Genomic DNA, 57,671 nt, shown 5'->3' on the forward strand with positions numbered 1-57,671 from the left:
GCTTAGAGCCAATAAAAATCGTTTTGGATCTACTTCTGAAATAGGAATTTATGAAATGGTTTCACAAGGTTTAAAGGAAATCAGAAACCCTTCCGAGATCCTGATCACCAAGAAATTTGAAGAACTTTCCGGCAACTCAGTAGCAGTCACTCTGGAAGGAAACCGGCCAATGCTTTTGGAAATCCAGGCTCTGGTAAGTACTGCGGTTTATGGAACTCCGCAAAGAAGTTCTACCGGATTTGATGCCAAAAGACTGAATATGCTTTTAGCTGTTCTGGAAAAACGCGCAGGTTTTCAGCTGGGCGCGAAAGATGTCTTTTTAAATATTACAGGTGGAATCAAAACGGATGATCCTGCACTGGATCTTGCGGTAGTGGCTTCTATTCTGTCTTCCAACGAAGATATTGCGATTTCCGAGCATTTCTGTTTTGCAGGAGAAATCGGGCTAAGCGGAGAGATCCGTCCTATCGCGCAGGTGGAACAGAGAATTACAGAAGCTGAGAAATTAGGCTACGAAAAAATATTTGTCTCCAATCTCAACAAGATTCCGAAAAGAAAATTTGGAATTAAAATCGAGGAAGTGAGCAAAATTGAAGATTTCCACGAAAGGATCTTTTAAAAACCATTCCACATGCAGCTTGAAAATATCCAAAAGTTTGTTCTTGTCCTGCTCTACGGAGGTCTGACCCTGCTTTCATTTACGGTACTGATCAATCCGATGAGGGTCAACAGAAAAGCAAATTTGTTTTTCGGGATGTTTCTGCTTTTGTGGTCCAGCTACTGGATTTTGACTGTTTTACAGTCTAAGCCAGATTGATTATTTTCACTAAAGAATTTAAAATAATGAAAAAAAGTATCCTTGAATACTATAATCACCTGGCAGAAAACTATGAAGAGAACCGTTTTGGAAACTCTTACGGAAAGTATATTGACCGGCAGGAGAAATCATTTTTAAACTCTTTTTTCATCGATAAAAACTATGCTAAAGTTCTGGATCTCGGATGCGGAACGGGCAGGCTTCTTGAATTTGCCACACACGGAGTGGATTTCAGTGAAAAAATGCTTGGCATTGCTTCCAAAAAACATCCGGATAAAATAACAGCTGTCGGCGAGATTTCTAAAATTCCGTTTGATATAACATTCGACTGTATCTTTTGTTTTCACGTCATTATGCATCAGACCAAACAGGAGACAGAAAATTTTCTCCATGAATGTTTTCAGAAATTAAATAACCAGGGCATTTTAATTTTTGATTATCCTACAAAAGCCAGACGGAAAACGGTTTCACCTCAGGAAGACTGGCATGCAGGGAACAGCTTTATTCCGGCTGAAATTTCACATTTAACCCAAACTCAATGGAATATCAGGAGCACCACCGGTATTTTATTATTTCCTGTTCACAGACTTCCGAAAGGCTTAAGGAGTTTTTTTCTGCCCTTAGATATTCTGCTATGCCGTACTTTCATGAAAAAGTGGGCTTCCTATTACATTGTAGTGCTTGAAAAGAAATGAGACGGATCGTAAAAAAACTCTTACCTGATTCTGTAAAACTGCACATCAGATTGTGGCAGCGGTATTTTGATGAACGGAAATCCGGTCACCGTTATCCGACGGAATATGCTGCTGAAAGTATAGGTGAGCATATTTTTAAGCTCAGACAGGTGATCAAAAAGGGAGCATTCAATGACAATAAAATTCACAATTTAAAAGTAGTCAGTGAGAAGATCCATAATCTGGTGATTCAGCCCGGTGAAGTATTTTCTTTCTGGAAATTAATTGGAAAACCTACGCAGAAGAATTTCAAAGAAGGCAGGAATCTCATTAAAAATAATATCTCCAGCGGATCTGGAGGCGGAATCTGTCAGTTTTCATCCATCCTGTATTATGCAGCTCTGCAAACCGGGCTGACGATTGTTGAGAGATATCCCCATTCTATAGATATTTATAAGGAACACGAACGTTTTACTCCGCTGGGCTCTGACTGTACGGTAGTGTACGGCTACAAAGACCTGCAGATCATGAACAACTTTTCTCATCCGGTGCAATTTCAAAGTTTTGTCAGTAATGATGAGCTTCACCTGTGTTTAGTTTCTCCGGTGAAAATTATTTTAAATTCAATTGATTTTAAGTATACGGAAGCGGAAAAAGGAGTTTGGGTGGAGACCTTTGCCGATGGCCGGTTTTTGGGTAAAAATTTTTATATTCGTTTATGAATTATTTAGCCCATTCTTTTCTCACTTTTTCGGACGGACAGATCGTAGGACAGTTTCTTGAAGATTTTATCCGCAACAAAGACCGTTATTCTTTTCCGAAAGATATTCAGGATGGCATTACGCTGCACAGAGCCGTGGATACCTTCACAGATTCGCACCCGGCTATTCATGAGGCTAAAAAAGTATTTGCCCCTTTGGTGAGACTCTATGCCGGAGCTTTTGTAGATGTTGCTATGGATTATTTTGTGGCTACCGATCTTTCCCTGCATTCTCTGGCTGAGTGGAAAGCTCATTCACTAAGGGTGTACAGAGTACTTAACGAAAATGAAGAATGGCTTCCTGACCATTTCAAAATAATGCTGGCTAAAATGGAGCAGGACGACTGGCTGTACAATTACCGCGAAGACTGGGGCATTAAATTCAGCATGCGAAATGTTCTGAATAAGGCCAAATATCTGGAACCGGATATCCCGGTCTACGAAGCATTTCTGAATAACAAACCTTTTCTGCAGGAATGTTATAATGACTTTTTTCCTGATCTTCTTGCTCACACCAAAGGGATCAATGCACTGATCCAGCTTGAAAATAAATAAAAAAGCACTCACAGGGAACGTAAGTGCTTTTAACAATTTGTGTTATTAGAATCAATATCTCATTTTCGGTTATCTTAATCTCCTGTTCCGTGTTGGATAATGAACTTATTGTCGCAATACCTACCTAATCAATGCAAGTTATTGCTGAATTTCAAAATCCCATACAGAATACTTTATTGTATTCCAATCGGTTGTTTAGATCTACTCATCAAATTATAATTTTAATTAAAAATTTCCTTTAAAAAGTGAATTAATAAAAATTAATTAAATCTAAATAGATCTACACAAATATAATTTTTTTTAAATAAAAAACAAATATTACAAACGTTAATTAATAAAATATTAATTATATATAATTTATTAATACAAAAATGTTATTTTTTTTATCAATTAATTATTAAAAATAATTTTAAATGGGATACAATTGAAATTTATTAATCAATAATTAGTGATTTAATATTTATTCAATAAATATACACTGCATAAGAAAAAATGAAGAAAAATGGAGGGCTAAAATTGTCGATACAGATAACGGTTAGGATAGGTCAGCTTTTCGCTTTTCCGGTCACCGTTGACAATCATGTGAACAATATTGATCTGATCATCAAAAAGGTTATACAGGAAGCTTACAGCTGCTTCCAGTTTTTTAGGACTAGTTACGGTTTCAGATTCCAGGAAGACATTCACCGACTCACTGTCTTCTTCATAGCCTACATAATTTATCTTTAAAAACCGGCCGTCAGCTTTTAACTTAAAATATTCAGCGCAGTATTTTTCCAAAGCTTCATTGATCCTGGTCTTATATTTTTCGTCATTAAAGTGGAAAGAACTTCCATATTTCTTCCCCAATCCGTTCTCCAGATCATCCAGAAAAAAACGTCCTGTAATCTCAAAGGATTTTGATTTTGCGTTATAATTAATTTCTACAGAACCTACATGATAAGGATGAACCTCATCTGTTTTTGTAAAACTCTGAAAAATCAGCATGACCGAAAAAATAAAGATGAGAAAAAATTTACCCTGCATTGATTTTATTTTTAAACAAATATAAAAAAAGCAGCAGTTATACAACCACTGCCTTTTATAATGACCGTTTTCGGTTCTTTTAATTATTCTTTAACTACTTTTTTAGTAATCTTTGTATTGTCGTTTAAGGTAATAGTAAACAGATAAACACCTTTTACCAGCGATGAAACATCAATTTTACTTTCCGAATTGTTCACATGGGCTGTGCTGATCAATTTTCCGGAAGCATCATAAATAGTTACGGTAGCTTTAGTATATTTTCCTAATCTTACATTAACAAAGTCTCTGGCAGGATTCGGAGTGATATTAACTTCTGAATTCAGCTTAACATCTGCCGTACCCAGTACAGAAGAGTTTGATTTTACAAAGTATCCTCCAAAACCTGTAGTCTGGAAACTTACTTCCCAATATTGATAGGTTTCATTCCAAACGATATCAGCTACATTAGGCGTTATAACCGTAGCCGAACCACCGAAAGAAACTGTAGTACCTGTATTTGCTGTACTCGTTCCTACAAATTTTTCGATTACAAGATTTACTTTATTAGCATTATCCGTACTTGAAGTAGGTAATTTCACACTGTTTGTCAGATTATAAGTATCAAAGTCAGCCTGTTTGAAATACAAGGTAACCTTCCCTGTAGCTGTGGCAGCATTGTTGGCCGGATTGATCTCATATCTTCTTGAAACGTAATTAGGCTGTGCATTATCCACCCAGACTTTTGAAGTGACATCTCCTGAAACGGTGCTGCCTGTTTCCTTTTCCACTCTCGTGATCAACTGGCATGTATTGGTAAAATAATTATACCCACCCGCTAGTGTTGCTGTTTTATTCAGATTGACCGTAGCCAGGTTTTTCACTTCAGCTACATTTTCATAAACGGTAGCTCTCATTTTAAGATCAAAGGTTCTAGCCGTCCATGCCGTTCCGTTTTGTGAAGTTTTGCTTCGTCCGCTCACTGCAACAGATTCATTTTTCATGGAAACTCTTCCACTCAGTCCATTGATGACAATATAAAAATCTTTGCCGGTCACCATCTGTACATTTAAGCTGGACAGATCTACATAGTTCCACGTAAATCTCTGAACATCATTTACCCATGAGGAAACGGTTTTTGTGGCAATAATATCCCCGGGATCACCATTGGCATCTACTTTTCTTACCTGGATATCAACAGCCATATCAGTTGGAATGGCAGATGTACCCGTTGCAAACGACAAAGCACCTAATTTCCCTGTTAATGTTGGTGTATATCTAACTGCAAATGCAGTGTTATCAAAGAAATTGTTATTTTCTGTATTGGCTACAATGTAAGGTTCATCATAAGTCACCGTTTCAAAATTGGATTGTACACATCCCAATTGATCGGTAACCGCTTTATAAATATCTAATTTTCCGTAACCCCATCTTACGTTCGGGACATTTCCTGTAGCCCCGTCTTTTCTTGCATTAGCAGTAAGGCGGCTCTTCACCTGTGCTGCAGTCAGGGCCGGGTTTGCCTGAAGCAATAAGCCCACGGCTCCTGCCACTCCCGGAGAAGACATACTGGTTCCCTGATTTTTCACATAGAAATTGGTTCCATTGATAATATCCGTTGCTCCGGGAGCAGAATCAACTGATCTCGAAGAAATCACATTCTGGCCTGAACCTGTAATATCCGGTTTTTGAAAACCATCCACCCTTGGCCCCTGCGCACTGAATGAAGAAATCGATTCCTGAGGTATCGTGGTTAAATACCCTCCTGCAGCAGTATACCAGCTTGCTCTTCCCATATATGAAGCTACGGTAATGGCATTGGATGCATTCCCCGGACTTCCTACTACATACTCGTTGTCTCCATTTTGAAGCGAAGCCGCCACTCCTGTTCCTTTGCTGTATAACCAACCATGCGTTGTGATGGGCTGAGTTCCGTTATTGGTAATCTCCAAAGTATAAGTTCCCTGGCAATTCGCTGTGGAACCAGTATTTCTGCTGATCACCAGCTGTACATAACGCTTGTTATTATCTGTACTGGAATAATTGTACATGGATGCAGTAAAGCCTCCTCCTATTATGCTGTGTGGTGTATTGGTCCCGATGTTTTGTGTATACTGCTGTCCATCCGGAGCGGTCAGTTTGGCGGTAACGGCTGTGTCATTATTGGCATACATCAGAAATGCAAATACCGAAGAAGCAGAGGTGTTACTGCCAACCGTAAACGTATAAGACTGTGCAGCATTCGGTTCTATATCCACTTTTCTGTGCAGATTGGCCCCATAATCATTTCCTGCCGAAATCACGACTACTCTTCCAGGAGCTGCAGTGGTGAAATTATTAACGGCCACTTCATGAGATGATGTTCCGTCATGTGCGCTTCCCTGCCCTCCGATGCTCATGTTGACCACAATGGGTTTATTTAAAGCGGTGGCAACATTTTGAAAATAAGTTAAAGCATTAATCGTATTGGTAGTAGGAAAAGATCCGTTTCCTCCTTTTACAAAAACGATATCCGCTTCAGAAGAAAAACCTTTGTGTCTTTTATCTGCAAAAGCAGCTCCGTTTCCAGCAGCGGTTCCGGATACGTGCGTTCCGTGACCGTTGATATCATTTTCACGGACAAAACCTGCCGGAGTACCGTCCAGCTCATCTTCAATCTGGGCTCTTGTATATTCTACTCCTGTTGCAAATCCTGTTGGAGGTACTTCACCTCCCTGTGCGGTCAATGTCTGATCCCAAATGGAAACAATTCTGCTTTTCGTCTGGTCAGCAGCTTTTCTGAAATCGGGATGTTTCCAATCTATCCCTGTATCATATACTCCTACCAGAATTCCGGTTCCGTTGTAAGCGGTATTATTGAAAACACCATCCTGCAGAAGGCTTGCTCCGGACTGGGCTCTGCTCACATCATTATGAAGTTCATCAAACGTGGGTGCCATTACAGAAGTTACATAGGGAAGCTGCATGAGCTTTTCAATATCTTCGATGGTCACCAGAGCAGTGGCAAAACCAGGCAACTGACTTTGTACTAAAAACCCGTCAGCTTTAAGTTTCTCTGGGGTTTTTGTATAAATAATGCATGAATACATGGTTTGTGCTCCTTTGGAAGTCACCACCAGATGTTTATCCAGTTTCATGTCATCACGCTCCATATCTTTTATGGCGTTTCCTCTGGCTAGAATCTCCTTGTTTTTTACCAAAACATCAAACCGGGAATCTAGTTTCTGCACCTGTCCATAAAAAGCATACGAGTACAATCCTAAAAAAGCAGCGGTCGCGTTTCTCAGAAACTTCGCTCCTCCATTCGGAATGTTTACTTTTGTAAGAAATAGTTTTTTAAAATGCATATTTAAGTTTTTTTAACATTACAATTATACAATATTTATCTCATAAACAATCTCAACAAAACATCAATATTATTCATAAAAACAAAAATACTACGTAAAATAATTCACTATATCGTTCCAAAAAACCGGAAATTAACTATTACAACATATTCTTAAATAAATTATATTCTCAATCATCCGTTAAAAAAATATTTCTTCAAATACGATCAATAACAAAAAAAACAATAAACATTACTCAAAATGCAGGATTTTCTTTTCTATTTAAACCTTGGCTGGGAACATATTATTTCTCTGGATGCGCTGGACCATCAGCTGTTTGTTTTAGCCCTGATCGCCGTATATTCTTACAGTGACTGGAAAAAAATACTGATCCTTGTGACTGCTTTTACCATCGGGCATTCCATTACCCTTGCTCTCAGCATTCTTGATGTGTTCCGGGTTCCTTCTGCGTGGGTGGAGTTTTTAATTCCACTGACGATCGTCATTACTTCTTTGGATAATATTCTGATGAAAAATAAAAAGCAGACCCAGATGAAAGCCAATTATTATCTCGCTCTGATCTTCGGTTTGATCCACGGCATGGGTTTCGCCAATACGGCAAGGGTGATGATCGCCAAAAGTCAAAATATCGCTGTTCCGCTATTAGGGTTTAATATCGGGCTGGAACTTGGTCAGATCGTCATTGTTTTGGGCATTCTTATCCTTTTATTTGTCCTGCTGAAAATCTTTAAGGTCAATAAAAAAGACTGGATCCTGTTTGTATCTTCCGGAGTTTTTGCACTGGCTTTAAAAATGACTTTGGAAAGACTTCCTTTTTAACTTTGAAACATTTTCAATTTTTCAGCTACTTATTATTATCTTTGGTAATTATTAAATCAATTCGGTAATGAAACTAAAAACAGTTCTACTTTCATTTTCTGTATTTGCTTATACAGGTTTCACCGCACAAAATATCCAGAATAATCCTGGAAGTAATCACGGAAACAGATTCGAACAGCTGGGAACTATTCTCCCGACTCCCAATATTTACAGGACGGCTTCCGGATCTCCCGGACACGGCTATTGGCAGAACAGGGCTGACTATGATATTACCGCTTACCTTGATGAAGACAAAAGAAATCTGAAAGGTTCTGAAACCATTACCTATTATAACAATTCTCCCGATGACCTGGATTATATCTGGCTTCAGCTGGACGAAAACGAACAGTCCACTGTTAAAAACGCTGGTTTTCAGTTTCCATCTACCCTTCCTGCTTCTTCCCATGATCAACAGCTAAAGGTCACTGAACTTCCGGAAAAAGACAACGGCTATGGCGTGAATCTGGAAAAGGTAACGGATGCTTCAGGAAATCCTCTGAAATACACGGTTAACAAGACGATGATGCGTATTGATCTGCCGAAGGTTTTAAAGAAAGGTGAAAAACTGGTCTTCAAAGTAGACTGGAACTATAATATCCCAAACAGAATAAAAATGGGCGGCCGCGGCGGTTATGAAAATTTCGCTGAAGACGGCAATGACCTGTACACGATGACACAATGGTATCCGAGAATGTGCGTATACAGTGATTTTCACGGATGGCAGAACCACCAGTTCACGGGACGCGGTGAATTTGCATTGGTATTTGGAAATTTTAAAGTTTCGATGAATGTTCCTGCAGACCATATCATAGGTGGAACCGGCGAATGTAAAAACTATGAACAGGTTTTAACATCAGATCAAATAGCCAGATACCGAAAGGCTGAAAGTGCCACTGAACCTATTGAAATTGTAACATTAGACGAGGCGAAAAAAGCAGAGAAAAATCATTCAAAGCAGAGAAAAACATGGAATTTTGAAGCTAACGATGTAAGAGATTTCGCATGGACCTCATCCAGAAAATTTGTCTGGGATGGAATGCGCGTTACGATTCCTGAAAACAACAATAAAGTAATGGCGATGAGTTTCTATCCAAAAGAAGCTTATGGACTTTACAGAAAATATTCGACAAAAGCAGTTGCTCATACGATCAAAACCTATTCTGAATTCACGATTCCTTATCCATATCCTGTCGCACAGTCTGTAGAAGCAGCCAACGGAATGGAATATCCGATGATCTGTTTCAATTTCGGAAGAACTGAAAAAGACGGAACGTATTCTGAAGGAACCAAGAACGGAATGATCGGCGTAGTGATCCACGAAGTTGGACATAATTTCTTCCCGATGATCATCAACTCCGATGAAAGACAGTGGAGCTGGATGGATGAAGGATTAAATACGTTCACGGAATATCTTACGGAAGAGAAATGGGATAATAAATTCCCTTCCAAAAGAGGTCCGGCATGGACCATCACCGATTATATGAAGCTGCCGAAAGATCAGTTGGAGCCCATTATGAGTAATTCTGAAAACATTATTCAGTTTGGTCCGAATGCCTACTCAAAGCCGGCGACCGGACTTAATATTCTCCGTGAAACGATCATGGGAAGAGAACTTTTTGACAAAGCTTTTAAAACTTATGCTAAACGATGGGCCTTCAAACATCCGGAACCTGCAGATTTCTTCCGCACGATGGAAGATGCCAGTGGTGAAGATCTTGACTGGTTCTGGAGAGGATGGTTCTATGGAACGGATCCTGTAGATATTGCCATCGATAAAGTAACTGTGGCAGTTCCGGATCTCAACACGCCGCCAAAAGAAGCCAAAGAAATAAAGTATAAAGTGGAAAAACCTCTTCAGAATGATTTTGAAGATATTTCTAAAATCAGAAATAAAGAAGATAAGAACATCACTTTCTATGTAGATAAAGATAAAGAGCTCCAGGATTTCTATTACCGATACGACAGAGGTCAGGAGAAATTGGATGCCGTAAAAGAATACACCGTAAAAACGGAAGCCGGTCAACCGTTGGATGCTAAGGATAAAGAGAAATTCAAAAACCTGACCGGCTACCAGATCGATTTCGTAAATAAAGGTGGACTGGTAATGCCGATCATTCTTGAATTTACTTTTGAAGACGGATCCAAACTGTACGACAAATCATCTGCACAGATCTGGAGACAGAATGAGCAGAAAGTTTCAAAGACTTATTATTTTGATAAAAAGATCAAGTCGATTCAGCTGGACCCGATGAGAGAAACTGCGGATATTAATACTTCCAATAATTTATGGAGCAGTTCCGGTACGGATACTCAGGTTTCCAAATTCCAATTGTTTAAACAGAAACAGGGAGGCGGGCCGGTAAGAGGTGGTGCCAACGGAAAAGTAAACCCGATGCAGGCCGGCGGAAAGAAATCATAAAAACTATAAAGGTTGTTTCAAATTTGAGACAACCTTTTTTCTTATAATTAATACGACGGATTTATGATTTGGCTAAAGCCAAAATCTGTGGGATCTTTGGGAGATCCTCAAATGTTCATTTTAATTCAAATAAGCCTTTAAAGAATTTTTATACGTTCTCCCCAATGGAAGTTTTTCTCCATCTTTGAGATACACATTCGCGGTATCATACGAACTGATATGAGAAGATAGAACGATATAGGATTTGTGAATTCTGATAAAGCCCAGGTTTTGAAATTTCTCTTCAAAATTGGACATCCGCTCAAGAATCATGTACTTTTTCAAATGGGTCACCAGAATGATATATTCCCCGAATCCCTGTACCCATCGCACATCATCCAGAAGAACTTTGTGCATCACGTAATTGGATTTGAACATGATAAAATCTTCTTTCTTCTGCTGTTCGGTAGAATTTTTGAACTGCATAAAATCTTTCGCCTTATTGATCGCTTTTCTGAATGTTTCAAAATCGACAGGCTTTACAAGATAATGGACAACATCGAGTTCAAAAGCTTTGACCGCGTATTGGGTTTCCAATGTCAGAAATATACACAGCGGTTTATAAGGAAGCTGATGCAGGAGCTCAATTCCATTGATGTAGGGCATATTGATATCCAGAATCACCAGGTCTACCGGGTTCTGCTTAAGATATTCCAGTGCTTCTTCAGGATCCTGAAAAACCTTCAGCAGATCCACGTCTTCCATCTGCCCGCAATACTTCTGGATCAGCTGGAGCGCCGGATATTCATCATCTACACTTACAATCGTCAGATTAGCCATTACAGTTTAATTTTTAAAATAGTCTGATAGTTGTTATGGTCTGCAGGTTCGGATATAAAAGTATATTTTCCCGCATAGTTTTTTTCCAGAATATTGATGACTGCTTCATTTCCCAAGCCGCTGTCATTCATATTTCCGACAAGATTTTTTTTCTTTGATACAGAATTTTCAATCTCAAACAAAAGTTCCTGATCCTGTATTTTATAGCTGACATTGATATAAGTCTCCGCCTCTATTCCCACCGCTGAATGCTTCAACGCATTTTCAAATAAGGTAAGACAAACAGATGGCGGAATATCAATTAATTCCAGGGTTTCTTCATCCTGAATATCGAAATTGATGTTCAACACATTATTATACTTTAACTGATACAATCCAGCCAGGGATTTAATAGATGAAAATTCCTGAGCCATAGAAATCTTTTCCTTTCCGGTATCATAAATCACATACTGAAGCAGTTTACTGAGCTGCAAAATGGATTCTGACGTATTTTCTGAAGGCTGGAAACTTTTGGAGTAAATATTATTAAGCGTATTCAGCAGAAAATGGGGGTTCATTTTAGATTTAAGCAGATCAAGGTACAACTGGTCTTTTTCTTCTCCCAAATCTTTAAAATCCTGTTCGATAAGAAATTTATCCTTGGTGATGCCTAAAAACGAAGCCACCAATATCACAATTCCCTGCGCTGTATACACATTGTACAGGAATTTGGTATTGGAAAGGGTTTCATTGAAATTCATGTGAAACACCGCCGGCTGTAATAAAATCCGGAAAAGGCTCGACACCAGAAAACTGATCAGGGCATAGAGGATGAACTCGGGATATTTATTGGAAAGATAAAATTCCGGGACCAGATAAAAATAGACAAGACTGTAAATTCCGACATTAAAAATAATGACCGATACAACACTCCAGATGAGTTCCGGAACGTCTAAAAAGTAGTTTTCAGTAAAAAAAGTGATGACAATGAAGATCAAAAGGAAAAAAATGTGCTGAAACTTCAACAAAAATCCCCAATGATATTCCATCAGTCTTTTCAACACTTTCGCATTAAACAAAAGCCTGAAAACCAGTAATATAAATACAATATTTAGAATTAAAAACATCTAAAAAATCCAAATTTCAATCTTTCAAATATACCATCTTTTTTACCCCATCGTGCAGTTCACTGATAAAAACTGTCATTGATTGAAAAATAAATCTGCGGCTGGTTCTTATAAATATATTTGAGACATCAGGATATTAACTCAATATTACATGAAAATTAAATTCAGATTAATCATCATTTTGATGCTGGGAATGATCCGGCTCGCCAACGCGCAAAGCCGAGATAACTACAATATGTGGTTTCAGTATCTGATGTCCGCAAGACTCACCGACAAAAGTACACTGACTGCCCTTTCGCAGTACCGTTCTTTTGATCTCGCGTATGACACAAGACTTTTCCTGGTTTCTGCGTATGTAGATTATGAAGTGGCCAATGAAGTGAAACCCGCTGCCGGATTCATGTTTCTGGTTCTGGATTCCTATAAATCTGACAATTCAAAAAAAGAGCGGTATGAAAAAAGGCCTTTCCAGCAAGTGACATTGGGAGGTAATATCGGAAGAACTTCCGTCTCGCACCGCTTCCGGGTGGAAGAACGTTTCATCAGCAATCCGGATGAGTTCATCGTCAGACTCCGTTATCTGATTTCCCTGAGAATTCCTTTTAACAGAAAGGGAGAAAAAGAAAAACTGTACGGCATTCTGAAAAATGAATTGAGGATGAATGTGGTGAAGGAAGATCCGTTTGACAGTAACCGTTTAACAGCCGGACTTGGAATTAAAGTCGGAAAAAACTCAGCCATTGAAGTCGCTTTTATCAATCAGCTGGAGACCGGATCTACGAGTAATTACGGCTACATCGGCTACAGAAACAGTTTCGACTGGAGAAAGAAAAACAAAAATAAATAACTATAAATCAAATCATCTATGCTTACATTCCTTGGATTCGTCATGATTCTGATCTTCATGGTTCTGATCATGAACAAAAAAATGACTCCGCTTACGGCATTGGTCATCGTCCCGGTAACCGTAGCTCTCTTTGCAGGGTTTGGTCCTGAACTGGGAGAAATGATGAAAAACGGGGTCAAAGAAATAGCCCTTACCGGCGTTATGCTGATCTTCGCCATCCTGTATTTCAGTTTAATGATCGATACGGGACTTTTTGAGCCTTTGGTCAATATTATTTTAAAAGCAGTTGGGGATAATCCCATTAAAACCACCATAGGAACAGCAGTTCTTACTGCTCTGGTTTCTCTGGACGGTGACGGCTCTTCCACTTATTTAATTGTGGTAGCTGCAATGCTTCCCCTTTATAAAAAACAGGGCATGAACCCGTTGATTCTTACCTGCATCATTATGCTGGCAGGACAAATCATGAATATTCTCCCGTGGGGCGGTCCTACAGCAAGGGTTATGAGCTCTCTGAAACTGGGACACACAGAAATTTTTGTGCCTATGATCCCGATTATGGCAATCGGTATTCTGTGGGTGATATTCGTGGCCTATATTTTGGGAAGAAGAGAAAAAATAAGAATTGCCAAGCATGGAAAATTTACCAATTATAACACGAATGATATCATCGGCGAAGTAGATCTTAAACTTAGACGTCCCAAGTTGATCCTGATCAATCTGGCTCTTACCATCACTCTTTTGGTGGTGATGATCCTGGACCTTGTTCCATTGGGAATTGCCTTTATGATCGCTTTCTGTATTGCTTCCATCATTAATTATCCCAAATTAAAAGACCAGCAGAAAATTATTTCAAAACATGCGGGCAATGCTTTGTCTGTAGCAGGAATGATCTTCGGGGCAGGAATCTTTACAGGAATTCTGAATGGTTCCGGCATTATGCAGGCGATGGGAAACAGTATGATAGAAATCGTTCCGAAAAGCTGGGGCGGTTATCTGAATATTGTAACAGCTGCTTTCAGTATTCCATTGACTTTTTTCCTTTCGAATGATGCTTATTATTTTGGAATACTCCCTATTATTGTCGCTACCGGGCATCAGCTGGGTATTTCTCCGGAAATTCTTGGGAGAGCGAGCCTTATCGGACAGGGGTCACACCTTTTGAGCCCGCTGGTTCCGTCTACTTATTTATTGGTATCGCTGGCTGGTGTAGAATTTTCAGATCATTTGAAATATACGTTAAAATGGGCATTGGGATCTTCAATTGTCATGTTGATCGCAGCATTGATTCTTGGAGTGATTTAATCGAAAGATGGAAGTTTTTATTGGACGCAGTTTTAAAATTAATGGGTAAATTTTAAAGCTTAATAATCAGGATTTAAAAATCAATAGAAACCGGTTGGAAGTTGTATTTTCCTCTTCAAAAACATCCATCTTCCACCTTCCATCTTCCCTACCCCATTATTCTATTTCAGATGTAAAAAAAACAACAGATCTTTGTACGGACAGTATATTTTATTCAAATGAACCTTTTTGAAACCCAAAAAACATTCACAGGAAGATATTTAAAAAATCTCACCTTATATGTATTTGCCGCCATTCTCGGTGGAGTGCTCACAGGACATTATGCACCTGAGGCAAGCATTCAGTTGGGAATTGTGAGCCGGTATTTCTTTTTGGTTCTGGAAATGCTGATCCTTCCGATTATCTTCATGGCCATCATGTATGGAATCTGCCAGCTTTCGGGGATCAGAAATGCGAGAAGCATTGTTTGGAAGACGATTCTGTATTTTCTGATCATCAGTTCGGTCGCTATAATTTTAGGATTCATTTTCGGATTTGCGGTAAAACCGGGTGCTGATACGGGAATTAATACGGCAAAGATCAGCAGATCTCTTCCCAAAACATTTGAGATTAACGACAGCACTTTATCCGGAAGTCTGTATCTCAACAGACACGGAATTTTCTTGCTTGTTTCCATCGTAGCCGGCATTTTCATGAATCTTTCCGGAGCAAGAGAGAAATTCCTGAACATCCTGGATCGTGGCCTTAAGATTTTTTATACGGTCATTAAATACCTCTACATTATCCTTCCTGTTATTATTTTCTGCAATATTGCTTATGGGGTTTCAGTATATGGCATCAATACCCTTTTGCCACTCAGTAAAGTGGTAGCAACGGTTTATCTGGCTGATATCGTTTTTATCTTTGGAATTCTGGGGGGTGTCGCGTATCTGTTCAAAATCCAGTTGTGGAAATTTTTGCTGGATTTAAAGGAAGAAATCATTCTTGTAGTCACCACATCCTCTTCCAAGACTGCCTTCCCGCTGATCTTTGAAAAAATGGAATCCGAAGGGTACAGCAGAAAAATTTTAAGATTTGTGATTCCTTTGGGATATAACTTTAATCTTTCCGGGGCGTGTATTTACATTTCCGTGACGTGTTGCTTTCTGATTCAGTTTTATAATATTTCATTAACTGTCAGTGATTATCTCTGGCTTTTCATCATTATTTCCGTGACTTCGAAAACGGCATCGGGAGTTCCGGGATCAGGTTTTCTGGCCCTTATTTTTACGTTGAACAGATTTGGAAAGATTCCGCTGACGGATATTGCCCTTCTTTACAGCGTTGACCGTTTTATGAATGAAGCGAGATCTGTCACCAATTTTATCAGCATTGCGATTTCAGGGGCGGTGATCTCGAAGATCAATCAGGTTTCAAAGAATCATTTAGCCGATAAATCCAAGGCTAAAATGCTGTAAAACACTTCAATTATTCTTTTAAGGCATTAATACTCAATATTTTTCCGTTCTCTTTCTGCATTTTTTGTAATTTGGTTTCATCCAAACTCAACAGAAAATCATGAACAATATACTTCTGACGCTCAGTATCTTTCTTTTAGGATTTAACCTGACGTATTCACAAAATAAAACGGAAACAGAGAAACATAAAGTTGAGCTTCGAAAGGTATTGGATACTTTTATGTCCAGCTTAAAAGCCAAAGACAGCACCAGCCTGTACAATTTATTTTATGACGGACCTGTCACCTGGGTGGGTGTCTATAAAGATAAAACGCAGCAGAAAAGAATTGAGAAAGATCCCAAATCCTCAGATCACAAATTAGCCGATTATAAATCCTGGTTCAGAAGTACAACCAAAGGATCTGTAAAAGAAGAAAAGTTTTCTAACGTCAATATTGATACCGACGGCAGCATAGCTTCAGTAACCTTTGATTTCAGTTTCTGGGCCGGCGGAAAGAAAGGCTTGTGGGGAAAAGAATCCTGGGGACTGGTGAAAATTAAGAATGAATGGAAGATCACCAGCGTCATATTTTCAATGGAACAGGAAAGTATTTCTCCCGAACCTCAAAGAGAATAATAAAGCTGTAACTTTTTGAAAATGAGTAACACTTATTATTAAAAAAATCATGAGAACATTTCTTGTCCTTTTATTAGTAAGCAGCGTTCATTTATTTTCGCAGAAACTGCTTACCCCAGCCAACAGCAGTATTGATGCTAAACTGATCAAAGATGAAACCTCGGAAGCGGTCTGGTATGCTGACAATGCAGGAACAAAAACAGAAATAGGAAGCATCATCACCGAGCTTAAAAAATTAAACAAAACGGATCTCCTCATTAGAACTACCGTAAAGCTAAAGCAGGCTCCTGATGCCAAGTGGACGGATTCTACCATCGTAAAAACAGCCAGTTTCGAACCTGTCTATCATTCCTCTTTTAATATGATGAGGGATATGGTGCTCAAATCGGGCAAAACGAAAGTAACCGGGTATTATCTTAATAAAAAATCTCAGGAAAAACACAGTATAGACATTCCGGCAGCCAATTATTTCGACAGCAGCAGTTATCCTATGATGATCCGGTTTTCTCCGCTTAAAGAAAATTATACCGCTGACCTCTCCATTTTTGATTATAATCCGGATGCCAAACAGGGGCTCATAAAAGCCTATATACTGGAAGTAAAGAAAACCGATTACGACGGAAAAAAAGTCTGGGCCGTAAAAACAACGGATGATATCAGAGACAAAACAACATTCGTTACCTACTATATCGATCCCGAAACCCGAAAAATTCTGAAACAGGATATGGATCTCGGCGGCAAAAAAATGACACTGGAAACCATCAAATAAAAATCTCTAAAGTTTACTGTAACGGTAAACTTTTTCTTTTTAATAGACAATCCAAATGATAAATCCTTCATACTCCCTGTTACAGCACAATCATTAAACAACTGATAATCAAAATACAAACATCAACAATAAATCTACATACAGTGTATTATGTAATGATATTTTTTTTATCTTTGAATTAACACTTACCACACCAAATCGTCAAAAATCCTGATTGACCCTAAATGTTCAGGAATGTAAAACAAATTAAATATTAATCTATGAAAAATGCTAAATCATTAAGCAGAGACGCGCAAAAATCTATCATCGGAGGTGCGGCGAGACTTGTTTGTTGCGAACGCGACGATCAGGGAAAATGTACTTTATGGATCGGGCCTGGACAGCACTGCCCTTAATTCAATGAATAAGTAGAGTTAAATACAAAAGCCGGAAGTTTCCGGCTTTACTTTTTTCATTTTTCTGCCAAATTTTCACACTTGAAATTAAAACTCTGCCATTTCATCCACAGGGACCTCATGGCATACATTTAGAGAATTATAATGGAGAATTAATTAAAAAATAAAATATATTATGTCAGTAAACTTTAAACCATTAGCAGACAGAGTTCTTATCGAGCCTATCGCTGCAGAAACTAAAACAGCTTCAGGTATTATTATTCCGGACACTGCGAAGGAAAAGCCGCAGGAAGGTACTGTAGTAGCAGTAGGTCCAGGTAAAAAAGATGAGCCTACAACTGTTCAGGTAGGTGACAAAGTTCTTTATGGAAAATATTCAGGTTCTGAATTAAAATTAGACGGGAAAGATTTCTTAATCGTTAAGGAAGGAGATTTACTTGGAGTAATCGGATAGCTTCTAGCTATTGGCTTTTGGCTAATGGCGTTTCTGCATATAAATTAGTATATGAGAGATTTTAAGAAATTTGAAGTTTGGCAATTAAGTCATCAGTTGACTTTAAAAATTTATGCTTCAACCAGAAGTTTTCCTAAGGAAGAAGTTTTTGGACTTACCTCTCAAATCAGAAGATCATTTGCTTCAATTGGATATAATATTTCAGAAGGAAGCGGTAGAAATTCAGATAAAGAATTTGCTAATTTTATCAATATTGCTTTAGGATCGTCTAATGAAGCTGAAAACCAATTAATTCTTGCTAAAGATTTAGGATATATTAATGAAGATGATTATCTGATCTTTTTAGATGAATTAACAACATTAAAAAAGAAGCTTGTCACATTATGGAACAGGCTAAAGGCAAATTAAAAAAATCAAACATAAACTTGCGGCTAGGTTAAGGCTCAAAAGCCAGAAGCCAGTCGCCAAAAGCTTAAATAAAATGGCAAAAGAAATAAAATTCGATATTGAATCAAGAGACGCTTTAAAAAGAGGGGTTGATGCATTGGCTAATGCAGTAAAAGTAACGTTAGGACCAAAAGGTAGAAACGTAGTGATTGAGAAATCTTTCGGTGCACCTCACGTAACTAAGGACGGTGTTTCTGTAGCAAAAGAAATCGAACTTGAAGACAGAGTAGAAAATATGGGAGCGCAGATGGTAAAAGAAGTGGCTTCCAAAACTAATGATATCGCAGGAGACGGTACTACTACCGCTACTGTATTGGCACAGGCTATCGTAAGAGAAGGTCTTAAAAACGTAGCTGCAGGTGCAAACCCAATGGATTTGAAAAGAGGGATCGACAAAGCAGTTACTGCTGTTGTTGCAAGTCTTAAAGCTCAGTCTAAAGAAGTTGGAGATTCTAAAGAAATGGTAAAGCAGGTAGCTTCCGTTTCTGCAAACAACGACGAAACCATCGGATCTCTGATCGCTGAAGCTTTCGGAAAAGTTGGTAAAGAAGGAGTAATTACTGTAGAAGAAGCTAAAGGTATCGATACAACCGTAGACGTTGTGGAAGGTATGCAGTTCGACAGAGGATACCAGTCTCCTTACTTCGTGACTAACCCTGAGAAAATGGTAGCTGAAGTAGAAAACCCTTATATCCTTTTAGTAGAGAAGAAAATCTCTTCTATGAAAGAATTGCTTCCGGTTCTTGAGCCTATCGCACAAAGCGGAAAATCTCTGTTAATTATCTCTGAAGAAGTAGAAGGTGAAGCTTTAGCAACTTTAGTGGTAAATAAATTAAGAGGTTCTCTTAAAATTGCTGCTGTAAAAGCTCCAGGATTCGGAGACAGAAGAAAAGCAATGTTGGAAGATATCGCAATCCTTACAGGTGGACAGGTGATTTCTGAGGAGCAAGGTTTCACTATGGAAAACATCTCTTTAGATATGCTTGGAACGGCTGAGAAAGTAACTATCGATAAAGATAACACGACGATCGTAAATGGTGGTGGTGATGAAGCTAAAATCAAAGGAAGAGTAGCTCAGATCAAAGCTCAGATGGAAACGACTACTTCTGACTACGACAGAGAAAAACTACAGGAGAGATTGGCTAAATTAGCTGGTGGTGTTGCCGTACTTTATGTAGGTGCAGCTTCTGAAGTTGAAATGAAAGAGAAAAAAGACAGAGTAGATGATGCTCTTCACGCTACAAGAGCAGCCGTTGAAGAAGGTATCGTAGCTGGAGGAGGTGTTGCTTTAGTAAGAGCGATCACTGCTTTGGAAAACCTTACAGGAATCAATTCTGACGAAACTACAGGGATCAAAATCGTGAAAAGAGCGATCGAAGAGCCATTGAGACAAATCGTAGCTAACGCAGGAGGTGAAGGTTCTGTAATCGTAGCGAAAGTTGCGGAAGGTACAGGAGATTTCGGATACAATGCTAAAACTGACGAGTATGTGAACATGCTTGAAGCAGGAATCATTGACCCAACTAAAGTAACAAGAGTTGCCCTTGAAAATGCAGCTTCTGTTTCCGGAATGCTTCTTACTACTGAGTGTGTCATCACTGAAGTAAAGAGCGCTGAACCTGCTATGCCAATGGGAGGTGGAATGCCGGGAATGATGTAGTCATCACCGATGCTTTAAATATATAAGCCGCTCTGCTTTTGCAGGGCGGTTTTTTTGTTTTACAAAAATCTAATGGACTTTTTACTTGAAACTTTATTCGCAATTGTATATATTGTATATTGGTGCAATGCGTAAATTTGAATGTTAGCAGATATTTTAGAAAAAACCGAACAATGAAAAGAATTATACTTTTATTATTGACACTATTTAGTTTGACATTAAGCTATTCTCAAAATCTTTATCCTGAAAAATACAAAGATTGTAGTTTAACTTCCTTTTGTCTTGATTGTGGAGAAACTAGAGCTGAACCTCAAAACTCAATAATAAATGAATTGTTAAACAAATTTGATAAAAAGAGTTTGAGTAAAATAATAGGAAAGATTGAAGTACAAATTTTAATTGACGAATATGGAAAGCCTTGCCTGCTAAGTTCATTAAATCAAACTAATATCTCATCAAAAAAACTAGGTTTACAGAATGCAATAAACTCAACATCAAATTGGGAACCTGCGATTTCAGAAAATAAAAAAACAAATAGCTCTGTTTCGCTAATTTTTGAATTTGAAAATAGCAACTTTTCTGCAAAGCGTAAAGTCTTTGACTTTAAAAATCAATCAAATGCAAAATCTGTTGGAAGTCCTGATATAAAAGGAACGGATAAAGAAAAACTTTCAAAACGTTGGACTGTATTCACCCAACAGAACTCAGAATTACCTTGGGATATGACAAGAGTTGTTGCAAATGATTTGGACAATAATATTTGGATTGGAACAGATAATGGAATTGTAAAAATAAATAATGGAAAATGGGAACATTTTAACTCAAAAAATACATTAATCTCTCCTCCTGATTATAATAAAAATGAAACACAATCCATACGAGATTTAGAAGTTGACAAAAATAACAATAAGTGGTTTGTTGCCGGTTGGGATGTTTATAAATATGACAATAAAAACTGGATAAAATACGACTCAATAAATTCCCCAATAAATTGGGCAAGAAGAATATTTGTTGACCACTCAAATAATGTATGGTTTACGTCTTGGGATGGGGTAGCAAAGTTTGACGGAAAAAAATGGTCAGTAATTAACAAGCAAAATTCAAATCTACCAACTGACAAAACCCTTGGTGTTTATGTAGACCAGAAGGATAGAATTTGGATTGGAACATTTGAAGGAAATGTAATGGTCGAAAACGGTGTAACGAAATTGTTAAACGAGAAAAATTCGCCTTTATCAAAAGCGTACATTTCAAAAATCTATGAAGATAAAAAAGGGAATTTATGGTTTGACTTATACAACGATAAATCAAATGAAGCTGGAATTTACGTATTAGATTTACAACAAAAATGGACAAGAATAAATCATTCAAATCCTAAAATGTTCAGCGAAAATGCAATCAATGATTTTTATTTGGATGAAGAAACCAACTTGTTATGGATAACATTAAATGGAGTTGGTGTTTTAAGTTATGACACAAACTCAAAAAAATGGGAAACTTACACAAATGAAAATTCAAACGTTCCAAGTATTCATTGCGAGAGAATAACGAAAGACAAAGATGGTTCGATTTGGATTGCAACTTATGCTGGAGTAATCAAACTTAATAAATAAAAAAGCATCTGATAACAAGGTATTACCAACGGGACTGAAGGTTCCGTCATCGTAGCGAAAGTTGCGGAAGGTACAGGAGACTTCGGATACAATGCTAAAACTGACGAGTATGTAAACATGCTTGAAGCAGGAATCATTGATCCTACGAAAGTAACAAGAGTTGCCCTTGAAAATGCAGCTTCTGTTTCCGGAATGCTTCTTACCACTGAATGTGTGATCACTGAAGTAAAGAGCGCTGAACCTGCTATGCCAATGGGAGGTGGAATGCCGGGAATGATGTAGTCATCACCGATGCTTTAAATATATAAACCGTTCTGCTTTTGCAGGGCGGTTTTTTTGTGCATTAACCATTTGAAAAAGGAAGAAGTCTTCAAATTAAGAAAGGTTTTTTTATTTAACTATTTCACCATTAGTAGAAATACTTATATTGTTTTTGGGTAATAAATACGGTATTATCAGCACTTACATTCCCTTAATTTTACAGATACAATAAAGAAATTCTTTTCTTAAACAGGTCAACCGAAAACTGTAGAGAGTAGGTAAAAAATATTAAAACTAAATTATTATGGCAGGAGACGATAGCAGAATACATGGCTACAATGCCGTTTATCGCACGCAACAGCCCGTTAAGTTTCACTCTTTTGAGCTGGATAGCAAGAACAAACCAAAAAATTTCATCTACCAAAAGGTAACCATTGATGGGCCCGGTGCTTTAGTTGACGATCATCAGGGGCATATTGTACCCCAAAATACACTTAATCTTGTATTAAATCCTCTTATGAAGGATATGGCGAAAAATTGTAATAATACTGCCCAGGTTGAAAATTTCATTAAGAATTCATGGATGCAGTCTGTTTATGATTATGGGAAAAAAATTGGTGCCCCCATGTTTATTTTTGATGACCATGATCCTGAAACTAAAGTAGGAGGTTTTTTCTCCATTGTGACCTGGAACCCGGTAAATATTTGCAGAGCTCCTGAGGATAAAAACAGAGGTGGCGCCCCTGGTGAAACTATCGATACTCAGGTTGAGCAATATCTTGCGAACCATCAGGCTGATCAAGGCGTTAATGCAGCATGGCTTTCAAGTTTGCAGTCTCTTATGAAGGATAGTAAAAATGTGGATAAAATAAAAGATTATATTACGAAATGCTCTGACACCCTATCAGGACAGGTAAATAAAGGTATTGGCTATTATTCATTTCCCTGGAAATATACCGGAAAAGTTTTAAGTCCGAAATAAGACATTACATATTTTACAACTAAACAGGCTATGCTGATGGGAGGTAGAATGTTTGGGATGATGACCGATACTTTAAATATATCAACCGCTCTGCTTTGGCAGGGCTTTTTTTGTTCAGAATAATAAAACAAGTTTAATAAAACATCGAATCACGAAAAGCTAGCGGAGGAGTTCAATAGCTGTTTCACGAAATTACAAATTTTGTAATGAATTCATCTTTACGTTTCGCAAGAAGCTTTATCTTTAACAAAAAATAAACTAATAACCTAAAGGATGACTTTCATTAAAACAATTTCTACATTTTTAATTACGCTTCTATGTGTCACAACAACTTTTGGACAGCAATCTAAACCTAAAACCAAAATTCTATTAATCGGGACCATTCACTTCGAAACCCCTCATTTAGATACGTATGAATTAAAGACTGACGATTTTTTAGCTCCGAAAAGACAGAAGGAACTGGAAGAACTGACCGAAGTTTTAAAACGAACCAATGCTGATAAAGTCATGATAGAAAAACCATTGACTCAACAAGCCAAAATCGACAGTCTGTATAATGCCTATTCTCAAAACAAATATACATTAACCGTTTCTGAACGGGAGCAAATTGGTTTTAGATTAGCCAAAAAACTAAATTTAAAACAAATCAATTGTGTAGATATTTTTTATGGAATGAAACATGACAGTTTGGTCTCTGTCACAGCTAAAGAAAAAAATCAGTTATATATATTAAATGAATTAGGGACTACTGCGAATAATTTTATGGGTGAAATAGATCGTGTAACAAAACAAAATTCAATAACCGGAATACTGAAATACATCAATACAAAAGAACTTTTGCAGAAAAACTTATCACTATACTTAAAATATTATGCAAAAATTGGTGCCGGAGAGAATTACATTGGTGCAGAATCCGTTTCTGACTGGTATTTGAGGAATTTAGCCGTTTATGCCAATATCATTACTCAAATCAAACCCAATGACAAATACGTTGTCCTCCTATTTGGGCAGGGACATATTCCTATATTAAAACACCTGCTACAAAATAATGACGACTTTGAAGTCATTGAACTCAATACCGTACTAAAATAAACTGAAACCAATAGCTAAAGTTAAAACGACAAAACAAAAACATGCAAGACGAAATCATAAAACACTCAAAAAAAATACAATCTGCTATGAGCAATAAAGAGCATTCACTGAAAGAGAAAGTAAAAGAAGTATTGACTGAAATTTTCATTATTGTATTTGCTGTAACCCTTTCAATATGGTTACACAGCTGGAGTGAACACAGACATCAACAACAGGAAGCATCCGTATTTCTTGGTAATTTAAAGAATGATCTGGAGAATGACATAAAAAATATCGACATTGAAAAAAATGCTTACCATGAATCAAACATAAAATATGAAAAAATTTTAGCATTAACCACTCCACAACTTGACAGTATTTATAAGTCTAAAAATAAAGTTGATTTCCCAATTTATTCACATGGACCGAAAATGAATATTGCTAATTATGAAGGTTTTAAATCAAGTGGTAAAATAGGTTACATTGAAAACGAAAAATTAAAACAGAAAATCCTGAATTATTACCAAATATTTGTACCCGCCATTAACGAAGTTGATAAATATTATAATGATTTTCTGTTTAAGTGTTTTGATAAAATGATAGAAAATGCAGATCAACCTGAAGAGAAATTATATTCTGACCCCAAATTTAAAAAGACCATCGAATTTCTTGTTAAACTAGGTAAGAATAACATAAGGGTGTATGACCAAAATACAAAACCATTATCAATTGAACTTATCAAAGAAATTGAAAAAGAGATGAATAAATAAAAAAGAGAAAGTAACAAGAATTACCCTTGGAAATGCACCTTCTGTTTCTGGAATGCTTCTTACTACTAAGTGCGTGATCACTGAAGTGAAGAGCGCTGAACCTGCTATGCCAATGAGAGGTGGAATGTCTGGAATGATGTAACAGCGTGTCGCTGAGACAATTTATATATAAACCGCTTTGCTTTTGCAGAGCGGTTTTTTTATTATATTTGACAACTAACCATGACCCATGAAAATCAACTTTTTTTCTAACTTATATATTTGGTTGTTATTAATAGCTTTACCAGAAATGGTATTTTCACAATCGGCCGACTTTACCATTCAGGATGTAAAGTTTGAAAGTCAGGGTATCACTCTCGCAGGCTCCATTTTACAACCTAAAAACTACTTTGCTGCAGTTGTCATTGTTCACGGATCTGATCCGGTAAAAAGAGAACTGGAATTCGCAAAACGTCTTGCCAAAGAAGGCATTGCTGTATTCACCTACGACAAACGCGGAGTTGGAGAATCTGGTGGTGTATATGTAGGACCCCCTGTGGGCACCAACAATATTGACCCTACTAATCTTACTTTATTGGCCCAGGATGCCAATGCAGCTGTAGAAACGTTTCAGACCTATCTGAAAGATAAAAAAATACCCATTGGATTAGTTGGCTTCAGCCAGGCAGGATGGATCATTCCAATGGCAGCAAGCAAAAATCCACAAATTGAATTTATGGTTTTATTTAGCGGGCCTACCATTACCACTCTGGAACAACTTAGATTTCAGTTTTATACCAATGGAAACAATAGTTTTTGGGAAAATCATACAGAAACAGATGCCATTGAACATACCAGAAATGATCCAGACAGGTACCAATTTGCAGCGACTGACCCAAAAACCTATCTGAACACCCTTTCAATTCCCGGACTTTGGCTTTTTGGTGAAAAAGACATACAGATTCCGGTAAAGTTGTGTATAGAACAATTGGACACCCTTAAAGCACAAGGAAAACCTTTCGAATATATTTCTTTTTCTAAACTGGGGCACAATACTTCTTCCAGCAATGATACAGCTCCTCTTGATACTGCTGTACAATGGATACAACAGAAAGCATTGAATAGTAAAAAATCTAAAGCTTTGAAATAAAGTATCTGTTCCTCGCTGCAGTACGATTGTATCGTGTGGCTTTGGCTTTTAGATTTAAACAATCTATAAAATAGTGAAGATACCAAATTAAACTTAGCTTCTTTTTTTAGAAAATAATTTTTCTTTTTATAATGTAATACTATGACCGAGAAAACCTTTCAAAAAAAACCAGGATATTATAATGAATTCCCTATTTTTAGAGTAATAAATCTAATGAAGAAAAATATTGGATTACAAGATTCATGCTTACAAACTAATGAAATTGCAATATTATATTTGGAGGAACAATCTTTAGAAAGCGGAAATAATGAAATTTTCATAAAAGAATTATGTTCAAAATTCAAAGTTAGTTTGGGAATTAGAGATTTTGAACAGTTTAAATCTACACTCTATAAATCATATATATTGCAAACCTATAACCTTATAGAACCTTTTTTTAAAAATATAAATCAAACATACAGATATTATAATAATTTTGATAGAGATTGGAAAACTCAGGATGATAAAGGTAAAAATTTAGACCCTCTTAATCAACTATTAATAAATTTACCTAAGGATAAAAGCCAAGAGTTAAAAACATATCCTGAATATTTTTTATTTAATTATTATAGACTAGTTAGAAATTCAATTGCTCATTTACAAGATTCATCAAATCAACATGAAAGAACTAACGAATATTTTAATAATTATATAAAAGGTAACATTGATTTTTTTAAAGATAATTATGAAATTATTGCACCTAATTCTCCAGAGAGTATAAATTTCACAGATTATATTCTATATACAAAATCAATAAAGTATTTCAGCAATATTTTAAATGATCTATGTTTTCCTTCAATACATAATCTAGTTATACTTGCTCAAAAAGATAAAAATTTACAGAGCAAACTAAACATGACCAAAACTATAAAAAGTGATGGTATGCTATTAGTAAGGATTAATACACTAAGAGGATTTTTCCATGGTCATTTTAATACAAACTATAAAAAAATTAGAGATGAATTCTGTAAAGCTTATTTAGAGGACGAAAAAGTTGACTCCTCAAAGTTTCTTTAAGCTACAGCTAACATTGTATTGATAAAATGCGGAAAGACAATATTTCTTTACTACTTCCGTTTCTGCTTTTCAATTCCACATTTTTTCTTTAATATAGTTTTATTGAAAAGTCACCTTTGGTGGTCCTTGAAACAAAGTTCTTCAAAAATCTAAATTTGTTAATAATTTTTCCATTAGCGGTAAGCGTTTCAGAACTTAACTCTAAATAATATAAAATCATGAATGATATTTGGCATTTCTTACGTGAGTTTGAAAATAAAGATTTGGTTAAACACTATATCAAAACCAAATTTGGTTATGAAATTAATACTTCAAAAGCAACAGAAATCACATCAGCGTTCAAGCAAGGAAGAAGTTATTTTGATTCTGTCCTCAATAGTGATATTTCTGTAAAGCCTCTATTGCAATATTATGGTATTGTTGCGCTTAGTCGGGGCTTAATATTAATTTTAAATAGAAAATCAAGAGAAAACAATATATTTCCTTCGCACGGATTAAAAATAAGTAATTGGTCAGATATATCACCTACTGGAAAGTTCGAAAATATAGTTGTGAAAACATCCTCAGGAACTTTTAAAGAACTTGTAAAAGCTACTAATAATAAGTCCTATTTTCGTGCTAAAAGCAACTACATAAATTGGCATTTAGAATATGTTATTTTAGATGAAGCATATGAATTTAGCCTCAAAGAACTTTCATATTCTTATCCTGATTTAAAAAAATCTGTGGAAGCTTGGTTAGGGGAATCAATTCCATCCTATCAATTAGAAACTTTAAAATATGCAGAGGGAAAAACAATTATTAATGCGATTGGCAAAGGGAATTTTGAAAGAATATTCCCCGAACAGTTGTACAAAAATAGAACGATTGAAGAATCTGAAAAGATTACGAAAGTCACATTCAAAAGCAATATTTATCCACATATTTCTCAAAAATGGTCTAGTTCATTTCAAGTCATCGGAGATCCATATTTAATTCCACCGTTTAATAGTACTCTCTTTCTAAATGAAATTTCAAAGATGTTTGCTACATCATTTATATTTGGTACGATTTCAAGATATTATCCAACAGCTTGGAATAATATAACTAGCGGAGTTAAAGATGATAGAATTTTACCATTCGCGATAAACTTAATGGATTTTTTGCAGGAAAAATATCCACAAATAGTTATGGATTTTATTAATTCTCCATATAATTTTGAAAATAACGCCAGTCACTAACAACCCTTTACGTAATAGCTGGTTTTTTAATTAATTTGATGTTTTTTCTTTACATGCTCCCAAGGCACGCGAAATTTCACGATTGTAGACAAGTAATATAAAACAAATCCTTTAAAAAAATTATCCAAAGCCAGAAAACTTCGGGAAATGATAAATTAGACTTTATTCCATATAAAACTATGTAAAAGCTATTGCTCTATCTTGGTGGTTTTATTTTTGAATAATCCATAAATTTATATTTCAAGATATTTAAAAGTATGGAAATTTTTGAATATAATAATTTTGATAGTCCACTAAAAGTGGGTGATGATAATCCCCACAAACAAAAATGTGTTTTTTGTCAAAACGAATTAGAAGTATTTTCAATAAATGATTATTGGGATGTAGATTTAAAACAAATTTATAATTTTCATCAATTAGGAAAGAGTTGGTGTTATGAAGAAGGGATGGATGAAGATATGTGGGAACTTGATCTTTCTAGATACTCATGTGAAGTATATTTTCATCATTGTACTAAGTGCGGTTGGTGGAGAATAATAAAGGATGTGACAGTTAGTGCTAAAGTATTGCAGTTATGGCAATTTTTTTATGGTACCGTAGGTTTATTGAAAAAATTAGATTTGCATAATATTGATATTCCAATCAATGAAATTTCAAAATATCTTTTAGCTAAATATGAAGCACGATTTAGTTTACATCCAAAATTATTTGAAGATGTCACAGGACAAGTTTTTAAAAACCTCGGATACGATACAATTGTAACAGGTTATTCAAATGATGGAGGAATTGATGTCATCCTAGAAAAGGAAGGAAACCAAATTGGTGTCCAAGTTAAGAGATACAAGAGTAAAATAAAGGTTGATCAAATAAGAGAGTTAACAGGCGCTCTTTTTCTTTCTGGTATACCAAAAGGTATTTTTATTACTACATCAGATTTTCAAAGCGGAGCAAACAAGCTAATACAGAAATCAGCTAATAGAGGCTTACCCATCGAACTTATAAACTCTGAAAGATTTTATGACATTCTTAAATTGACTACTGATTCTAAAATTGATAAAGAAAACATTCGAAATAAACTTGAACTAGTTTTAAAAAATAAATTACATAGTTATAACTGGGAGAATCCGATGAATAGCCTTTAAAAGGATACTCTCACTGCGAAAAGTATTAGGAATTTTCACAATAAAATAAATTCTATAGAATATACTCCAAAGTCGTAAACTTTCGTGTCAACCCAAATCCACCAGCTCCGGCAAAGAAACCTCCAAAGCATTTGCTATTTCAAGCAAAGTATAAAGGGTAGGATTTACTTTACCGTTTTCCAGTTTTTCAATTGCCTGACGGTCCTTGTTACACGCACGGGCAAGATCAGACTGGCTCCAGCCTTTCTGCTGACGAAGCATAACAATTTGCTTACCTAATTCTATCTTTAATTTCGCTCTGGTCATAAATCAAATGTCAGCTAATTTGTTGACAAAATCGTCATATAGAAGATTGACAATTTAAAATTTCACAATACATTTGTTATGTAATTATATGACAAATGATCAATCCCAAAAAACTTAAAATCCATACGAGATATCAGGCAAGAACCTATGGAATGACAACTGTGCCCTAGATCCTTCTCAAGGGAAAATGGTTTGATAAACTCGGTTTCGAAGAAGGATAAATGGTGAACATAGAACAAAAAAAAACAAACTGACAATAACTCTGGATAAAAGGAAGAAATAATATATAAATCGCTTCTCTTTTATGAAACGATTTTTTTTTGTATCTAATATCGCCGCAATGTTTAAATTTGATTATAAAACTATTAACAATGAACGGCTATATACTAGACAAACTACGGGCAGACAGCTCACACTTACTTCAACTGTCATCCAACGAGGAGAAAGTTCAACATACTGGCCTAAGAGGACGACTAAGGGAACTTTTAATTGATAATATCCTAACACCATGGCTCCCTCCCTACGTTTTATGTGGCACCGGAACAATTATTGAAGCTGAAAACCTTGCCAGAGAGTCAACCCAAGATGATATTATTTTATTTGATAAGACTTTAGCCCCTCCCATCTTAGGTGCGGGTAATTCAAAAGAAGGGGTTTTTCTTTTTAACTCTGTTCTTGCAAGAATTGAAGTAAAATCAACTGTAACCAGAGAAGCTATGAAAGACTTTGCTAAAACCTCTCTGGAAATATCAAAATTGAAATTTGCAATCAGGAATAATTTTAATGGGAAAATTTTCGGAACTTTTAATTTTTTCTTTGCATTTAAAAGTGATAATGGCCTAGCAAATAAAAATCAAAATTTTGAATTAAAACGGCTTGTAGAAGTAATGAACGAACTTGGCATTGACCCGCTTTCCGGAATTGTTTCAATGATCTGTATTGTTGGCAAAGGATTTTGGAAAATCGGAGTCAAAGAAGATGGTCAGGCAAGAACATGGCAGAAATTAGACTCGGATGACGCCTCTGACCAGATAACATGGTTTGTAGGGTGCATTTCAAATTCATGTTTTCAAGAGCATATGAATAGACAGGGGAGAAATCCAGACAACAGTTTAGAATCAGGAATAGGCATGTATCTTGATCATCCATTTACAGACGTAGATATTAAAACCTTATAGGATTGATTAATTGAAAAATAAAATTAACCACAAACTTCCCTTGGTTGGAATAATCACCTTGCTCATTTCCAATTAAAAAAACAAAGAACTTGTTTATCTCAAATACAATATAAATCGCTCCGCCTTTGTAAAGCGATTTTTTTGTATCTAATATCGTCGCAATGTGTAAATTTGAGTGTTAGCTAATAATTTCAACAAAAACTACGTTTAAACCCATCAATCAAAAAATGAGAAAACTCACCATCCTTTTAATTTTCATGTTCACCACTTCTTTAGTCTTTGCTCAAAATCAAAGATTTACCTATGAATATTCTTTTAAAATGGATTCTTTACACAAAGAAAACGTTGAAAAAGAAATCATGAATCTTGATATTACCAAAGAGGGCTCCAACTTCTACAGTGCTTTATTAATCAGCAGAGATTCCCTTTTTAAAGCACAGTTTGAGCGAGGAAAAGCGGCACAGTCTTATGTCTTTGACATGAGAAAAGTTAAACAGGCAAAAGTTAATTTCCGGGTTTCCAAGGATTATCCCAATTTAGAAACGGTTTATCATACGTCCATCAGTGCCAGCAATATCGCTTTAAAAGAACATAATAAAATAAACTGGACCATTATTCCGGAAACAAAAACTATTGAGGGGTTTAAGGTTCAAAAAGCAACCACCACTTTTGGCGGAAGGAACTGGATTGCCTGGTTCACGAATGACATTCAAATACCGGACGGACCTTATAAATTTTGTGGTCTTCCCGGTTTAATTTTAAGTATCGCAGATGATAAAGGGGATCATGTTTTCAATCTAGTTGGAAGTAAAAAACTCAACTATGAACCCTTAATGATCAGTTCAAGCATGAAAGAAATTTCTGTGACGAATGAAAAATTCAATCAAATCTGGAATGAATATAAAAAAGATCCCGCAAAGAATATAAAGATTATGCACGGTTCTTCAGAAATGTCAGAAACCTTATTTTCTGATGCCAATGGAAATCCGCTCACAAAACAAGATCTCATAAAAGGAAAAGAACAGCGGGCACAGGAAAGTTTTAAGAAAAATAATAATTTTATTGAAAGAGGATTGTATAAATAACTGAACTCCCCTACGCTGATACGGGAATTTATATTACCAATGAATGTTTAAATTTGTAAGCTAAAAGAAATATTAAAACCACCCATGAAAAAACAATTATTCATATTTATATTCTCGATTTTTGTAACGGGTTCAAACCTTTACGCTCAACTTGATAAAAATGGAAATCCAATATTTAACAGTGAAAAAATAGAAAATTTCACTCTTGAGAATGTTGAAATAATTTCAAGTTATTACACCATTAAAAATAATATTGATAATAAGCAATCATCAGTTTTCATCAATGAAAATCCAACTTCAGACAACTATTGGAGTTTTTCGAGCAAATTACCCTCTTACTATTTTATGATTGTTGATAAAGGAAATGTCAAAGGAATGTTGATGTTAATTCCTAAAAGTGAAGATGATTCTTTTTTCTATAATGTAGTGATTCCAAGTAAAAATGAGAGTTTTCAAATTCCTTCAAAACTAAAAGGGAAAATAACAGAAAACAGGGCAAAAGAATTAGTAAACATTAAAAAAAACAATGCAATAATCAAAAATGATGTTCTAAAATTCAACAACAAAGATTTTCAGATTTTAAAGTACAATGATGTCGTTGAAGAGGTGAAAAATATCGTAAAAGAAAAATTCATTGACAATCATGATGATGAAAATTCTAATCTTGAAAAATATATTAAAACAGAGTCTAAAGGAGGAAAATTAGACTTCAAAAATACGGTTGAAAAGTATGAGACTGCCTTTATAAATTTTGACGGAATTATGTATAACAAAAAAGACTTTGCCATATTGATGTGGGGAGCAGCGGTAAAAAAAACAGGTATAACAGAACTCAATAAAGCACAATTACTCTGGGAGGAGATTAATGAAAGGAACCTAACAGAACCTGAATTAAAAGCTTTGCGAAAAGGTTTTGAGACGAAATTTTAGAGAGTACTTCATGCTGATATCCTATTCGGTTGAGCAATAAAATTTAATGGTAAATAAAATGATGGAGTTAGAAGAATTAGACAAAACCAAAATACTTGAATTTCTAAAATTACAAATGTCAAAAAAGAAATTTGTGGTAACTCCTGTTTCAATTTTAAAAAAATATGGTTTCCCTGTTTCTGAGCATCACTTCCTACTTGAAAATAAAGCACTGATTTTAAAACTAAAACATATTTTGGAAGAACTTAATGAAGACGGTATTCTCATCCAAAGGGAATCAAAACAGGATTTTAAAGGATTAAAAGAAATTGGATATGACTTTATTACTTAAGTTAAGAAAGAACTACAGTATCATTTTGTACTGCCTTCCTGCACAAATTCCCCTAACTTTGGGTATCTAATTTTTTCGTTTCAAATCGATCTTATAAAAGCATTCATACAAACTTAAAATATAAATTATGAGAGTCACTCTTTTTTCCGGCATGCACCGTAAAATATATGTAACAACAATTTTCTCACTTTTTTCATTTTGCATTTTTGGCCAAAATATTAATCTTGACTCCATCAAAATAGATGTTCAGAATGAAAATTCAACATTCTATTACGAAAAGCTAATCTATAAATTTAAATTTGACCCCACCTCCCTAACAGATGAAGAAGTAAAAAATTTATATTATGGAAAAAATTTTTCAAAATATAAGCCTCATTTTTTTGATACAGATTATTTAGATTTTACTAAAAACTTCGCACAGGGAAATTTGAAAAAGGCCATCATTTATGGAGAAAAATATCTAGAGAAAGATCCGACAAATTCTGAGGTTCTTACGTATATGGAAATCGCCTATAGAAAAAAAGACAAAGAAGCCAAAAATTATTATTTATATTCCTTACAGTCAAAGACATTATTAAACTGTATCATGAAAAATGGAGATGGGAAAACAAAAGAAACGGCTTTTAAAGTAAATTCGGTGGGTGAAGAATATTTAATTGCCAACATCCTTGGTAAAAATATCAAAACGTTCAAAAGAACTTCGATGATGGAAAAGGATGGAACTATTGATGAGTTTTCAAAAGGAAATGAATCAATTTACTTTATGGTCTTTGAAGATATTGAGAATTTTAAATAAAATAGGACTAACACTGTATTGGCAAAATGCAACCCCAATGTAAACACATCATCACCCTACCCTCGCTACCGTACGATTGGATCGTGTGACTTGGACTTTTAGATTATATTATTAGATTTAATTTATAAATACTTAAACCACACGAAAAGATTCGTACGGGATCGGGGGGAAGATCCTACCTATAAAGCCTACCACTCTATTATATTCAAAGCAAAATGAAATCAATACTTTTTATAGTTTTTTCATTCTTTTCGCTGGGTCTTTTTGCTCAACAATATGAATTGACAAAAGACAGTGACACTCTACATTACTATAAGTATGATAAACCAATCATCGAAAAATTAAGACTTATCAAACCTAAAGAAAAGAAAGACTTTTTCAGGTTTAGTTCAGATAAATATTATTTAGAACTTTCCAGTGAATCCAATAAATACCTAATGTATGTTGATGAAACTTGGGAGGGTAAAAAAACAGGGAAAACATTTATTAAAGAATTTGGTTTAACCGAAAAACAGATTAATGAAATAAAAACCTTATAGCATCATTAAAAATTCATGAAATTCCAACTGATAAACAGATTAAAAACTGGACTTTTGGTTTTGATGGAATTGTCTATAAGTTTGAATTAAAAGAAGGGAATAATTTTTCTTATAAACATTACTGGACACCCACTTCTCAACAGAAATTTGCAGAATCAAATATTATTAATTATTTTGTAATTAAAGTAGACGAAATAATAGATTATCAGCAAAATAGAAAAAAAATCGCAAAAGAAATCTCCTATTTTAGCTGGACAAAAGATGGTGCTTCCTGGAATGCCTTAAAATTAATAAATAAGAATAATTATTCTGAATATAAAAGATATAAAAAGTTAATGAAGAAAAATAAATCTTAATGCTACATTCCACTACTCAAAATATCTCGAATTTTTAACAGAAATAAAACCAAACACAAAATCTTAGCACCATTGAAAACAAAATTAGTACTCCTTTCATTTTTGAGCTCATTCTTAGCTCATGCACAAACACTTCATTTTCAAAACCTTGCCAATATGTCTGCCGGCAGAGGTGCCACAGCCAGTGTCATCGTAAATGATAATATCTATGTGAGCAATGGGTATCATGAAAAGGCAAGTGATGCAAAGTATGTTGAAAAATATAATATTACCCATAACAGCTGGAGTGTTTTCAATTCTACGCTACTTCCCAAAAGATTTGCTAATTCGGAGACTTACCATAATAAAATTTATATTTTTAACGGTTGGGGAAACAGCCATCTTGAAATTGTAGACCTTGCCACCAATACAATAACGAAGGGGGCTGTTAATCGTTCCTATACAGGAAATTCAGGTTCAGCAATCCATAATGGCAGAATATATGTATTTGGCGGCAGCGGATTAAATGGAGCCGCAACTACCGTATTTTCTAATAAATTCCAGTACTATGATATTGCTTCAAATACCTGGAATCCATTACCCAATATGCCTACAGCCAGAGAAACAAAGGGTAAAATTGTTAATGATAAACTTTATGTAATTGGTGGTTTTAACGGTACCCCATCCCGTCTGATCAATGTTTATGACCTCAACACTAATCTTTGGATCGATAAGTATACGATGCCTGCTGCTATATCCGGCCATTCATTAGCCGTATCCGATAATAAGATTTTTATTGTAGGTGGTTTTAACAATCAATCTTTCCTGGCCTATTTTGATACAACAACCAATAAGTTACATCAGTTATCATCCAATATGATTCCCAGAAGACACGCTACAGCGGAAGTATATAACAATAAACTATACATCATCGGTGGAAGTACAACGTCTCTCACCAGCTCAGCGATTAAAAGCATACAAGTAGCAGATATTAGCGAAAGTGTACTTTCTGCAAAGTAGCAGTCAATAAAGATGGCTTTGTAATTAGTAATAAAAGCCTCCGTACTTTGAGCTATAAATAAATCTTTATAAAATATACTCTCCATATTTCGTTATACGTAATAAAAAACAACCACTATGTTTAAGACTCCGGACATTCCCACTGACAATCTATACAAATTCATATCTATCTTTGGATTAGCCATTTTTGTACTCTCTATTTATATTCTTGTAAATAATCAACAATCCTTTGAGAACAGCATTGTAAACAGTACTATAAATCATTCAAAAATTCTTTTGGAAAAATCTCAGAATGATTCGAAAAGAATAATTCTGGACGAGAAAATTGAAATGCTCCGAATAAAAATAAAAGTCAATTACGGGATAGAAAATACCTTAAAAATAACTGAACCCGAGTATTCAAAAATAAATAACAAAGAAGGTTTTGAAAGAGATTATGAAAAACTGAAAGCATTTGAACTGGATAATTTATTGTTGGGTGATAAAGCCTTTCATATTGAGAAAAATCTAAAGAAAAATCACGAAAATATTAATGTATATACAACGATTCCTATGCTCATCTTATCAGTCTTAGGAATTGCATTAATGGTTGCTGGATTTTCACTATGGTATACCAAAACACAAAAATACTACGATAAGCAACTTAAACAGCAATGACAATACTAAAAAGCATTCGCGCTTGTAAGCAGTCAAAAAAATGTTAAATAAGATTAAGCCGTTCCATTTTCCAGAGCGGTTTTCCTTATTTTTACAACCACAAAAAAGTGAACAAGACATGAAGAAAATAGAAATAAAAATAGACGAGGCCTTTAGAAACACTTTCCTGCTGCCTAGAGAAAAAATAGTCACTCAATTCCTGGTGGATGTCTTAAATTCAAAATATCAATTCAGGGAAGATGGTAAAAAAATTGAGGTCATCAGTTTGTACTATTATGCTTCAAGCCCGTTAAGCTTTTTATTTGTCTTGCCACATTATGAATATTACACTCCCGATAAAACCATTCAGATGCCGGAACTTCATTTGAGCGATCACTCATTCGAAGACTATTCTTATATGGAGGTTGAGGAATTATGCAAAAAGGTGCTCGACGAAAACAATATTGATTATTCTGCCTATCTTGATACAAATAACGAATTGGATTATGCCCATTACTGGGAAAACCAGTTTGGCTTGGAAACTGACTTCCTAATGAATTGCTGGAGAAATGCCAAAGAACAAACGCAGTCTAAAACGATCGGATTTTTAGAGTCTTCAGATGGTGCAGGTGGATTATTTGATATGGATAACGGCTTTGATATTCCTTTCGATGTGGATATGGATGAATATCTTCGGTCGCATGGGTTTGTTATTGAGAAGGAGAGTTAAAAACTATGGGAATGATCATCCATTTTAAAATGACATTATGAATCAACCGGACTATTCAAAGATCATCAATAAAACAGCCAAAAAAACATTTACTCCTTACGGCATAAAACAAAAAGGAAAATCAAGAATATGGCTTGACGATAAGGGTTGGTACACCACCGTGATCGAGTTCCAACCGTTTACAGGAAGACAGGGAACGACGCTTAATGTCGGTATCAACTTCAATTGGCATGAGCAGGTCTATTTTTCATTTGACATTGGTTCCAGACAGGATGTGGATTTTGTAGAATACGATGGAAATGAAAATGACTTTGCAAACGAAATTGAAAAAATTTGCGACCTGGCCCTTCACAAGGCTCTGGGATACAGAGAAAATCTTCAAAATATTCAGAAGGCCAAACCATTCATTTTGAACCAAACTTACACCAGCGAGGATATTTGGGGAAATTATCATAAGGGAACGATATGCGGACTGACGAATGATTTAGTGGAACAAAATGAGTATTATCAAAAACTTTTACAAGCCGAGCATCCGGGAGAATGGCTAAATGAATTAAAAGACCACGTCAATCTTCTAATGACTGATTCCGGTCATCAGGATAAATTTTCTGGAAAAATTATTGAAATAATCAATAAAACAAGAGCATTGAAAAAACTTCCTGAAATGGAAATCAATTTTACTGACTCATAAAAATGATAAAAATATCTTTTCTTGCATTTTTGAACATAATCGGACTATCAATATATATAACATCATGAAAAAAACATTTGAATTCCTTAAACAACTGGAAAAAAACAATAACCGTGAATGGTTTACGCAGCATAAAGCGGAATATGATTCAGTGATCAAAGACAACAAAGTTTTTTTCACGCACATTTACAACGAGCTTCAGGAGCATGATAACTTGAAAGGTATTCATATTTTCAGGATTTACAGGGATGTCCGTTTTTCCAAGGATCCGACACCGTACAAAAACAATTTCGGGGTTGGCTATTCCCGTTCAAAACCAATGCTGAGAGGTGGATATTACATTCAACTGGAGCCTGGGAACAGTTTCGTGGGTGGTGGATTTTGGGGTCCGGATGCGAATGATTTACTCCGTATCCGTAAAGAATTTGAAATCAGTACCACAGAAATTGAAAAGATTACGTCTGACGAGACATTCATCAAGTACTTTGGAGAAATTGAAGGTGATGCCGTAAAAACAGCTCCGAGAGGTTTTGATAAAAATCATCCTGCCATTGATCTCATCAGGAAAAAACAATATGTAGTGATGAGGAAATTTACGGACAAGGAAGTTCTCTCGGATAGTTTTCAAAAGGAAGTCCTGCTCACCTTATTAGCCATGCGTCCTTTTTTCGATTATATGAGTGAAGTCCTGACGACAGATTTAAACGGAGAACCTTTATTTTAAAAAGAAACCACATACAATCTAAGCCGTTCTATTTTCCGGAGCGGTTTTTCGTTATATTTACTTTCCTAAAATGAATCCATGAATATAAGATTTGACAGCGTTATCCTGTATGTTCAAAACGTTGAATTGCTTAAAAAATTCTATGTTGAAAACTTCAGTTTAAAAGTAATTGAAGAGGATTCCAGCTGGGTTCTTTTGAATGCAGGAACAGTCAATGTCGGACTTCATAAAATCGGGGATCAGTACCTAAGGGAAATAGAATCCGGTTATCAGTTTGATAATAATACGAAACTCGTTTTTGAAATTGATGTGGATATAGAATGGGCGAGAAATGAATTGATTTCAAAAAACACTGAAATGAGAGAGATCAAAACCTTTGATCATTATAATTTCCGGTTGTGCGATGGTACCGATCCGGAAGGCAATGTATTTCAGCTGAAAGTAAAAAAAATCTAACGACAATACATGAAGAATATTTTTAGAGAACCGGCTGAACCATTTACCTTTTTCAGCTATTCTGATTTTCTCATTTTAATCATTATTAATCTGATACTGTATATTCTGATCAAAAAGAAATGGCTCACATTAATCAGAATAAACAAGATAACTATTGGACTGCTTTTTCTCATCATTGTTCCCGTATTATCTACCCAAATTGAATTAAATAATGTTCACAATAAATTTGAAATGGTCGATGGGTTTAATGTTTTGTATGTAATTTTTAAAATTCCGATTTGGTGGATCATTGGCATATTAAACATTTATTTAATTAACATGAAAGTAAAGAACTACGTTTAAGCTGGGAAACTCTCCTTTTAAAAAACAATCCTCAAAAATGAAACTCAAAATATGTATCCTCCTCTTCACCTTTTCCATGATTCAGATTTTTGCTACAGGTCAGGAGCCGGACAAAATCATCATCAACAATAAAGAATATGACCTTCTGAATAATCCTTTGGAAAAATATTTTGAAGAGCATCCTGACGATCATCCCATCTACGGGAACAAGCTCTCAGAATTCAAACAATATAAAAACGGAGAACAGATGATTTATTTTTCTACATCCAACTCCCGGGATTATATTGCAACATTTAAAATTGAAAATGCTGTTTTAAGCTTAGTAGATCTTACCATCCGGGATCTCAATTCAGAAAAAGAAAACTTCGTTTCAGTGTATAAAAAACTGTTTGGAGATCAAAAAGTGATTCTTAATTATTCGGGAATCCTTGTCATTCCAACCGGGAAACTTATTAAAGCTGCCAATTTTGGATATTCGTCTTTACACGAGCAGTATACATTAATGACTATCAACAATGATATGGTAGTCAAAGAGAAAGAGCTCAATAAAGATGATTTTATCGAATTCAAATTCCGTCAATTTGATCAATATAAAAATACTGAAGAATATAAAATCAGATTAAAAAATTACATTCAAGATTGGGAAGAAAGTAAAAAATCAGAGCTGTCTAAAGAGAATACCAGAAGAATGTCAAAAAAAGAAATCGCTGCATTAAAAAAGGAATACGAGCAGCCTCCTACTGAAGATTATATCAACGGGTACTTTTTCGCGGTGGACAATCCGGATTTTGTCATTGTAGATTATTAAATACCAAAAGGCTTTTATTTATTTCAAAATAGAACCGTTCTGAATTTCAGAGCGGTTTCTTTTTACAGAATCAGATGCATATTTTACTTACTTTTATGTTCAATAACCCATTGATCACAAAATCATTATGCCTCATTTTATTATAGGAAATAGCTGAACATGTAATATCTGTGTCTTTGAAGTTGTTTTTTAATAAAGCCTGTCATGAAAAATGTATACTGCCCGTTTCTTTTTATTCTTATGTTTACTTTCTGTACTGCACAGAAAAAGCCGTCGCAGGAACTGCTCAAAACACAGAAAGAATTAACGGACAAACTCGCAGAAATCAGTAAAACGACAAGCTTCAACGGATTTGGAGTGGCACTCGTGAATGACCGGGAAGTTTTATATCAGAACGGTTTCGGAATCGCCCATATAAATCCGGTTCAAAAGTATGATGAACATACCGTTCAAAATATAGCATCCGTCTCAAAAACGCTTATTGGCATTGCTATTCTTAAAGCGCAGGAACTGGGAAAACTGAAACTGGATGATCCAGTCAATACATATCTTCCATTCAAAGTGATCAATCCTAAATATCCCGATATTCCTATCACGATCAGGCAGCTGACTACGCATACTTCTTCTATTAATGATAATAATGAGTATATGACCCAAACGGTTGTATTAAAAGACACTGCTAATCTGGCGAAGAATCTGAAGATTGATATTTCCCCTACAAAATTCAATCCTCCTTCCGCTAAAATTTCCATTGAAGAATTTTTGAATCATGTTCTCAGCGAAAAAGGAAAATGGTACTCGAAAGATGTATTTTTGGATAAAAAGCCGGGTGAACTGTTTAATTATTCTAATATCGGAGCTACTTTGGCTGCGTTGGTTCTGGAAAAAGCGACAGGAATTCCTTACGATACTTTCACAACCCAATATATTTTCAAGCCGTTAAAAATGAATGACTCAGGCTGGAATTTTAATACCATCCATTTTTCAAAATATACCCAAACGTTTATCAATAAACAAACGCCTTATCCCTATTATTCACTCAATACCTATCCCGATGGAGGAATGCTGACCACTTCCGATGATATGGGTAAATACCTTCTTGAGTTGATGAAAGGGTATTTTGGAAACGGAAATATACTCTCAAAAGAAAGTTATAAAGAATATTTCACCCCCCAATTGAAAGCCGAAAACTTCCAGGACCGAAGCAACAGCGAATACAGTGATGAATACAATATGGGCATCACCATGGGTTTCGGATCTACCGGAAATTTCGGACATACGGGTGGAGATCCGGGAATGAATTCCGTCATCTGGTTTTTTAAAGAGAAAAAAATGGGCAGATACCTCATCGTGAATACCGACTGGGATAATAAAGTTTCAGGAAAAGATCAAAAAGCCATTTACGATCTGCTTGATGAATATTTTATAAAACTAGATGCGATCAGCAGGTCCGGGAAGTAATATTTCACAACGAATCACCTCCTTTAAAACCCTTCTTATTCCTATCCCAAAATAATCTGAATCCTGTTTTCTTGGTATTGATCCAAAAATAATATACATTTGCACTTATAATTAAATGAATATTCATTTAATTATAATCAATTGATAATAAATTAAGTATGCGTAACCGGGATCTTAAAAAAGAAAATATGATAAAAGAGAAAGCTATTGAGATCATTGTAAAAGATGGACTGTATGGCTTTACGATCAATAAACTGGCGAAAGCCTGCAATATCTCTGTAGGGACGCCTTATGTGTATTATAAAGATAAAGATGATCTCATCCTGAAGCTGGTTATTGAAGAAGGAAACAAAATGGAAACTGAAATTAATGAGGGATTTGATCCGGATTCTGCTTTCGAAGAAGGAATGCGTGTCCAATGGACTAACAGATATCATTATGCCATCAAAAATCCCCTGGTGCTTCCCTTTTTTGAACAGATTAACAATTCTCATTACAGCCATCAGTTTATTGAAATGTTTAATGAAAAGCCGGGAACATTTATGAGCGAATTCAAAAACAATCTTATACATTTTATCTCCAATGCTGTACAACGCGGAGAAATCGATGAATCGCCATTTGAAATTTTCTGGTCCATTGCTTTCGCTCCGTTGCACACTTTATTACGTTTTCACCAGCAGGGAAGAAACATCAACGGATTACCTTTTGTGTTAACAAACGAAATGGTATGGACAACCTTCGACAAGGTTTGCAAAGCACTTAAAAAATAAAGAACAGAAAAATCAATAAGAACAATGACACATTCATTTTTAATGATTGGCCAATCCAATATGGCAGGCCGCGGATTTCTGCATGAAGTCTCTCCTATTTATGATGAAAAGATTAAAATGCTGAGAAACGGAAGATGGCAGATGATGGCAGAGCCGATTAATTATGACCGTCCTACTTCGGGAATCAGCCTAGCTGCCAGTTTTGCTTCTTCATGGCGTTTATTGCATAATCAGAAAGATGATATCGGATTAATTCCGTGTGCGGATGGCGGTACAAGTCTGGATGACTGGTCTGTGGAAGGCCCGCTATTTCAAAATGCAGTCCTTCAGGCTAAAGCTGCACAAAAAATAAGCACTTTGAGTGGCATTCTATGGCATCAGGGAGAGAGTGACAGCAACGGGCAGAAACACCGACTTTATATTGAAAAATTTGCTCTGATTATAAAAACTTTGAGAGCAGAATTGAACGCTCCGGATCTTCCGCTTATTATTGGGGGATTGGGGGATTTTTTACAGGACGGGATGTATTGTCAGTATTTCAATGAGCATGTTGAAGTGAATGCAGCACTGATGCAGTTTGCAAAAGATCATCATCACTGTTATTTTGTGTCTGCTGAAGGTTTGACGGCTAATCCTGACAATATTCATTTCGATGCTGTTTCCCAGAGAAAATTTGGAGTCAGATATTGTAAAGCATTCCAAGAAAAAAACCATATTTTGGAGGCATTACCAGATGAGGATCAGATCATAGAAACAATCCATCAGAAGCCATTGACGAAAAATGAAAAACACGAATGGCTTCAGTATCAATGGGCCATGGGAACTATAACGGCCGGTGAATTTCAGGCTCAGGTCGCAAAACTTGGTTGATGCGGGATGCGTGATACGAGGTACGTGTTTAAGAGTCGGAGTGTTTTAGGGTTTGAGAGTTTCGGGATTCGTGTTCCGGGTTTTCTGATGCCTAAAATTCTACCTCCCTTTCACTTGCGAAGCAAATTCACCATTCACCATTCACAATCTTAAAAAGCTCAATAGTCTGACGTCCCACCTCTAATATCTGAAATCTTCACTCTTATTCTGAAAAAACAAAATTCAATGAGTATTTTATTTATTTTTATGTCACCTAAATCATTCAACTAAATATTAATCATCATGAATTTAAAAACATTAATCAATCACAGTGTTCAGTACAATAATTGGGTAGTCAATAAGTACATTGACTGGCTATCAACCAAGTCCGATGAACAGCTTAATCAGGAAGTTATTTCAAGCTTTCCGACGATCTTAACCACCTTACACCACATTTGGCAGACGCAGCAATACTGGTGGGGTTATATTGCAGAAAACGGTGATTTCGATTTTGCTGAAATTTCTGCTGCCAACACTAAGGAAGAGATTTTCAACGGGATCAAAAACAATTCTCACAAGCTGGTAGATTACGTGGAAAGTTTATCCGAAGAAGATTTAACGAAAAACGTAAAAATTGAATCTCCGTGGTTTCAGTGTGACTTTTCCAAGTATGAGTATATTCAGCATGTGATTGTTCACGGAGCTTATCACAGGGGACAGATCGTAACGATGGGCCGAAACGTCGGGATCACAGATGCACCTATGACGGATTATAATTTCTGGAATGTCTATAAAAGTTCGGAAGTAGAGCAAAATTAAGAAACTAAAGAGGCTTAAAACTTAACTTAGCAATTCATTAATGATAAAAAAAATATTTATACTTTCGGCCGTCTATGCATTTTTAATTACAGCCGTCACTTTGACCCTATCACAAAAAGGGGACGGTTACCTGATTGCAATTGTTATTCTAAGCCTCATTTTTGCCTTTTTGGTGATTCGTATCATTTATAAAAAAAACATTTCCGGGTTTAAAAAAGAAAATAATAAGATAAATTATACTCAGTCAGGGACTCAAAATTTAAATAAAATTTCAACACAACCATTTCTGTTCGGACTTGAGAAGAATATCATTTCCGATCAGGAATTTTATTTTGATCATGAGCATTTTTACGCCGTTAACAGCCATCAGCAGACGGCAAAATTTAATTTAAAGGATATCAGCGAAATCAGTAAGACCTCCATTCAAATTAATAACAGCCGGATCTGGCAGGTGAAAATTAATAATAATGGCGAAGAAATTGTCTTCAAATTCGCGCATAACTACACTATCTGGAATAAAAATTTTCTTGAATTTTACCGCAAGATTGAAAAGCTAAATCCTTCTGCCATACAATCAAAATGGAGCATTTGGACGATGTAAAAATCAATCTTCCCATGATGTATCCGTAGTTTTTTTTAGATGATCCAAAAAATAAAAGTCATTCCTACTTTCTAAAAAACATGATATTATGAGCTCTAGTCCTATTCACGAAACTCCTATCTATTACCACGGCACCAAAGCGGATCTCAAAACCGGTGACCTCATCGAAATTGGGTTCAGTTCCAACTATGGTACAAAAAGAAAAGCGAAATATATTTACCTTTCGGCTACGCTGGAAGCGGCAACATGGGGTGCAGAGCTGGCTTTCGGGGATGGAAAAGAAAGAATCTATATCGTAGAACCAACGGGTCCTATTGAAGATGATCCCAATTTAACAGACAAAAAATTTCCGGGAAATCCTACAAAGTCTTACCGTTCTCTACACCCGTTTAAGGTAGTTGGGGAAGTTACAGACTGGCAGGGCCATTCACCGGAGCAGCTGAAAACGATGAAAGATCATCTTGAAAAACTGAAACAGCAAGGCATTGAAGCTATTGAGGACTAAAAAAACAACTGAAAAGATGACAGAATCTGAACTTTGGGAAAAGGAATTAAAAACCATATGGGATCGTTTGGGAACCATTTCCAACGGTGAATTTATTGATCAGATACAAAAACATACGGACAAAATCTCTGGTGATCAGCCTAATGCCCTTGCAGATTTCGAAAGGGCCTGCGCATACGACTCAACCGGCTTTGAAAAAAATGCGGAGCCGCTTTACAGATCTGCTTTAGAAGCCGGTCTCACCGGATTACGGCGAAGAAGAGCCCGGATTCAACTGGCAAGCACGCTGCGGAATAATGGCAAAATCCAGGAAAGCATCGAGATTCTGAGGGAAGAAAAGGAAAACTATTCTGATGAACTGGATGATGCCGTACATGCTTTTCTGGCGCTTTCACTTTCATCGCTCGGTAATGATAAAGAAGCATTGTCTTTGGTTTTGGAATCGCTATCGAAACATTTACCCAGATACAATAAATCTGTACTGAATTATTCCCGGGAACTTACCCGATAAAAAATCTTTAATCTTTTTTTTAAAAATTGTCCAATATTCAGAATTCAATTGTCATTAAGGTATAACATAAAATTTATACACAATGAAAATTACAGTAATCGGCGGTACAGGTCTTATCGGAAGTAAACTTGTCAATAGTCTTCGTCATTTAGGGCATGATGTTTTAGCCGCATCACCAAACTCAGGAGTGAATACCCTTACAGGAGAAGGTCTGGACAAAGCACTGGAAAATGTTGACGTTGTAGTAGACGTAGCCAATTCCCCATCTTTTGCAGATGACGATGTTATGAATTTCTTTAAAACATCAGGTGAAAATTTAATGACGGCAGAGAAAAAAGCAGGAGTAAAACATCACATAGCCTTATCTGTAGTTGGAACAGAGAGATTACAGGACAGTGGTTACTTCAGGGCAAAACAGGTACAGGAAGACATTATTAAAAATTCGGGAATTCCTTACAGCATTGTTCATTCGACTCAGTTTTTTGAATTTGTTGGTGGAATTGTTCATTCAAGTACGGTGAATAATCAAATCCTTGTTTCTCCGGCTCTGATCCAGCCTATTGCATCAGACGATGTGGTAAAAGAAATGACAGCAGTCACCATCGGCGGGCCAAAGAATACCACAGTAGAAATTGGCGGGCCTGACAAGATCAAATTAGCAGATCTTGTCAAAAAATACACCACCATTATGAAAAATTCTGATGAAGTTCTTTCAAATCCTGATGCTACTTATTTTGGAGCACCATTGAATGATTCCACTTTGATACCCCACGCTGATGCGTGGCTGGGAGAAATTCGTTACGACGAATGGATTTCAAATCCTGCCAATCAACGGTAAAAATCACCCTTTTTATATTACATTTATACAAGTCAAATATATTTTATTTTAAATTTAATATCATGAATGAATTTTTGATTGCGATACACAGAGATATTATTAATAAAGACGCTTCTCCTTCTCCGGAGCAGATGCAGGCTGCCATTCAACCGTTCCAGGATTGGCTGGGAGGAATTGCGGCACAAAATAAACTGGTTGCTCCTCCAAAGAGATGGGATCTGGGAGGAAGAGTCGTAAAGAATGATACTGTTACTAACGGGCCTTATGCAGAAATTAAAGAATCAATTGGTGGGATGTTCATCATCAGGGCCAATGATTATGACGAAGCAGTAGAAATAGCAAAAGGCTGCCCTATTCTTCAGTGGGGGGCAAGCGTAGAAGTAAGAATGGCCATTCCTCCTGCAACTGAATAACCTCACTAAAGCAAATGGGCGAACAGTCATTACTCCCCAACTTATTCCGAACAGAGTACAGGAAAATTGTTTCCGTACTCTGTTCTACATTTGGTATCGATCATATCGAAATTGCCGAGGATATTGTGAGTGATACTTTCCTCACTGCCACAGAATCCTGGAGTATCAGCGGAACTCCCGAAAACCCGACAGCATGGCTTTATACGGTGGCTAAAAATAAGTCTAAGAATTATTTTAAACGGGATTCCCTGTTTTATCAAAAAATTTCAACTGAAATAAAATATTCTTATTCTGAATATGAAGAATTTGAAATCGACCTTTCTCAGAAAAACATTGTAGACAGTCAGCTTGCTATGATGTTTACGGTTTGTAATCCTTCTATTTCCAAAGATTCTCAAATATCTTTAGCCCTAAATTTACTCTGTGGTTTCGGAACTCAGGAAATTGCCGATGCATTTCTCATCAGTAAAGAGGTCGTCTACAAAAGACTGCAACGTGCCAAGGAAAAATTAAAGAAACAAAAGATAAAAATAGAACAACCTTCCGTACTCCAGATCAATACAAATTTAGATACGGTGCTTACCACTTTGTATCTCTTATTTTCAGAAGGCTATTATTCCACTTCCACCAATACAGTTCTCAGACAGGATTTATGCTACGAAGCCATTCGTCTTACTTCAACTCTCACCGAAAATAAAGCGACCAATACACCTACTGCCAATGCTTTACTGTCATTGATGTATTTTCACTCTTCAAGATTTAATGCAAGATTCAACGAGCAAGGAGAAAGTATTTTGTATGAGGATCAGGATGATACACTTTGGAATAACGACCTGATTGAAGAAGGAATTAAGCACCTGAATCAGAGTGCATCAGGCCATTTCTTGACCAAGTTTCATCTGGAAGCCGCTATCGCATACTGGCATACCAGAAAAAGGGATACTGATGAAAAGTGGGAAAACATTCTTCAGTTATACAATCAGCTTTTACAGATTGAATATTCTCCTATCGCTGCGCTCAACCGTACTTTTGCCTTTGCGAAAGTGAGAGGAAAATCTTCAGCCATTCCTGAAGCTGAAAAGCTGAATCTTCCGGACAATCCTTTTTATTACTCACTCCTTGGACATCTTTACCAGGAAATTGATTACCTGAAATCAAAACAAAATTTTGAAGAAGCATTACGCCTTTCGAATTCCAACCCAGTATCCCACACTTTAAAAAAGTACATTCGTATACTTGAGGAAAAAATTAATACCAGTAAATAAGTATTTATCGAATGATTAAAAATGATGAGCAATAGTAACTTCCAACCTCCCGCTTCCAGCTTCCAGCACTGAATCAAGATTAAATTAATCCATACCAAAGCTAACCCCATTCTATTTCTTTTCGTAATTTAACACTCCGGAAAAAATTCCGTCACACCAAAATATCACATTATGAGAACTTCTGGTTATATCAAGTTGAAGCTTTCTATCCTGCTCTGCTGCTTATACTTCCTGTTCAATTCCTGTTCAGGACCGCAACCGGCATCAAAGATTACAGACATTTCTGATCTGAAAGCGGAGATCAGCATTTACCAAAAGCTTACTGATGAGAATGACAACAGTATTTCTGTAGTCCTCCGTGATAAGAACGGTAAAATGTTTGGCAGTGACTCTGTGGGTATATGGGTGAATGGCAAAAAAGCAGAATACAAAATTGTACAGCAGCTATATTACAACAAAAACCATCTGTACCATGCTGAAAAAATAGCCCCGGAACATAATCAATACGATCTTCAAATTCAACTGGCCAACGGTAAAAAGTTTTTTCTGGGCAGAGTTCCTTCCCTGAAATTAAGCAGTGCCAGAAATATTATTTATGAAGAAGAAAACTCTTTGAACAAGGATTTTTCTATTCACTGGTCCGGCCTTCATGATGTCAATATGCTTTACTTATCTAAAAGTGTTAAAGTAGAGACCAAAGAGAAAAATAATATCGAAACGTTTATGCAACAGCCGGGAGATACCATCAGGATCGGTCCGGCAGGAAATTACACGCTAAAAAAAGAAGAATTCTTCAAACCTGGTGAAACGTTGGATATCCTTGGGTTTGAATTCACCGCTGAAAAAACCGGAACCGTCAATCCGCAGCTGTTAAAAGGAAGCAGCATCATGATCAGTGGAAACCATGACGAGCATGCGAACTTCAAATAAAAAGAAACTTTATTTTTAAGACAGGATATTCCGTACAGAATATCTCAAACTTTATTTTAATCATCAATTATGCAAAACACTACAATCCAGGAAGAATGGTTCTCAAAAGGAGAACGATATGCTACAGAAATTAATGAAATGGTTGATTTCGGTGAAAAGAACGGCTGGGAAAACTGGAAAGGCGAAGAACCTGAAGACAAGAGATCAAATCTTGCGGAAAGCGTTTTCAACCTGCTTAAAACAGCCAATCAGAACGGAGATGTTGAAAACTTCAGAGCGAGTTTTCCTCCAGCTCACACTCCCATCATTCCTTTACTGGAAAACAGGTCACAAAGTATTGAACAGCTTCATTTTATTTCCGGTGAAAAGATCGTTTTCATGACCGGAACTTCTTATGAAAAAAGACAGGCTTATTTGTTGGATCATGGCCAGGTGACTCAACTTGACGAGAATATTCAGGCCATCGGAAAATCTAAACAGGATGATATTTTTGCCATTGCGACTCCCGGTAAAATATCTTTGTATAAAGGCTGGGAAGGAGAACTCATCAATGAATTCGAATTGGCCCAAACCGCAGAACTGGGAATTACAGAACTGATTCCGTTCAATGACGGAAGTAAAGTTCTTCTGGTCACATCATTCGGAATCTACCTGATCTCGCCAAAAGAAGAAAAACTAATTCATCCCCTCAATGAAGATGACGAGGAAGAATGGACCCCGGACATTGATATGGAAAATGCCACCCTTTCCAATGACAATTCTTACATTGTGGTGGGAGATCAAAGCTATGATCACAGGATTTTAGATCCGGAAGGCAATACTTTGGGTTCAATCGGGGCCCAGTCCTCATATCCGCATTTTTGTCTGTTTGCTAAAGATGACAGTCAGCTGATCACGAATTCCTGTCATTTCTACAACGGGATCACCATAGGCATCAATTCCGATCAGTATGTAGGGGCTGATATCGAAGCGTATACTGAAAGTGATGATTATACCATTATCGACGAAGAAATGAGAGTATATGCAGGTACAGCTACAAAAGAGTACTACATTCTGGGCGATGCTTACGGATACATCAAAGCATTTGACAAAGAGGGAAATCGTTTATGGAGATATTTCTTAGGTTCCACGATCTCAGGAATCACTCTTTCGGACGATGAAAAAACACTTTGGGTGGCTGCCCATTCCGGGGTTTTACACCAATTAAAACTGGAAAAAGGCAAAAGAGATACTCACACCATCGGCAACGGAAATCATTATGAAGAGTTCAGGCTGCTGATCTGGAAAGACGAGCCACAGATCTGGAAATGGTAAAATTTTAAAAAACAAAGAAGACTTCCGTACAAACAGAAGTCTTCTTTTTTATTAATTTTTTTTAATCCTTTCTTAATTTCACGGAATGCTTATCTCCTTTTTTAGTTTCAATCTGAATGATATAATTTCCTTTTTCCAAATGTTGAACATCTATCCGGTCATTGAATTTTGAAGATCCGGTCTGAGCTATTTTACCTGAAAGATCATAAATTTTGAAATTAAAAGCATCATTTCCATACTTCCTGTTTTGGATGGTCACCGTATTTCCTGCTGGATTGGGATACAGTGTAAACAGATTAGTCTGATCTTTATCCGGTACAGAATCCGTCCCTAAATACGTAGAATCTATAAACTTACATAAATATGACTTATCACCGGTGGTTACACTTCCTCCGCTGTAGGCAAGAATAAGTGAGCCATTATTGGCATTAAATAATTTATTAATATAATCGGCCCTGATTCCTTCAACGGGAGGTGGAAGTGTGGTCATGAATATCTGAAATCCACTGCTTGAAGCTGTATAATCTATACTTCCATTGGCATTAAATCTTGTCACAAATAACTGTTCATTGATATTGGGTCCGCCGCTGAAGAAATTCGTTACACTTCCTATGGCCACTATTTTTGAATTTGGAAGCACTGTTATCTGACTCAATCTAAGACGAGGTGCGGCTACAAAGAAATAATTAGAAGTCCTGCCATTATTGGCAAAACTTGAAATAACAGCTCCATTCGAAATTTGAGTTTTGGATAAAAAGAAAACATCAGATGAAGATGCAGACTGATGCAGACATAAGATGGAATTGTCTGAATAGTTATACTCAAAACTTTTAATGACTGTTCCCTGAGTATTCGGTATGAATACCATTCCGTTATTTCCAAATGTTGAATCATACGTACCATCCGGTAACCTTCTTTCTATATAGGATTCGGTAAGATTTGTCAATGTATTCAAGCGGGATCCGGCCATGACCAGTTTACCGTCATTCTGAATATAAAACTTATTCGATGTGAAAGAAGGTAATGCTAATTTTCCATTGGTTCCGAAACCTGTGTCAATCATTCCGCTGGAATTTACTTTTGTCAGATAGTACCCATTATTAGAGGCGTAAAGGTAGCTATTGCCATCAGAATCAACAACCATATCGTATACGGAACCATTCTGTCCTACTGACTGCGTTGTAAAACCATTGGTTCCAAAACTGGTATCTAAAGTGCCGTCCAGATTAATTCTTGTCACAAACAAATCATATAAACTATGGGTAGGTGTAGCATTGACCCTTCCATAAATAAGTATTTTGTTATTGTGTAAAACAATTCTTTTGATTAATTCACTTTTATCGGATGCATTAGCCCCCATATTATGGTTTTTCGTGCCAAAAGCAGGATCCGGCATTCCATTTTGTTTTACCTTTCTAATACTGATGGAACCCGTTGAAGTGGCCGTAATAAATTGCCCATCGGAGAGCATTACAGCATCTGAAGTAGAATAAAAAGTATCATAATTAGAATAGCCACCTGTTCCAAATGCAGGATCTAAAGCCATATTTTGTGCATTAAAAAAATGCAATAAAATCGAAAATAGTAAGAAATAGATTTTTTTCATTGATAGAGTTCTTTGAATTTCTGAAAAGTCTGCAAATATACAAACCTTTACCTACCTAAACATCAGATCTCTATTTTAATAAAGCTTCATTCCCCTATTATACAGAGAAATCCATTCTCTTTCTATGGGCTTTTTGTAAATTAGCTTTTTAATCACAAACTTGCCATACAGCAAAACAATATATTAATCATGGAAAAATACGCACAATCGTCAGACGGACAGAAAATTCATTATAAAGAAAGCGGACAGGGAAATCCTACTCTCCTATTCGTACACGGATGGCTCGGCAATGCAGAATGGTGGAACAGCCAGGAGGAATATTTCAAAAATACCTATCGTATTGTACAAATGAGTCTTGCCGGTCACGGCTTATCTGATAAATCGCGAAAAGAATGGTCAAGTGAATTGTATGCAGCTGATATCAAGGCAGTAGCTGAAGATATCGGTTCATCCGAAATTATTCTTGTAGGACATTCCATGTCGGGAGCTTATGTTCTGGAGGCTTCTTTACAAATCCCTCAGGTTAAAGGTCTTATTCTGATAGACACCATAAAAGATCTTGATGAAGCCTTTACAGATGAACAGGCTGAGCAATATATGTTTGTACACTATCGCAATGATTTTAAAAATGCGGTTGAACATATTCTCCCTCAATATCTTTTTGCGGAAAATACCCCTTCTGAGGTAAGAGAAAGACTGCAGAATGAGTTCCTTCAAAACACATCGGAAGCAGCCATCTATCTCCTCAGACCTTTGTATAAAAAAGATTTCAGGGAAATCGCTTCAAAAGTTCAGGTTCCGGTGAGGGCCATCAATTCAGATAACTTCCCTACACATCTTGAGAATAACAGAAAGTATCTAAAGGATTATAACTACGTTGAAATCGCCGGAACCGGTCATTATCCGATGCTGGAAAATCCGGAAAAGTTTAATCAATTGCTTGAACAGATGATCAAAGAACTTATCTGATTTATTCACATCCATCCTTTTATCATACTCAATATGTTTACAAACGAACAAGGTCTTTCGAGAAAAGAAAGAACTGAGGAAATCCTCAAAAGAGAGGGTATTAAAATAAATTTTAACCTTCCCCATATAGAAACAGAAGAGGAAACCACCCTGAGAACTTCTGAAGAAGTAGCCCGAAGACTGACGGTTCTTGCTGTCACCAATCTTATTGCTTTTGATTCCATCGGGCCGGAAGAGGCCATTGATTATCTTAAAGAATATGATCTCTGGGACTTTGTCACTCCGGACGAAAAGGATTTTTTAAATGATTCCACAGAACATAAAAAATCTCAGGAAAGCTGGAAATGTGAATGTATCTGGGTTTTATTCTGGGCCTTAAAAATAGTTGACACCCTTCCCTTTCCCAATGAATTATGCGATCTGAATGATATTCCGGCAGAACATTATCCGGTGGGCGGCGACCTCGATCCTAATGATTTCATCAATGGACCGTATGAAGTTCGTTCAAAATCCGAAATCCTTGATGCGGCTGATTTGTACTACAGATACGACTGGGCCTGTGTAGATGCCCGTTTGAATAATCTGGAAATGGAAACCATCCATCCGGGCATTGTGTATGAAAGACATTATGCATTAAACTGGCTGATCACTTATATGGATCAGGATTGGGATGATGTTTCATGTGATACTTAATCTGTGTAAGAAGAACTTCCCTGTCACTATCCTGTTTTTAATACACAATTCATTCCCAAAATTCCTTTATTCAAAGGAATTTTTCCTTGGCTTATTACTTTTGGCTTGAGGAGCAATCAATATCTGAATAGTTTTGTCTTATACAATATAACAACACTATGAATAAAGAATTGATTTTTCTAAGAGCGTTTGCTTTTGCAACAGTAATCGGAATGGTTTTCCTGACGACCTCAGCTTTTAAAACGAACGGTAATCAAAAATTCACGGAAATTGATGTCGAAAGAATCAATATCGTAGAAAAAGACGGAACGGTAAAAATGATCATTACCAATGTTGACAGGTTTCCCAACGGAAACGATAAAATCAATACCCGGCCGACCAATGAAAGCCGGAAAAAACGTTCAGGAATGCTGTTTTTTAATGAAGACGGTATTGAATGTGGTGGATTTATCTATGACGGGCAAAAAAAGGAAAACGGGCACAGCTCAGGCTTATCATTAACCTATGATCAATACGACGGAGATCAGGTGATGCAGCTTTTAACCCAGGATTATACAAAAGGGGGTAAACGGTTTGTATCCAGCAGTCTTGCTTTTAATGACCGTCCTTCAGAAGAATCACAAATTAAAACTTCCGAAATTATGAAGGAGCTTGAAGACCTCCGAAAAAAAGATCCTAAAGCCATGCAGCAAAAGTATGACGACTATGTAAAAAAGAATCTGATAGGAGGCGCTCCGAGAATTATGCTGGGGAAATCCAGAGGTGAAAATAACGGCCTCTTTTTATTTGATGACAAAGGAATGCCCAAAGCAATGTTCTATATTGATAAAGAAAATAATGCAAAACTTGATTTCTATAATGACAAAGGAGAAGTCACCGCATCATTCCCGGATCATAAGACAAAATAATTTGAGTCATCAATAGCCCTTTATGTTTTATAGGGCTATTTTTGTATCATCTGACCAGAATATCTATGAAAAATATTTTGAACGAAATTCGGCAAAACAGGTACTTTCTATTTTTTGTATTTCTGTTTGGCTATGCACAATCCATACAGATCAGGCTTCTGGTAAGGAAAACACTTGACTGGTATATCTTTACACCGGAAGCAGCAGTCCTGTCTTTTATAAGTGCCGGAATTCTGTTTTTTGTGATGCATTTCTTTATGAAACACTGGCAGAAATCAGATACTTTCAGTACAGGTGAAGCATTAAAAATATTCAGTACCTCAATGCTCGTCTATCTAGCCGTCATGAAGCTATTGGGACTGCTCATTGCACTGGCTTTTGACACTTTTGAAAGAAACTTCAATCAGGAAACACTGATGCTTTCGACCCTGCCAGAAATAATGGACACTTTTATCTATGGAAGTTTTTTTCTGGCTTTCTACTATTATCAAAAAAACAAAAAAAAGCAAAAACAGATCGATGAATATAATCAGGCATTCTCTGAAACAAAGATCAGCCAGCTCAAATCACAGCTTAATCCTCATTTTCTGTTCAATAACCTGAATGTTTTAGACCAGTTAATCAACGAAGATCAATACAAAGCCTCTGATTTCCTGAATGAATTTGCTGAAATATACCGGTATGTTCTTCAGGTTTCTGATAAAAGTTTAATCTCAATAAATGAAGAAATTTCTTTTGCAAAAAAATACTTCAACCTCATGCAGCACAAGTATGGCAATGCCTATCTGCTGGAAATTCAAAATCCGGACATCAAGGGCCATATCATACCGCTCACCCTGCAACTGCTTTTGGAAAATGCCATTCAGCACAATCTCGGAACAGAAAAAAATCCTGTTTTGATCACCATCTCTGCAGACAGCAGTCTTGTTGTATCAAATAATACTGTTATCAAAAGAAACACAAAATCCACATCCGGAAGGGCATTGAATAATCTGAGGCAGCAATATGCTCTGTTAGCCAGTAAACAGTTTGAAATCGTCCATACGGAAAATGAGTTTTCAGTAACTTTACCCATAATCCCATGACAAGAGAAATGATCAAAATTCTTATCATTGAAGATGAAATCCCGGCAAGAAAAAAACTCAGAAGATTTCTGGACGAGGTCAACGAATCCATTTCCGTGGAAGCAGAGGTAGATACGGTACAGGATGCTGTGAATTTTCTAAAAACCAATGTCCCTATTGACCTCATCCTGTGTGACATTGAACTTTTGGATGGAAATGCATTTGATATTTACCGTGAAGTACAGGTTTTATGCCCCATTATCTTCACAACTGCCTACGACCAGTTTTGGATGAATGCTTTTGAAAGCAACGGCATAGAATATCTTTTAAAACCTTTTTCATTAGAACGATTCCAGAAGGCCTGGGATAAATTTCTACTGCTCAGAAATAGTCACCCCACAGATCATTCTCTGCATTTAAAACTAGATCAGATCATTGGAAATGCAGCAGAAAAAAAATATAAAGGAAGGTTTTCCGTCAATACCACTCAGGGGATTTATTTCTTTGAGACCAAAGACATTCTGTTTTTTGAGGCTGACGAAGGCGTTGTCTTTGCTCTGGATAAAACAGGAAAAAAACATATGCTGAATGTATCTACCCTAAAGGAAATCGAAATACAGCTTGATCCGGTACAGTTTTTCAGAATCAATCGCAGTGAGCTGGTAAATAAAAAATTCATCGAAAGAATCGAACGATATTCTAAAAATTCATTAGCTTTAAAGATAGAGGGATATGACAGACATTTGATAACCAGCCAGAGCAATACCAGCCTCTTCCGGGAATGGATAGAAAAATAAATTTTGAAACGAGTAAACAGCCCCATGATGCAACAGGAAATTATTGACCAATTCAGCAGCCTTTCAGAAGGAAAACTCACCACACAGGAATGGCTGAGCTGGTTCTCTGATCATCAAGATGATGTGGAAAAAATATGTGGAAGAACTGCTTTTCTTAAAATAAAACCGAAGGAAAGTTTCAGCGGGGTTAGAAATCTGTACATCGGGCAGCTGGGCGCTTTTGACTGGCTGAAATCTCTGAAAATAAATGTTGATTTTTCCGATCTTTATAAAAAAGGCTGGGAAAGAGAATTTGATGATTTCTGTAAAGCGGAAAAACAAAAAGAAATACAGCTTCAGAAGGACGTTGAACATAAATTCGGCTATTTAAAAGACTACTATCCGAAGTTTTTCGGACAATTAACCAAATCATACAGCAATTCTGATGTCATCGAAGCGGGCATACAGCAGGATTTTATTCCCAATATAGAGAAAGAACTTTCTATCAAACTTCCTGATGACCTGATAACATGGTACCGGAATGTATCCGTTTTAAAATTAGAAGGGCTGGAAATTAACTGCAATGAATTATCTGTCGAAACCATTCAGAAAAAGCAATATCTGGTTCTGGGAGAATTCTGGCTGTATGGAGATGGAGATCAATTGCTATACAGTCTGGAGACTCAGAATATTTACATTTTTGCTCATGAAAATGCACCTCCGAAAGTGATAAAAATCGCGAGTTCACTGTCTGATTTAATTGAGAAGAAAATAGTCTTTTATTTAAAGGAGTATGAGTCATAAGAATTAAAACTTTTTATCTTTGGAGAATGTCTTGATGCTTATCAAACGATTGACAATCCAACTCGAAAAATCTGTAAAAGAAAAATAATGACAACCTTATCTATGTATAAAATACTT

Annotated in this window: 62 protein-coding genes and 1 pseudogene (2 of these 63 only partly in view); 57 read left to right on the forward strand and 6 right to left on the reverse strand. The window is 36.2% G+C overall.

Annotated elements, in window-relative coordinates; genetic code table 11:
- The 5 genes in view from radA to LC419_RS05760 are tightly spaced (at most 26 nt apart) and all read left to right on the forward strand, a layout consistent with a single transcriptional unit that may run on beyond the window.
- A protein-coding gene (radA, locus tag LC419_RS05740; RefSeq protein WP_072921532.1) for a DNA repair protein RadA crosses the window boundary here: on the forward strand, positions 1–619 show its 3' portion. Its footprint begins 731 nt before the window's first position; the window shows 619 of its 1,350 coding nt (coding positions 732–1,350); its start codon lies beyond the left edge, outside the window; its stop codon occupies positions 617–619.
- Between the two features lie 12 nt (positions 620–631).
- Entirely contained in the window at positions 632–817 is a 186-nt protein-coding gene (locus LC419_RS05745) for a hypothetical protein (protein ID WP_223606455.1), read from the forward strand.
- Between the two features lie 26 nt (positions 818–843).
- Complete coding sequence (locus tag LC419_RS05750) at positions 844–1,512, forward strand: class I SAM-dependent methyltransferase (RefSeq protein WP_223606456.1); 669 nt, start codon at positions 844–846, stop codon at positions 1,510–1,512.
- Complete coding sequence (locus LC419_RS05755) at positions 1,509–2,213, forward strand: VanW family protein (protein ID WP_223606457.1); 705 nt, start codon at positions 1,509–1,511, stop codon at positions 2,211–2,213. The genes LC419_RS05750 and LC419_RS05755 overlap by 4 nt, the downstream gene beginning before the upstream one ends.
- Complete coding sequence (locus LC419_RS05760) at positions 2,210–2,806, forward strand: ACP phosphodiesterase (protein WP_223606458.1); 597 nt, start codon at positions 2,210–2,212, stop codon at positions 2,804–2,806. The genes LC419_RS05755 and LC419_RS05760 overlap by 4 nt, the downstream gene beginning before the upstream one ends.
- A gap of 510 nt (positions 2,807–3,316) precedes the next feature.
- Here the strand turns inward: LC419_RS05760 and LC419_RS05765 are convergent.
- Entirely contained in the window at positions 3,317–3,832 is a 516-nt protein-coding gene (locus LC419_RS05765; protein ID WP_223606459.1) for a DUF6702 family protein, read from the reverse strand.
- An 83-nt stretch (positions 3,833–3,915) separates the two neighbouring features.
- A complete protein-coding gene (locus LC419_RS05770; RefSeq protein ID WP_223606460.1) occupies positions 3,916–7,155 on the reverse strand; it encodes a S8/S53 family peptidase in 3,240 nt (1,079 codons plus the stop codon).
- Between the two features lie 240 nt (positions 7,156–7,395).
- On the opposite strand from LC419_RS05770, the gene LC419_RS05775 reads away from it, so the two are divergent.
- Both LC419_RS05775 and LC419_RS05780 read left to right on the forward strand, forming a co-directional pair.
- The gene (locus LC419_RS05775; protein WP_223606461.1) at positions 7,396–7,974 is read left to right on the forward strand and encodes a HupE/UreJ family protein; all 579 of its coding nucleotides are present in this window, start codon (positions 7,396–7,398) and stop codon (positions 7,972–7,974) included.
- Between the two features lie 67 nt (positions 7,975–8,041).
- On the forward strand, positions 8,042–10,432 hold the full coding sequence (locus LC419_RS05780) for a M1 family metallopeptidase (RefSeq protein ID WP_223606462.1): 2,391 nt from the start codon (positions 8,042–8,044) through the stop codon (positions 10,430–10,432).
- A gap of 120 nt (positions 10,433–10,552) precedes the next feature.
- Here LC419_RS05780 and LC419_RS05785 read toward each other — a convergent pair whose 3' ends face one another.
- The gene (locus LC419_RS05785; protein WP_223606463.1) at positions 10,553–11,251 is read right to left on the reverse strand and encodes a LytTR family DNA-binding domain-containing protein; all 699 of its coding nucleotides are present in this window, start codon (positions 11,249–11,251) and stop codon (positions 10,553–10,555) included.
- Entirely contained in the window at positions 11,251–12,357 is a 1,107-nt protein-coding gene (locus LC419_RS05790) for a sensor histidine kinase (RefSeq protein ID WP_223606464.1), read from the reverse strand. Before LC419_RS05790 ends, LC419_RS05785 begins: the two co-directional genes overlap by 1 nt.
- A gap of 151 nt (positions 12,358–12,508) precedes the next feature.
- Between LC419_RS05790 and LC419_RS05795 the strand changes: the two genes are divergently transcribed.
- The 18 genes and pseudogenes from LC419_RS05795 to LC419_RS05875 all read left to right on the forward strand — a co-directional run bounded on the left by LC419_RS05795 (position 12,509) and on the right by LC419_RS05875 (position 29,551).
- Positions 12,509–13,204, forward strand: coding sequence for a DUF2490 domain-containing protein (locus LC419_RS05795; RefSeq protein ID WP_223606465.1), 696 nt, complete (start codon positions 12,509–12,511; stop codon positions 13,202–13,204).
- A gap of 18 nt (positions 13,205–13,222) precedes the next feature.
- The gene (locus LC419_RS05800; RefSeq protein WP_090025445.1) at positions 13,223–14,509 is read left to right on the forward strand and encodes a CitMHS family transporter; all 1,287 of its coding nucleotides are present in this window, start codon (positions 13,223–13,225) and stop codon (positions 14,507–14,509) included.
- Between the two features lie 218 nt (positions 14,510–14,727).
- A complete protein-coding gene (locus LC419_RS05805) occupies positions 14,728–15,966 on the forward strand; it encodes a cation:dicarboxylase symporter family transporter (protein WP_223606466.1) in 1,239 nt (412 codons plus the stop codon).
- Between the two features lie 100 nt (positions 15,967–16,066).
- On the forward strand, positions 16,067–16,582 hold the full coding sequence (locus LC419_RS05810; protein WP_223606467.1) for a nuclear transport factor 2 family protein: 516 nt from the start codon (positions 16,067–16,069) through the stop codon (positions 16,580–16,582).
- 49 nt (positions 16,583–16,631) lie between these two features.
- Positions 16,632–17,351 carry a hypothetical protein gene (locus tag LC419_RS05815; RefSeq protein WP_223606468.1) on the forward strand — a complete coding sequence of 240 codons (720 nt, stop codon included), beginning with the start codon at positions 16,632–16,634 and terminating at the stop codon, positions 17,349–17,351.
- Positions 17,352–17,611: 260 nt separating this feature from the next.
- Positions 17,612–17,746, forward strand: coding sequence for a hypothetical protein (locus tag LC419_RS24120; RefSeq protein ID WP_262901694.1), 135 nt, complete (start codon positions 17,612–17,614; stop codon positions 17,744–17,746).
- 175 nt (positions 17,747–17,921) lie between these two features.
- Positions 17,922–18,200, forward strand: a complete 279-nt coding sequence (gene groES / locus LC419_RS05820; RefSeq protein WP_034723531.1) for a co-chaperone GroES — start codon at positions 17,922–17,924, stop codon at positions 18,198–18,200.
- A gap of 51 nt (positions 18,201–18,251) precedes the next feature.
- Positions 18,252–18,608, forward strand: a complete 357-nt coding sequence (locus LC419_RS05825) for a four helix bundle protein (protein ID WP_223606469.1) — start codon at positions 18,252–18,254, stop codon at positions 18,606–18,608.
- Between the two features lie 73 nt (positions 18,609–18,681).
- A complete protein-coding gene (gene groL / locus LC419_RS05830) occupies positions 18,682–20,307 on the forward strand; it encodes a chaperonin GroEL (RefSeq protein ID WP_072921520.1) in 1,626 nt (541 codons plus the stop codon).
- 173 nt (positions 20,308–20,480) lie between these two features.
- Complete coding sequence (locus LC419_RS05835; protein WP_223606470.1) at positions 20,481–21,920, forward strand: hypothetical protein; 1,440 nt, start codon at positions 20,481–20,483, stop codon at positions 21,918–21,920.
- Between the two features lie 15 nt (positions 21,921–21,935).
- Positions 21,936–22,202, forward strand: a pseudogene (locus LC419_RS05840) (TCP-1/cpn60 chaperonin family protein); the annotation flags it as partial.
- A 283-nt stretch (positions 22,203–22,485) separates the two neighbouring features.
- Entirely contained in the window at positions 22,486–23,163 is a 678-nt protein-coding gene (locus LC419_RS05845; RefSeq protein ID WP_223606471.1) for a hypothetical protein, read from the forward strand.
- Between the two features lie 273 nt (positions 23,164–23,436).
- A complete protein-coding gene (locus tag LC419_RS05850) occupies positions 23,437–24,255 on the forward strand; it encodes a DUF5694 domain-containing protein (protein WP_223606472.1) in 819 nt (272 codons plus the stop codon).
- A 41-nt stretch (positions 24,256–24,296) separates the two neighbouring features.
- Complete coding sequence (locus LC419_RS05855) at positions 24,297–25,004, forward strand: DUF6090 family protein (protein ID WP_223606473.1); 708 nt, start codon at positions 24,297–24,299, stop codon at positions 25,002–25,004.
- A 289-nt stretch (positions 25,005–25,293) separates the two neighbouring features.
- Complete coding sequence (locus tag LC419_RS05860; RefSeq protein WP_223606474.1) at positions 25,294–26,133, forward strand: S9 family peptidase; 840 nt, start codon at positions 25,294–25,296, stop codon at positions 26,131–26,133.
- Between the two features lie 141 nt (positions 26,134–26,274).
- Positions 26,275–27,189 carry a hypothetical protein gene (locus LC419_RS05865; RefSeq protein WP_223606475.1) on the forward strand — a complete coding sequence of 305 codons (915 nt, stop codon included), beginning with the start codon at positions 26,275–26,277 and terminating at the stop codon, positions 27,187–27,189.
- A gap of 218 nt (positions 27,190–27,407) precedes the next feature.
- A complete protein-coding gene (locus tag LC419_RS05870; protein WP_223606476.1) occupies positions 27,408–28,409 on the forward strand; it encodes a YaaC family protein in 1,002 nt (333 codons plus the stop codon).
- A gap of 257 nt (positions 28,410–28,666) precedes the next feature.
- Positions 28,667–29,551, forward strand: a complete 885-nt coding sequence (locus LC419_RS05875) for a restriction endonuclease (protein WP_223606477.1) — start codon at positions 28,667–28,669, stop codon at positions 29,549–29,551.
- A gap of 87 nt (positions 29,552–29,638) precedes the next feature.
- Here LC419_RS05875 and LC419_RS05880 read toward each other — a convergent pair whose 3' ends face one another.
- The gene (locus LC419_RS05880; RefSeq protein ID WP_072921517.1) at positions 29,639–29,857 is read right to left on the reverse strand and encodes a helix-turn-helix domain-containing protein; all 219 of its coding nucleotides are present in this window, start codon (positions 29,855–29,857) and stop codon (positions 29,639–29,641) included.
- Between the two features lie 371 nt (positions 29,858–30,228).
- Between LC419_RS05880 and LC419_RS05885 the strand changes: the two genes are divergently transcribed.
- The 25 genes from LC419_RS05885 to LC419_RS06005 all read left to right on the forward strand — a co-directional run bounded on the left by LC419_RS05885 (position 30,229) and on the right by LC419_RS06005 (position 50,734).
- On the forward strand, positions 30,229–31,035 hold the full coding sequence (locus LC419_RS05885) for a DUF6602 domain-containing protein (protein ID WP_223606478.1): 807 nt from the start codon (positions 30,229–30,231) through the stop codon (positions 31,033–31,035).
- Between the two features lie 227 nt (positions 31,036–31,262).
- A complete protein-coding gene (locus LC419_RS05890) occupies positions 31,263–32,120 on the forward strand; it encodes a GLPGLI family protein (protein WP_223606479.1) in 858 nt (285 codons plus the stop codon).
- An 84-nt stretch (positions 32,121–32,204) separates the two neighbouring features.
- Positions 32,205–33,050, forward strand: coding sequence for a hypothetical protein (locus LC419_RS05895; protein ID WP_223606480.1), 846 nt, complete (start codon positions 32,205–32,207; stop codon positions 33,048–33,050).
- Between the two features lie 58 nt (positions 33,051–33,108).
- On the forward strand, positions 33,109–33,381 hold the full coding sequence (locus LC419_RS05900) for a hypothetical protein (protein ID WP_223606481.1): 273 nt from the start codon (positions 33,109–33,111) through the stop codon (positions 33,379–33,381).
- Positions 33,382–33,508: 127 nt separating this feature from the next.
- Positions 33,509–34,177, forward strand: a complete 669-nt coding sequence (locus tag LC419_RS05905; protein ID WP_223606482.1) for a DUF4919 domain-containing protein — start codon at positions 33,509–33,511, stop codon at positions 34,175–34,177.
- 215 nt (positions 34,178–34,392) lie between these two features.
- A complete protein-coding gene (locus LC419_RS05910; RefSeq protein ID WP_223606483.1) occupies positions 34,393–34,716 on the forward strand; it encodes a hypothetical protein in 324 nt (107 codons plus the stop codon).
- Positions 34,717–35,144: 428 nt separating this feature from the next.
- Positions 35,145–36,071 (forward strand): kelch repeat-containing protein, encoded by a 927-nt coding sequence (locus LC419_RS05915; RefSeq protein ID WP_223606484.1) that lies wholly within the window; start codon positions 35,145–35,147, stop codon positions 36,069–36,071.
- Positions 36,072–36,188: 117 nt separating this feature from the next.
- Complete coding sequence (locus LC419_RS05920; protein ID WP_223606485.1) at positions 36,189–36,728, forward strand: hypothetical protein; 540 nt, start codon at positions 36,189–36,191, stop codon at positions 36,726–36,728.
- Between the two features lie 118 nt (positions 36,729–36,846).
- Positions 36,847–37,437 (forward strand): hypothetical protein, encoded by a 591-nt coding sequence (locus LC419_RS05925; RefSeq protein ID WP_223606486.1) that lies wholly within the window; start codon positions 36,847–36,849, stop codon positions 37,435–37,437.
- Positions 37,438–37,474: 37 nt separating this feature from the next.
- On the forward strand, positions 37,475–38,128 hold the full coding sequence (locus tag LC419_RS05930) for a hypothetical protein (protein WP_223606487.1): 654 nt from the start codon (positions 37,475–37,477) through the stop codon (positions 38,126–38,128).
- Between the two features lie 64 nt (positions 38,129–38,192).
- Positions 38,193–38,852 (forward strand): DUF2461 domain-containing protein, encoded by a 660-nt coding sequence (locus tag LC419_RS05935; RefSeq protein WP_223606488.1) that lies wholly within the window; start codon positions 38,193–38,195, stop codon positions 38,850–38,852.
- 78 nt (positions 38,853–38,930) lie between these two features.
- Positions 38,931–39,308, forward strand: coding sequence for a VOC family protein (locus LC419_RS05940; protein ID WP_223606489.1), 378 nt, complete (start codon positions 38,931–38,933; stop codon positions 39,306–39,308).
- Between the two features lie 379 nt (positions 39,309–39,687).
- A complete protein-coding gene (locus LC419_RS05945; protein ID WP_223606490.1) occupies positions 39,688–40,458 on the forward strand; it encodes a hypothetical protein in 771 nt (256 codons plus the stop codon).
- Between the two features lie 204 nt (positions 40,459–40,662).
- Entirely contained in the window at positions 40,663–41,919 is a 1,257-nt protein-coding gene (locus LC419_RS05950) for a serine hydrolase (RefSeq protein ID WP_223606491.1), read from the forward strand.
- A 188-nt stretch (positions 41,920–42,107) separates the two neighbouring features.
- A complete protein-coding gene (locus LC419_RS05955; protein WP_223606492.1) occupies positions 42,108–42,689 on the forward strand; it encodes a TetR/AcrR family transcriptional regulator in 582 nt (193 codons plus the stop codon).
- Positions 42,690–42,713: 24 nt separating this feature from the next.
- On the forward strand, positions 42,714–43,559 hold the full coding sequence (locus LC419_RS05960; protein ID WP_223606493.1) for a sialate O-acetylesterase: 846 nt from the start codon (positions 42,714–42,716) through the stop codon (positions 43,557–43,559).
- Between the two features lie 282 nt (positions 43,560–43,841).
- Complete coding sequence (locus tag LC419_RS05965) at positions 43,842–44,357, forward strand: DinB family protein (protein ID WP_223606494.1); 516 nt, start codon at positions 43,842–43,844, stop codon at positions 44,355–44,357.
- A 40-nt stretch (positions 44,358–44,397) separates the two neighbouring features.
- Entirely contained in the window at positions 44,398–44,958 is a 561-nt protein-coding gene (locus LC419_RS05970; RefSeq protein ID WP_223606495.1) for a hypothetical protein, read from the forward strand.
- A gap of 88 nt (positions 44,959–45,046) precedes the next feature.
- Positions 45,047–45,463: an NAD(+)--rifampin ADP-ribosyltransferase gene (gene arr, locus LC419_RS05975; protein WP_223606496.1), complete on the forward strand. Its 417-nt coding sequence runs from the start codon at positions 45,047–45,049 to the stop codon at positions 45,461–45,463.
- A gap of 16 nt (positions 45,464–45,479) precedes the next feature.
- A complete protein-coding gene (locus tag LC419_RS05980; protein ID WP_223606497.1) occupies positions 45,480–45,974 on the forward strand; it encodes a tetratricopeptide repeat protein in 495 nt (164 codons plus the stop codon).
- 82 nt (positions 45,975–46,056) lie between these two features.
- Positions 46,057–46,812: an SDR family oxidoreductase gene (locus LC419_RS05985; protein ID WP_223606498.1), complete on the forward strand. Its 756-nt coding sequence runs from the start codon at positions 46,057–46,059 to the stop codon at positions 46,810–46,812.
- Positions 46,813–46,874: 62 nt separating this feature from the next.
- A complete protein-coding gene (locus tag LC419_RS05990; RefSeq protein ID WP_062162365.1) occupies positions 46,875–47,225 on the forward strand; it encodes a YciI family protein in 351 nt (116 codons plus the stop codon).
- A gap of 14 nt (positions 47,226–47,239) precedes the next feature.
- Positions 47,240–48,490 (forward strand): RNA polymerase sigma factor, encoded by a 1,251-nt coding sequence (locus LC419_RS05995; RefSeq protein WP_223606499.1) that lies wholly within the window; start codon positions 47,240–47,242, stop codon positions 48,488–48,490.
- Positions 48,491–48,661: 171 nt separating this feature from the next.
- Positions 48,662–49,420 (forward strand): hypothetical protein, encoded by a 759-nt coding sequence (locus LC419_RS06000; protein ID WP_223606500.1) that lies wholly within the window; start codon positions 48,662–48,664, stop codon positions 49,418–49,420.
- A gap of 69 nt (positions 49,421–49,489) precedes the next feature.
- On the forward strand, positions 49,490–50,734 hold the full coding sequence (locus tag LC419_RS06005) for a hypothetical protein (protein ID WP_223606501.1): 1,245 nt from the start codon (positions 49,490–49,492) through the stop codon (positions 50,732–50,734).
- 61 nt (positions 50,735–50,795) lie between these two features.
- Here LC419_RS06005 and LC419_RS06010 read toward each other — a convergent pair whose 3' ends face one another.
- Entirely contained in the window at positions 50,796–52,340 is a 1,545-nt protein-coding gene (locus LC419_RS06010) for a T9SS type A sorting domain-containing protein (RefSeq protein ID WP_223606502.1), read from the reverse strand.
- A gap of 189 nt (positions 52,341–52,529) precedes the next feature.
- Here LC419_RS06010 and LC419_RS06015 point away from each other — a divergent pair, with 189 nt between their 5' ends.
- The 7 genes from LC419_RS06015 to LC419_RS06045 all read left to right on the forward strand — a co-directional run.
- Complete coding sequence (locus LC419_RS06015) at positions 52,530–53,309, forward strand: alpha/beta fold hydrolase (RefSeq protein WP_223606503.1); 780 nt, start codon at positions 52,530–52,532, stop codon at positions 53,307–53,309.
- A gap of 33 nt (positions 53,310–53,342) precedes the next feature.
- The gene (locus tag LC419_RS06020) at positions 53,343–54,002 is read left to right on the forward strand and encodes a DUF4272 domain-containing protein (RefSeq protein WP_223606504.1); all 660 of its coding nucleotides are present in this window, start codon (positions 53,343–53,345) and stop codon (positions 54,000–54,002) included.
- 158 nt (positions 54,003–54,160) lie between these two features.
- Entirely contained in the window at positions 54,161–54,910 is a 750-nt protein-coding gene (locus LC419_RS06025; RefSeq protein WP_223606505.1) for a hypothetical protein, read from the forward strand.
- Positions 54,911–54,975: 65 nt separating this feature from the next.
- Positions 54,976–55,995 (forward strand): sensor histidine kinase, encoded by a 1,020-nt coding sequence (locus LC419_RS06030; protein WP_223606507.1) that lies wholly within the window; start codon positions 54,976–54,978, stop codon positions 55,993–55,995.
- An 8-nt stretch (positions 55,996–56,003) separates the two neighbouring features.
- A complete protein-coding gene (locus LC419_RS06035) occupies positions 56,004–56,771 on the forward strand; it encodes a LytTR family DNA-binding domain-containing protein (RefSeq protein WP_223606508.1) in 768 nt (255 codons plus the stop codon).
- A 3-nt stretch (positions 56,772–56,774) separates the two neighbouring features.
- On the forward strand, positions 56,775–57,554 hold the full coding sequence (locus LC419_RS06040) for an SMI1/KNR4 family protein (protein ID WP_223606509.1): 780 nt from the start codon (positions 56,775–56,777) through the stop codon (positions 57,552–57,554).
- 102 nt (positions 57,555–57,656) lie between these two features.
- Positions 57,657–57,671: the 5' end (the start) of a toxin-antitoxin system YwqK family antitoxin gene (locus LC419_RS06045; RefSeq protein ID WP_223606510.1), read on the forward strand. Its footprint extends 471 nt past the window's final position; only the first 15 of its 486 coding nucleotides appear in the window; it begins with the start codon at positions 57,657–57,659; its stop codon lies beyond the right edge, outside the window.

Origin of the sequence: Chryseobacterium sp. OSA05B (assembly GCF_019970065.1) — a bacterium.
Lineage (GTDB): Bacteria > Bacteroidota > Bacteroidia > Flavobacteriales > Weeksellaceae > Chryseobacterium.

Bases quoted from the DNA above. Each gene is read 5' to 3' on its own strand.
- LC419_RS05745 (WP_223606455.1), top strand. From the start codon at position 632: ATGCAGCTTGAAAATATCCAAAAGTTTGTTCTTGTCCTGCTCTACGGA.
- LC419_RS05750 (WP_223606456.1), top strand. From the start codon at position 844: ATGAAAAAAAGTATCCTTGAATACTATAATCACCTGGCAGAAAACTAT.
- LC419_RS05755 (WP_223606457.1), top strand. From the start codon at position 1,509: ATGAGACGGATCGTAAAAAAACTCTTACCTGATTCTGTAAAACTGCAC.
- LC419_RS05760 (WP_223606458.1), top strand. From the start codon at position 2,210: ATGAATTATTTAGCCCATTCTTTTCTCACTTTTTCGGACGGACAGATC.
- LC419_RS05765 (WP_223606459.1), bottom strand. From the start codon at position 3,832: ATGCAGGGTAAATTTTTTCTCATCTTTATTTTTTCGGTCATGCTGATT.
- LC419_RS05770 (WP_223606460.1), bottom strand. From the start codon at position 7,155: ATGCATTTTAAAAAACTATTTCTTACAAAAGTAAACATTCCGAATGGA.
- LC419_RS05775 (WP_223606461.1), top strand. From the start codon at position 7,396: ATGCAGGATTTTCTTTTCTATTTAAACCTTGGCTGGGAACATATTATT.
- LC419_RS05780 (WP_223606462.1), top strand. From the start codon at position 8,042: ATGAAACTAAAAACAGTTCTACTTTCATTTTCTGTATTTGCTTATACA.
- LC419_RS05785 (WP_223606463.1), bottom strand. From the start codon at position 11,251: ATGGCTAATCTGACGATTGTAAGTGTAGATGATGAATATCCGGCGCTC.
- LC419_RS05790 (WP_223606464.1), bottom strand. From the start codon at position 12,357: ATGTTTTTAATTCTAAATATTGTATTTATATTACTGGTTTTCAGGCTT.
- LC419_RS05795 (WP_223606465.1), top strand. From the start codon at position 12,509: ATGAAAATTAAATTCAGATTAATCATCATTTTGATGCTGGGAATGATC.
- LC419_RS05800 (WP_090025445.1), top strand. From the start codon at position 13,223: ATGCTTACATTCCTTGGATTCGTCATGATTCTGATCTTCATGGTTCTG.
- LC419_RS05805 (WP_223606466.1), top strand. From the start codon at position 14,728: ATGAACCTTTTTGAAACCCAAAAAACATTCACAGGAAGATATTTAAAA.
- LC419_RS05810 (WP_223606467.1), top strand. From the start codon at position 16,067: ATGAACAATATACTTCTGACGCTCAGTATCTTTCTTTTAGGATTTAAC.
- LC419_RS05815 (WP_223606468.1), top strand. From the start codon at position 16,632: ATGAGAACATTTCTTGTCCTTTTATTAGTAAGCAGCGTTCATTTATTT.
- LC419_RS24120 (WP_262901694.1), top strand. From the start codon at position 17,612: ATGAAAAATGCTAAATCATTAAGCAGAGACGCGCAAAAATCTATCATC.
- groES (WP_034723531.1), top strand. From the start codon at position 17,922: ATGTCAGTAAACTTTAAACCATTAGCAGACAGAGTTCTTATCGAGCCT.
- LC419_RS05825 (WP_223606469.1), top strand. From the start codon at position 18,252: ATGAGAGATTTTAAGAAATTTGAAGTTTGGCAATTAAGTCATCAGTTG.
- groL (WP_072921520.1), top strand. From the start codon at position 18,682: ATGGCAAAAGAAATAAAATTCGATATTGAATCAAGAGACGCTTTAAAA.
- LC419_RS05835 (WP_223606470.1), top strand. From the start codon at position 20,481: ATGAAAAGAATTATACTTTTATTATTGACACTATTTAGTTTGACATTA.
- LC419_RS05845 (WP_223606471.1), top strand. From the start codon at position 22,486: ATGGCAGGAGACGATAGCAGAATACATGGCTACAATGCCGTTTATCGC.
- LC419_RS05850 (WP_223606472.1), top strand. From the start codon at position 23,437: ATGACTTTCATTAAAACAATTTCTACATTTTTAATTACGCTTCTATGT.
- LC419_RS05855 (WP_223606473.1), top strand. From the start codon at position 24,297: ATGCAAGACGAAATCATAAAACACTCAAAAAAAATACAATCTGCTATG.
- LC419_RS05860 (WP_223606474.1), top strand. From the start codon at position 25,294: ATGGTATTTTCACAATCGGCCGACTTTACCATTCAGGATGTAAAGTTT.
- LC419_RS05865 (WP_223606475.1), top strand. From the start codon at position 26,275: ATGACCGAGAAAACCTTTCAAAAAAAACCAGGATATTATAATGAATTC.
- LC419_RS05870 (WP_223606476.1), top strand. From the start codon at position 27,408: ATGAATGATATTTGGCATTTCTTACGTGAGTTTGAAAATAAAGATTTG.
- LC419_RS05875 (WP_223606477.1), top strand. From the start codon at position 28,667: ATGGAAATTTTTGAATATAATAATTTTGATAGTCCACTAAAAGTGGGT.
- LC419_RS05880 (WP_072921517.1), bottom strand. From the start codon at position 29,857: ATGACCAGAGCGAAATTAAAGATAGAATTAGGTAAGCAAATTGTTATG.
- LC419_RS05885 (WP_223606478.1), top strand. From the start codon at position 30,229: ATGAACGGCTATATACTAGACAAACTACGGGCAGACAGCTCACACTTA.
- LC419_RS05890 (WP_223606479.1), top strand. From the start codon at position 31,263: ATGAGAAAACTCACCATCCTTTTAATTTTCATGTTCACCACTTCTTTA.
- LC419_RS05895 (WP_223606480.1), top strand. From the start codon at position 32,205: ATGAAAAAACAATTATTCATATTTATATTCTCGATTTTTGTAACGGGT.
- LC419_RS05900 (WP_223606481.1), top strand. From the start codon at position 33,109: ATGATGGAGTTAGAAGAATTAGACAAAACCAAAATACTTGAATTTCTA.
- LC419_RS05905 (WP_223606482.1), top strand. From the start codon at position 33,509: ATGAGAGTCACTCTTTTTTCCGGCATGCACCGTAAAATATATGTAACA.
- LC419_RS05910 (WP_223606483.1), top strand. From the start codon at position 34,393: ATGAAATCAATACTTTTTATAGTTTTTTCATTCTTTTCGCTGGGTCTT.
- LC419_RS05920 (WP_223606485.1), top strand. From the start codon at position 36,189: ATGTTTAAGACTCCGGACATTCCCACTGACAATCTATACAAATTCATA.
- LC419_RS05925 (WP_223606486.1), top strand. From the start codon at position 36,847: ATGAAGAAAATAGAAATAAAAATAGACGAGGCCTTTAGAAACACTTTC.
- LC419_RS05930 (WP_223606487.1), top strand. From the start codon at position 37,475: ATGAATCAACCGGACTATTCAAAGATCATCAATAAAACAGCCAAAAAA.
- LC419_RS05935 (WP_223606488.1), top strand. From the start codon at position 38,193: ATGAAAAAAACATTTGAATTCCTTAAACAACTGGAAAAAAACAATAAC.
- LC419_RS05940 (WP_223606489.1), top strand. From the start codon at position 38,931: ATGAATATAAGATTTGACAGCGTTATCCTGTATGTTCAAAACGTTGAA.
- LC419_RS05945 (WP_223606490.1), top strand. From the start codon at position 39,688: ATGAAACTCAAAATATGTATCCTCCTCTTCACCTTTTCCATGATTCAG.
- LC419_RS05950 (WP_223606491.1), top strand. From the start codon at position 40,663: ATGAAAAATGTATACTGCCCGTTTCTTTTTATTCTTATGTTTACTTTC.
- LC419_RS05955 (WP_223606492.1), top strand. From the start codon at position 42,108: ATGATAAAAGAGAAAGCTATTGAGATCATTGTAAAAGATGGACTGTAT.
- LC419_RS05960 (WP_223606493.1), top strand. From the start codon at position 42,714: ATGACACATTCATTTTTAATGATTGGCCAATCCAATATGGCAGGCCGC.
- LC419_RS05965 (WP_223606494.1), top strand. From the start codon at position 43,842: ATGAATTTAAAAACATTAATCAATCACAGTGTTCAGTACAATAATTGG.
- LC419_RS05970 (WP_223606495.1), top strand. From the start codon at position 44,398: ATGATAAAAAAAATATTTATACTTTCGGCCGTCTATGCATTTTTAATT.
- arr (WP_223606496.1), top strand. From the start codon at position 45,047: ATGAGCTCTAGTCCTATTCACGAAACTCCTATCTATTACCACGGCACC.
- LC419_RS05980 (WP_223606497.1), top strand. From the start codon at position 45,480: ATGACAGAATCTGAACTTTGGGAAAAGGAATTAAAAACCATATGGGAT.
- LC419_RS05985 (WP_223606498.1), top strand. From the start codon at position 46,057: ATGAAAATTACAGTAATCGGCGGTACAGGTCTTATCGGAAGTAAACTT.
- LC419_RS05990 (WP_062162365.1), top strand. From the start codon at position 46,875: ATGAATGAATTTTTGATTGCGATACACAGAGATATTATTAATAAAGAC.
- LC419_RS05995 (WP_223606499.1), top strand. From the start codon at position 47,240: ATGGGCGAACAGTCATTACTCCCCAACTTATTCCGAACAGAGTACAGG.
- LC419_RS06000 (WP_223606500.1), top strand. From the start codon at position 48,662: ATGAGAACTTCTGGTTATATCAAGTTGAAGCTTTCTATCCTGCTCTGC.
- LC419_RS06005 (WP_223606501.1), top strand. From the start codon at position 49,490: ATGCAAAACACTACAATCCAGGAAGAATGGTTCTCAAAAGGAGAACGA.
- LC419_RS06010 (WP_223606502.1), bottom strand. From the start codon at position 52,340: ATGAAAAAAATCTATTTCTTACTATTTTCGATTTTATTGCATTTTTTT.
- LC419_RS06015 (WP_223606503.1), top strand. From the start codon at position 52,530: ATGGAAAAATACGCACAATCGTCAGACGGACAGAAAATTCATTATAAA.
- LC419_RS06020 (WP_223606504.1), top strand. From the start codon at position 53,343: ATGTTTACAAACGAACAAGGTCTTTCGAGAAAAGAAAGAACTGAGGAA.
- LC419_RS06025 (WP_223606505.1), top strand. From the start codon at position 54,161: ATGAATAAAGAATTGATTTTTCTAAGAGCGTTTGCTTTTGCAACAGTA.
- LC419_RS06030 (WP_223606507.1), top strand. From the start codon at position 54,976: ATGAAAAATATTTTGAACGAAATTCGGCAAAACAGGTACTTTCTATTT.
- LC419_RS06035 (WP_223606508.1), top strand. From the start codon at position 56,004: ATGATCAAAATTCTTATCATTGAAGATGAAATCCCGGCAAGAAAAAAA.